The sequence below is a fragment of the Deinococcus marmoris genome, assembly GCF_001949125.1.
GTDB classification, from domain to species: domain Bacteria; phylum Deinococcota; class Deinococci; order Deinococcales; family Deinococcaceae; genus Deinococcus; species Deinococcus marmoris_A.
This window is the reverse complement of record NZ_MSTI01000095.1, coordinates 1-49,666: the sequence shown is the minus strand read 5'-3', so window position 1 is coordinate 49,666 and position 49,666 is coordinate 1. Positions and strand designations below refer to the sequence as shown.

The following is a 49,666-nucleotide window of genomic DNA, read 5'->3' as shown; positions in this document are numbered from 1 at the left end:
CCACCCTCCCCCCCGATTTTCCCGACGAGGCACTGATGCAGGCCATGGCGGGCGGGCAGGAAGACGCCCTGCGCGAGCTTCATGAACGGTATGCCCGCTTACTTTACGCCCTGGGCTACCGGATGCTGCGCCAGACCGACGATGTCGAAAGTTGTGTGCAGGATGCTTTTATGAACGCCTGGAAGCATGCAGCGCGTTTCGATCCCGCGCGGGCCAGCGTCAAGACCTGGCTGGTCAGCATCGCGCACCACCGTTTTTTGCAGGAATTGCGTGACCGCCCCGATACGTCCCTGGAGATCGAAGACTGGGATGCGCCTACCGCCGCTGCCGATCCCACTGACCGCCTGATGGCGGAGCAGGCGGTGCAGGGGCTGGAGCCGGAACACCGCAAGCTGGTCGAACTGGCCTACTACCGGGGCTACACCCACAGCGAACTGGCTGTGTTGCTGGGACTGCCTGTGGGCACCGTCAAATCACGCCTCCGCTCGGCCCTGGGCCGCATGAAGACCCTGTTGGAATCATCCGGCACCATCTGACCCTCCGCCCCCTCTTTACGATTTCTCATCCCATATGCTCAAATCGGAACGCCCACGCTTTATTGTGGCGGCGCTGAGCAGAAGGCAGGTGAACACGCATGTCCATTCAAACAGACGATCTGATCGCCCTGGCACTGGGAACCCTGTCGCCGCAGGACGAGGCGCGTGTTCAGGCGGCCCTCCAGGCTGACCCTGCCCTGCTGGCCGAGTACCGCAGCGATATGGCCACCCTGCACGCCCTGCCGGAGCGCCTGCCGCCCGGTCAGGTGCCCCAGGGAGCGGCTGACCGATTGATGGCCCGCCTGAGCGCCGAGAGACCCTCGCAACTGGCCCGGATCACTGGCCCCAGTGCCAATGTGCCCTTCTCTGATCTACGGCAACCGTCCGGCTCAGAGAATGCTGCCGCCACGAACAGAAGAAACTGGACCCTGGGACTGGGGACGCTGGGACTGGCCGCCGCGCTGGCGCTGTTCTTCGCGCTGCGCCCTCCCAATGATCCGCTCACCCGTTATGCGGGCATGCCCGGAGCCGTGAGTCAGCCATTGACCGGCGCGGACAAATCCCAGATCGGCCAGGTGGTGCGCTTGCGTGACGGCACCGCTTTTCTGTACCTGGCTGCCGCGCCGCCGCAGGGGCAGGTCTACCAGTTGTGGAAGATTGAGGGCCAGACCCCGGTATCGCTGGGCGTGATCGACGGGCAGGGCAAGCTGGTGCAGGACGCCCCCAACGGCCTGACCCTGGCGGTCAGCGTGGAGCCGCCTGGCGGCAGCGCGCAGCCCACCACCACGCCGATTCTGGTGCAGCAGTTGTAGCGAAAAGGCATGAGCGGTCCCTCTGGTTGACCGCTCATGCCTTTCTGTATGCCGATGTCGCTTTCGGCATTGATGATGCCCGGAAGGGCACTTTTTTATGCCCAGTTCAGTGCAGCCAGTCCTCGCCCACTTCCACCACGTCGCGCCTGCCCAGATCGTCCACCTCGTCGCCGCGCGTGGCCCAGGCCGGGAAGGGGTAGTTGACCAGCACGGGGTTGGGCACGTCGGGCTGAGAGACCAGCATGGTGCCGGGTTGCAGGATTCCGGCGCGGGCGCGGAAGCTCTGGGGCAGAAAGCGGTATTCGGGACGCTCGGCCTCGGCCAGGTCCAGGCGGCCCACCACGCGGATGGCGGCGTTGGAGACGATGCGCCGCTCCACCTCTGAAGCGGTCTGCTGCGCGCCGATCAGGATGATGCCCAGCGAACGCCCGCGCTCGGCAATCTCCAGCAGGATGTCCTTGATCGGGCTGCCGTCGTCGCGCGGGGCGTACTTGTTCAGCTCGTCCAGCACCACGAAGACGGTGTCCTGCCGCCCGTATTTCTCTTTGTGGTCAAAGACCTGTCGCAGCAGCACGCCCACCACGAACATCTGCGCCGGGCCGGACAGGTTGTGGATGTCCACCACGCTCAGTTGCGCGCCGCTCAGCAGGTTGGGGCGGTAGCGGGTGGCCTCGGCTTCGGTCAGGTCACCGCGAATCAGGGGAGTCAGGTGCTTCTGCACGCCGCGCAGCCGCCGGGTAAAGGCGCGCAGGGTGCCGGGGGCCTGCTTCAGCACCCATTTGGGATCACCCTCGCCGTCGCGGTCCTCCAGCAGCTTGAATTCTATGTAGGAGATCAACTGGTCAAAGGTGCGGAGGTTGATGCCGCCCAGATCGCCAAATTCAAGGTCCTCGGGCGGCACCTCACTCAGCTCCACCTGCCAGTCGTCCACCTTGAGGCCCGTTCCCTTATCCGTCTGTGCCCCGGCCAATCGGAACAGTTTTTCCTCGATGTTGCCGATCACGAAGCCCAGATTCAGGCTGCTGCCCGCGTCCGAGAAGACGTATTGCAACAGGCGATTGGCGCAGAACTCGCGCAGGGTGAAGATGAAGGGGGTGATGCCCTCCGAGCGCTGATCGGTGTGCGGGACGATGGCGCTCCCCGTTGCCCCAGCGCGCGGCGGGGCCAGAAACTGGGTGTCGCGGAAGGGGGTCATCGGCAGGCCCAGCATGGCGTAGCGGTCACTGGCAAAACCCTTGCTTGCGCCCGCCTCGGCTTCCTTGTCGGCCACCTTGCGGTTGGGCTGGTCCAGAAACAGCAAATCCTCGCCCTTGACGTTGAAGATGATGGCCCGCCCGCCCGCGCTGCCCGCCATGCGCCCGCCACTTTCCTGGGCCACGCGGTCCATCACGCCGCTGCGGAAGATGCTGTGCAGCAAAAAGAGGGCATACGAGGTTTTCGTCGCCACGCCCGAAATGCCGGAGATGTTGATGTGGCCGCCGCTCTCGCCGTTGACGAAGCGGAAGTTCAGGGGCAGGGGCTGACCGTCCGCCAGAAGGCCACCGGGAAAGCTGGCCTGCCCCATCTTGTCGGCGCTGAGGGCCATCTTCAGATCGTCGCCGCGCGCGTGCCGCACGGTGTCGCCGGGCTGGGGCGGGATGAAGTTCTCGGGGTCAACCCGCGTGACCAGCACCCGCGCCGCGTAGCTGACGCTGGCGGGCAGGATTCCGGCCACCACGTCCTCCACATCGGTCTCAAAGGTCACGCCCTCATGGCGTTTGCGAACGCTGTCTACCAGACCGTAGAAGCGCACCGGACGGCCATCGGGTTTGAGGGTTTCCACCACGATCAGGTCATCCAGTTGCACGCTTGCGCCCGCACTGACGGCGAACCAGAAGACGGTGGGCGTCACGTCCTCGGTGCCCAGCACCATGCCAATCCGGGCGTCTGAGGTGCCGGTCATGCCACCGCCTCCTTACCTAATTCGCGCGCCAGATGCGAGCGGATGCGGCGCGTCACGAGTTCGGCGCGGCCCATCGCGCGGCCCATCGCCTGTTCCAGCGCGGCGGTGGGAATCAGGTTCTGCGGTGCGCGGGCGTCCTTGTGGGGCTGGCTGGCCAGCTTGCACAGCAGCTGCCCTGACAGGTTGGCAATGTCCAGCACGCCGCGCGGCACGAAGTCCGTATCTTCGGGGGCGTGCATTTCCAGGCGCATCACGCCTGCCAGCGGGTGTTGATAAAACGGCGGGTCGCACAGGCGCACGTACCAGGTAAAGCGCTGCTCACGGCCCTCGGAACCCTGTCCGTCGCCCTGATCGCCCACACGAAAGCGCAGGACGGGGGTGCGTTCACCCGGCTTCAGCGTGCCCAGCAATCCAATCCGGTCTGCGCCCAGGTAATCGGTGTGCAGGGTCTTAACGTAGCCCAGCACCGCGCGGCCCGCGCCACCGATCCGCACCGGGCCGTCCTGTAAGACCAGCGTATCGGGCAGGGCATTCGGATCATGCTCGTCCAGCGGCAGGGCAGAGGCCAGTCTGTGGCTCAGCTCGGCCTCCGCGTCCAGCATCAGGCGCTGCACCTTACTCTTTGCGCCTTCCAACTGACTGCCTGTGAAGACGTGCGGCGTGTATTCCAGCCGCCCGGTATGCGGATTGCGCGGGCTGAGGCGGGTCATTTCCACCGCCGCGCCGCCCTCGTTGCTGTAGGCCAGCACGCGCTGGGCGGCCACTTCCAGCAACTCGGCCTGCCGCGTGCCGTGCGGACACAGGTCCACCGCGCCCGCCACGAACGCGCCGAATCCGGCCAGACTCATTCCACCCGCCTCGTCGTCCAGCAGCAGGCGGGCCTCCATGCGTGGTTTGCCGTCCACCACCAGCACGCGCCTGAGCCGCGCCGGAATATCGCGCGGCGCAATGGCGGCCCACGCTTCCGTTTCTGCATTAAAAACCAGTCCGGCGAAGGGCTTCAAAGTAAGCTGTCCATCCTGGGTATCCACAGGCCAGGGGTCGAGACGAATCCGCATGTGGGGCATTGTAGGGCGGGAAAGGGAAACCCCTCAGTCTGCTTCGCAGCCAGCTCCCCTCAAAAGGGAGCCAAGGAACACTGCTGGCCGGGCAATTCCGCAACTCTTGCCTCCTTTCTAGGGGGAGGTGCCCCAAAGGGGCGGACTTGCAAAGCTGCGAAGCAGAGGGGTTCGCCTTTCATCGTAACGTCTGGCTACCGCCCGCTCGGAGAAACCAGTGCCAGCAGCGCGTCCAGACTCAGCGCCAGCAACCCGGCCAGCACCGCGCCGATCAATACCAGTCCCGTATTTTGCTGCGACAGCCCGTTGATGATCAGACTGCCCAGACCGCCCGCGCCCAGCGCCGCGCCAATCGTTGCGGTGCCAACGTTGTAGACCGTGCTGGTGCGGATTCCGGCCATCAGCACGGGCAGGCTCAGGGGCAACTCCACCCGCATCAGCCGCTGCCGGGGCGTCATGCCCACGCCGCGCGCCGCGTCCAGCACGCCCGCATCTACCGCCAGCAGGCCCGCAATGCCGTTGGACACCACCGGCACCAGCCCGTACAGCACCAGCCCCAGCACGGTGGGCGGCAGCCCCAGCCCCAGCGTCGGCACGGCCAGCGCGAGAATGGCGATGGTGGGCACGGTCTGCCCCAGCCCCGTGATCGTCTCGGTCAGGCGCATCAGCGCGGCGCGGCCCGGACGGGTCACGAACACCGCCAGCGGCACGCCGATCAGCAGCACGATCAGTTCCGCGCCCAGCACCAGTTCAAGGTGAATCAGGGTCAAGCGCCATAGGGGGCGGTCTCCGGTTTCAGGCGGAATCCCTGCCGACAGCGGCGCGAACAGGTTGGACAGCACCCCCGGAATCAGGCAGATCAGCAGCAGCGCGGGCCACAGCAGCGCCAGCCACAGCGCGGAGGAGGGGCGGCGCGTCCCAGTCGCGCGAACTGTGGTCATCCCGCCTCTTCCAGCGCCTGCCAGGTCAGGACGCCCTCAATCTGCCCATCCGCGTCCAGCACGGCCAGGGCGTCCGAACGCTGGCCCAGCATGACGCTCAGGGCGCTACGGACATTCAGCGAACCGCTGATCTGCGGCAGGCCCGTGGCGTCGCCGGGTTGGGCCAGTTGGGAGGCGCGCAGGCCCGCCAGTTGGCGCAGCAGCGCGTCCTCGCCCAGAAACTGCCGCACGAATTCGCTCTCGGGGTGGCGTACCAGATCGTTGGGCGTGCCGAACTGGGCCAGCTCCCCGGCGTTCAGCAGGGCCACGCGGTCTCCCAGGCGCAGCGCCTCGTCGATGTCGTGCGTGACCAGCACGATGGTTTTCTGCAAGCGCCGCTGGATGTCCAGAAACGCCTCCTGCAACTTGTCGCGGGCCAGCGGATCGAGCGCGCCGAAGGGTTCGTCCATCAGCAGCACCGGGGGATCGGCGGCCAGCGCCCGCGCCACGCCCACCCGCTGGGCCTGCCCACCGGACAGCTCGTGCGGATGCTTGCCCCCAAACTGTCCCGGTTCCAGGCCCACCAGCTCCAGCAGCTCGCGCGCCCGCTCCCGCGTCTGCGCCTTCGGACGGCCCAGCAGGTCCGGTACGGTGGCGACGTTCTGCAACACGCTCAGGTGCGGAAACAGCCCGATCTGCTGGATCACGTAGCCGATCTGCCGCCGCAGGTCTTCCGGGCGCTGGGCCATGATGTCCTGCCCGTCCAGCAAAATCTTGCCGCCCGTCGGCTCGGTCAGGCGGTTGATCATCCGCAGCGTGGTGGTCTTGCCACAGCCCGAAGGCCCCAGCAGCGCGGTAATTTTCCCATCTGGAAAGACGAGACTCAGGTCTTTGACGGCGTAGAAGGTCTCGCCGGAGGTCTCGTTGACGTACTTCTTTTCCAGGTTCTGAAGTTCAATCATGGTTGCTCCGGGGGGCTTGGGATGTGGGATGTGGGTTGTGGGCTGTAGGGAAAGCCCCCCGGTCACTTGCTGGGTTTCGAGGTTGTCGGGTGGTCCCCTCAGCCTTCCGCCGATGTGCTGCTCTGCGAGTCACACACGCGGGGAGAGGGGTCAACACTCCTAGATCCTTAGACCTTTTGCCCCCTGGACTGCGGATCACGCCTTCCCCCATTGCCGGGTCAGCAGCACTTCCAGGCCGCGCAGCAGGGCGTCCACGCCAATCGCCAGCAGCGCGGCGGGAATCGCGCCCAGCAGAATCAGGTCACTGGCCGCCGTTTGCAGGCCGCTGAAGATGAAATAGCCCAGCCCACCCGCGCCGATCAGTTGCGCGATGCTGGCGACGCCCACCAGCAGCACCGCCGCCTGCCGGATACCGGACAGCCACACGGGCAGTGCCAGCGGCAACTGCACCCGCCAGAAGCGCTGGTTGTCGGTCATGCCCATGCCGCGCGCGGCGTCCAGCGCGCCGGGTGACACGCCGCGCAGAGCCACCAGACCGTTTCTCAGCACGGGCAGCAGCGCGTACAGCGTCAGCGCAGTCAGGGCCGGGGCCGTGCCGATGCCGCTGACGCCCAGTTGCCGCAGAAACGGCAGCGCATTTGCCAGCGCCCCCAGCGGCGCGATCAGCAGGCCCAGCAGCGCCAGACTGGGAATGGTCTGGATACCGTTGGCAAAGCCCAGCACCGCCTCTGCCGCACGGGGCCGCCGCGACACCCACACCGCCAGCGGCGCACCGATCAATACCGCCAGACCCAGCCCGGTCAGCACCAGTTTCAGGTGTTGCCCCACCTCCTGCAAGAAGCGGGCCTGCTGGGCATCCAGCTCGCGCAGCACAGACCAGTCGGCCAGTTGTCCGCTCAGGGCCAGAACAATCAGCACGGGCAGCCACAGCCACGCCAGCCAGCTCCAGAAGCGCTCCGGCAAAGCCAGTTGACTGGCCCCATACACGGCAATCCCCGCTCCCAGCAACCACACCCACAGCCCACTGCTGGCGCTGGCCCGCGCAATTTCCGGCTGATCCAGCATGGCGGCGGTCATCCGCGCCCCCAGCAGGTAAAAGCCCAGCGCCAGGGCTGCGCCACTCAGCAGTGGAGTCAGGCGCGGCAGGAACCGGGCCGAGACTGGAACGGCCAGCGCCAGCAGCGCGTTCAGCACCATCCAGACCACAGGCAGATTCATATACATGCCAGATGCCAGACGGTTGGGCCGCAGCAGCGCCCACGGCAGGAAGCAGGCCACCAGCATCAGCGCGCCGCCCAGCCAGAAGATCAGTTGCACATCCGGCGAGGCGGCGAGGTGGCGAGGCTTGGCCTGTGGACTCAGCGTAGAGGTGGTCATGCGTTCAGAACGGTCAAGAGGAAGCTCCTCGGAGTCGGGATCAGGGGCACGGTGGCAGGGGCGGAGGCAAGGGTGGGCGGAAAAACATTCCCATCATTGAGGAGGACGGGGTGCTTTACTGCCCAATCCGCTTTACTTCTTGTTGAAAGATGAAGAAGAGGCGATAGAAAAGGGGCGATGGAGTGCCGTTTGCTCCGACCCCTCCACCGCCCGCTCTGAAAAATCTGCTTACTTGATCAGATTCTTGGATTTCAGGTATTCCTCGGCCACGGCCTGCGGGGTGCGGCCTTCCAGCGCCACCTTGGCGTTCAGCCCTTGCAGGGTGCTGGCGTTCAGGCTGGCGAACACCTTGTTCAGTGCCGCTTCCACCTGCGGGTTTTCCTTGAGGGTGCTGGTGCGGATGATCGGCGCAGGCTGATACACGAACTGCGCGCCCTTGGGATCGGTCAGGGCCACCATGCTCAGGGCCGCCAGTGTGCCGTCGGTGCCGTAAGCCATCGCCGCGTTCACGCCGTTGGTGCCGTTACTGGCGGCCTGTTGCGCCTGCGGAGGCGTCGCGCCCGCCAGCACCAGCTTCTGATCGGGCTTGAGCTTGAAACCGTAGGCGGCCTCGAAGGCCGGGAAGGTGTCGGGGCGGTTGAAGTACTCAGGGCTGCCCGCGATCTTGAACTTGCCGCCGCCATTGACGTATTTCGCCAGATCGGCCACGCTCTTGAGCTTCTCCGCCGTCGCCAGTTTCTGCGGCACCGAGATCACCCAGGTGTTGTTGACATTGGCCGGCTTGAGCCAGGTGATGCCGTTCTTGCTGTCCAGTTGCCGTGCCAGACCGTAGATGGTACCGGGGTTGCCCGCCTGCTTGGGCGTGATCTTGGCCGCCGGGAACAGGTAGACCGCGTTGCCGGTGTATTCGGGATACACGTCGATTTCCCCGGCCAGGATGGCCTTGCGGTTCACGCCGGTATCGCCCAGATTGGTCTTGTCGGTGGTTTCAAGGCCCGCGTTCTTGAGGGTCAGCAGGATCATCTGCCCCAGAATCTGCGCTTCGGGATCGAGCTTGCTGCCCACGATGATCGGCTTGGCAGAAGCGGCGGCCAGCAATGAGGCGGCCAGCAGGGCCAGGGTGGAACGGGTCAGGGTGGATACTTTCATGGAAGACCTCCAGGTCAAATGCAGATGAGATGTGGGGATGGTGCTGAGTGTATTTCTCTGGCTCAGGTACAAAAGAAAGGCTAACGCCAGACAGTGGCGTGAATTTGTGCCCCTGGCTCTCATTTCTCTCAGATTCGGGGAGACAGACTGACCCCTCCTATCAAATTTCCAGGCCGATTCTTAATCTGCTGCTGATCACGAAATTTCCTGGCATGTTGAGCCGCCTATAGTCGCCGTGAGGTACTCAAAATGAGCAGGAGTGGAGTCTTGGGGATTTTTATCGCGCTGATGGTGGCTCTGGTGATCACCGTGGATCTTCTGTTCTTCAGGAACCGGTTCGGAGAACGGCTGCTGGCGAATATCGGGATTGTCATGATTTTCGGGGCTTTCTACTTCAGGTTTTTGAAGCAGTTCTGAAGCCCCAGGAGCATGGCGTGGGTGACCTGCAAGAGTGGGTTGGGTGTGGAAGTCGGCACAGCAGAATGGCTGCATGGGCCAGGATGGATTGCCGATATTGGTGTGCCTTCAACCACTGAGTGAAGCCGTCCCACCGTCCCAGATGAACTCCAGAATGTCTCTCAGTTCAGGCTGATAGCCGTCTGCGGTCTCCACAATCAGTTTGGGGATGTCCAGCGCCACGGACCGCTCAAAGTGCGCCCAGCGGGACGGGTTCTCCTCCATCTGCCGGAGGTTCTCGGCGTCGGTGTAGGCCGGATGGATGCGGCGGCCCACGCCCGCGCGACTGCGGAAACGCTCGTGGGTCACGGCTTTTGGGGCCACGCAATGAATGACCGCCGCGTCGGCTTTGGGCAGCAGCTCCGCAATTTCCGCCGCGCCGCGCGTGGTGTGGACGCTGCCCTCGGCTATTACGCTGACACCCGCAGTCAGCAGAGCATCCACCGTGGCGTAATACGCCGCCCAGTGCGCTCTGGGAACCTGTGGCAGCAGATCGGGCTGATCCTGCCACAGGTTCCACAACCGCACCTGAAAGTCATCGCGCGACAACAGGGCAAAGCCCAGGCTCTCGTTCAGGGCGGCGGCCAGCGTGGTCTTGCCACTGCCCGGCACGCCCGTCACGAGGACGAGCAGCGGCTTTTCACTCATTTCCCGACGAACACCGCTGTTGTCAGTCCCGGCACGGTCACGCCGTTGCCCGCGTATTTGCTCGCCTTGACGATGGAATCGGTGCTGGCGGCCAGAGCAGGATGCAGGCTCAGATTCAGGCCCGCCAGTTTCGCGTCGGTCACGGTCACGTCTTTCCCGCTGCCGTTGAAGACCACCACGATATTTTGATAGGGATTCGTGGCACTCACCGCGCCGCTGAGTTTCATGGCAATGACGCCCGGAAGCTGTTTGGGGCCAGTGTTCAGAAAAGTCAGGCTCTGCTGCACCTTCGCCGCCGTCTCCAACCGGAACAGGTCTGAGGAATAGCGCACCCGCAGGAATTCGCGGTAGGAGTCGGAGGCCCGCCCAATATCGGCTGGGCTGGGTTTCAGGGCCGCGTTGCCCAGAACCCTGCGGTACAGGTTCCAGTTGTCGGCGTTTTTCTCGGCGGGCGGCAGGCCCCGGCCAAAGCCGTTGGTTTTGCCCGTCCAGTCGATGGTGTTAAACCAGTCGCCGCTGTTATAGCTGTCGGTGTCGAAGCTCTTGGAGCGCAGCAGATCGTCGCCCGACGTGCTGAACGGCAAACCCTGGCCCAGCAGGATCAGGCTGTTGGCGAGATTCTGCATCCGCGTGCGCTGCGCCCCCGTCGCGTTCTGCGGGGCCTTGAGCAGCACGGCGTCGAACAGCGTCTGGTTGTCGTGTGCGCTGGCGTAGTTGATGGTTTCCTGTGGGCTGGCCGCGTACCCGGCGGGTGAATCGCCGTATTTGATGCCCGCCCCGGTCACGGTCTGTCCCGCCGCGTTCGTCAGTTTGTAGTCGCGCAGGTTGCCCGTCAGGCCCACCCGCAGCAAATCGGAAAGCTGAAGCAGCTTGGCCGCGTCGGTGTCGCCCTTCTGGCCGTTGGGCAGGCCCACCAGTCCGGTGGCAAAGCCCTGTTCCTGCAAGCCGCCGAAGGGGTTGCCGCCGCGCACCGCGTCCCGAATCCGGTCATTGAAGGTGCCGATGCCCTGCCCGTACATGTTGACCTGCGTGGCATTCACGCCGCGCTTGTTGCCCTGCACCTCGCCAAAGTCCCAGCCCTCGCCGTACAGGTAGATTTTCCTGCCGTCCACGCCGTCTTTCTGCACCGTCAGGGCGTCCAGGGCGGCCCGCGCCGCCTTCATGTCGGAAACGAGGTGATGGCCCATCAGATCGAAGCGGAAGCCGTCCACCCTGTACTGCCGCGCCATCAGTACCAGCGTGTCGATCATCAGGCGGCGCATCATGCTGTGTTCGGTGGCGGTGTTGGAGCAACAGGTGCTGTTCTCCACGCCGCCGTCCACGTTCAGGCGGTGGTAATAGCCGGGGACGATCCTGTCCAGCACGCTGCGCTCGGCCTGCCCATTGGCGTTGGTGTGGTTGAACACCACGTCCTGAATCACGCGCAACCCCGAGGCGTTCAGGGCCATGACCATCTGGCGGTATTCCTTCGTGCGCTCGCCCGGCTTCACCGCGTAACTGCCCTCCGGCACCATGTAGTGGTAGGGGTCATAGCCCCAGTTATAGGCGTCGGCGTCCTTGACGGCGTTCACGGCTTTCTGCTGCTCGTCGCTGTTCGGCGGGAATTTGCCCAGATCGCCCGGCGATTTCCACTGCGACTTGTCCTCGTTGATGGTGGCGATGTCGAAGGTGGGCAGCAGATGAATGGCCTTGAGGCCCGCGTCGGCCAGCGCCTTCAGATGCTTCATGCCGTCGCTGCCGCTCTGGGTGAAGGCCAGATACGTGCCGCGCTCTGCCGCCGGAACCGTCGCGTCGGCGGCGCTGAAGTCGCGCAGATGCAGCTCATAGAAGCTGAGGTCATTCACCGAATTCAGGGCGGGCTTTTTGAGCGTGTCCCACCCGGCAGGCTTCTGTGCCGCGTCATTCAGGTCAGTCAGGAGGCTGCGCGTGCTGTTCAGCGTCAGGGCCACGGAATACGGATCGGTGACGAGGTTGGTCTCGATCTTGCCCGTGCTGGGCGCGAACACTCTGGTTTCAAACAGGTAGGCGCGGTTCTTCCAGCTCGCGTCGCCCGCCGCCGTCCACACGCCACTCTTATCGCGGGTCATGGCCACGGTTTTCTCGTTCTTGCCGTCCGCGTCGCTGAGGCGCAGCTTCACGTCCTGCGCGGTGGGTGCCCAGACGCGTACCGTCGGTTTATCGCCCGCCCAGGCCACGCCCAGCGGCCCGCTGTAGGCGTACAGGTCATCCAGCGCCCAGGCCGTCTGCACCCCCGTCGCGTCCAGCACCGTGCCGTCGGGCATCACCGAGGACATCGCCAACTGGCCTTTCAGGGCCGTCTCGATCCTGCCCCGGTCTTCCTCACGCACGCGCAGCAGCGTGTAATTGGCCAGATACGGAACCTTGGCCTTCAGTTCGGGGGTCAGGCCGCCCTCCACCTCTTCCAGCGTCAGCGTCGTGCCGCCGTCCACCCCTGCCGGAGTCAGCTTCAGCGAGGCGTCGGGGGCGGTGTACAGGGTCAGGAACGCGCCCGGCTGCGCGAATCCCGGCTTGACCGCCACCGTATCGCGCCCCAGCATAATGGCCTGTTGCTTCATCAGATCGCCCACTTGCCGCACACTGGTGTCGGGTCTGGTGGTGTTGACCGCCGGGTTGCCGCTGACGATCCACGCCTGAGCGCCTTTCTCGGCAGGCAGCGTCATATCCGGGCCGGGGTCTTTCTCGTCGCCCTTGTGGATGATGAAATTCAGTTTCTTCCAGTCGGTTTTCATCGGCACGTCCCAGTACACCCCGAAATCGCTCTTGCCCGTCTGGTTTAGTGGCGCGGTCCATTCGGTGGGCCTGGAGGTGTCCTCCCAGACGTGCAGGCCCCAGCCATCATATTTGCCGTCCAGGCGGTAATAGTTGATGCGGGCGGTGTTGGCGGGAACAGGCGGGGCGGCCACAGGACTGGCCTGGGCCAGCAGCGTGGGCGGCGCTGGAAGGAAAGTCTGCGCTGTGGAAGTCTGTGCCGCCGCCGAGGCCGCCAGCGCGAGGGTCAGGAGCGTTGCCAGATTCTTCATCGCTGTGGGTTTCATGTGTGGGATCAGTGTAAAACGCTGTGGCTGAACCCGCCTTGACCTTTGACACACCCAGCCGCCGCCCCTGCCGTTTAGCGTGGGGGCATGACCGGACACACCAGCAACGAGCATTTTGATGAAGTGCCAGAGAACCACAGCGACGCCGAGAGCCTGCGCAAGATTCCACAGCGTTATGAGAAAAACCCGGATGTGGTGCAGGACGGCCCCGGCAACCCCGACATCGGTTTTGAGGAGCCGGAGGACACCACCACCCTGCCGGGCCGGGTCTCGATTTAGCGCGGCCTGAACAGCAGAGAGGGGAGGCTTCCAGACGGAATGCCTCCCCTTTCTCTGTCCAGCGGGTTACGGCACAACCACGCTCCCCAAAGTCCCGTAATCGGCCAGCACCGCCACGCCGACTTCTGCCGCTGTCCCCTCCCGTACCAGCGCCACCACTGCACCGCCAAACCCCGCCCCGGTGATCCGTGCCCCGAACACGTCCGGTTGGGCTTGCAACAACGCCACCAGATCGTCCACCAGTGGGTGAGACACGGCGTAATCGTCGCGCAGGCTGGCGTGCGTGGCGTTCATCAACAGGCCGAACTGGGTGGCATCGGCCTCTAACCCTTCCAGCACGCGGGCGTTCTCGCTGACCACATGGCGGGCGCGTTCCTTCAGCGGTGAGGGGAGAGACTCCACGACGCTGATGTCGGTCACATCACGCAGTTCCTTGACGCCCAGCAACCGGGCGGCTTCCTCCACCTGGGCGCGGCGCTCGTTGTAGCCGCTCTCGGCCAGACGGCGCGGCACGCCGGAATCCATCACCAGCACCTCGGCCCCGGCCGGAAACGGCACGGCGCGGCGTTCCAGGCTGCGGGTGTCCACCAGCAACATGGTGCGGGTATCGGCCAGACTGCTGGCAAGCTGGTCCATCACACCGCATTTGACGCCCACAAATTCATGCTCCACCTGCACGCCACGCAGGGCCAGAGCTACGTCGTCCAGGTCCAACCCGTACAGCTCCCGCAAGGCCCGCAGGGTGGCGACTTCCAACGCCGCGCTGCTGCTCAGGCCGCCGCTGGGTACCTCGCTGGAAATGTGGACGTTCAGCCCTTCCGTCACGCCGCTCAGCTTCAGGCAGCCCGTCAGATAGGGGGCGAACTCGGTGCCCACCTCGCCCACCGGGACACGCAGGGTCTTTTCGAGGTTGGCGCTGTAGAGAACATGACTGGGTGTCCCATTTCTGCCCAGGCCCACCGTTGCCCTTTGCGGGATGGCCGTGGGCAGCACGAAACCGCCCTGATAATCCGTGTGTTCGCCCAGCAGATTCACCCGGCCCGGTGCAGAGGCTGTGACCTCTGGCACGCTGCCGAAGACATCTTCAAACGTCTTCAAGATTCACCGCCCGCAGTTCCGCCGCCGCCACTTCGGGGAATTTGTCGTTGGCGAACTCGCCCGCGCCCTGCTCGGTTCCGGCCAGATACTTCATGCGCCCTGCTGCCCGCAGATACGGGTACAGCTCGATATGCATAGGAAACTCGGGGTGCGGCCCATCCAGGGGGCTTTGATGCACCGTCATCAGATACGGCATCCGCACGCCGAACAGGGCGTCCAGGCGCAGCAGGGCGTCTTTCAGGGTGCGGGCGAACGCGTCGCGCTCGTCATCCGTCAACTCAGAGAGCAGGCCCACCGGACGCGCCGGGAGAATCCAGGTCTCGTAGGTGTAGCGGGCAAAGGGCGGCACGATGCTCAGCGCCGCGCCCTCGTCGTGAACGATGCGTTCCCCCGCCTCCCTTTCGGCAGCCACGAAATCGGCAATCCAGGCATTTCCCGTCTCGGCCTGATGCTTCTGTGCCATCTCCAGCATCCGTGTCGCCACGGGTGGAAGGTGGTCATAGGCGTAAATCTGGCCGTGTGGGTGGTGTAGGGTGACCCCGACTTCCACGCCCCGGTTTTCAAAGGCCAGCACGCTTTTGATCACGCCGCCCGCCGCGAAGCGTGAGGTTCTGTCGGCCCAGACGGAGAGCAGCAACGACATTTGAGCGTCGCTGAGATCAGACAGACGCCCATCCGCGTTCTGGCTGAACACCACGACTTCACACGCGCCCACGCCCGCCCGCGTATCTGCCGGGCCGGGCGGGGGCTTGGGGGCATTCAACGTGAGGCTGGGAAAACGGTTGGCGAAAACGGCCAGATCGTACTCGCCGCGCGGCAACTCGGTGGGATGCTCAGGATCAGAAGTAGGAGCCAGCGGATTGTATTCGGGCGGTGGCAGAAAGGTGCGCCCCAGACGGTGCGCGGCATACATCACCCACTCGCCGCGCAGGGGGTGCCAGCGCATGACCGGGCGGGCGTCCACCGGGTCCGGGCTGGGGCTGGGGATCTCGGACGTGACCACGATGGGCTGCAAGCCGTACAGGGTCAGCGGGCGGCCATCCGGCTTGGTAAAGTCCTGCTGATATGGGGCCTGCTGATGGGTCTGGCTGGCGGCGGTGGAGGTCATAACGGCCATTTTGCGCCATGCGCGGGCAGGTCACCGATACCCGAGTCAGTCAGGTTGAAGGTGGCCCGCGTGAAGTGCGTGAGTGCGCCGCCGAAACTCTCGGTCAGGGTGAGGGGCCGGTCCGGCGTGCTGATCTCCAGACATTGCCGCAGCAGCGCCAGCCCTTCGGCGTCCAGCATGGCAATCGGGTCACTGCTGGCGCGCAGGCCGCCCACCACGTCCAGCATGGCGGCTATTGCGTGGCGTTCTGTGGAGTTCAGCAGGCTCAGTTCGCGGCGGCAGATCGCCACGTCCGGGTCCGGTTGATACCACGAGTGCTGATACCAGCGCGAAAGGGACGTGTGCAGCGCGTTGCGGGCGCTGGGGCCGGTGGCATCGCCCAGCCACACCCGGCGCGATTCCTCGTCCCACAGCGGGGCCACATCCGGTCCGGTGCGCATGGCGTCCACGATGCCGATGCTGCTGGAGAGCGGTGCGCCGCAGCCCAGCAGGAAAGCGTCGTCTCCCGCGCCGTCGCGCAATGCCTGGAGGCCGTTGCGGTACGCCGCCGCCCGGCCCACCGACGGATCATGCCGCACCCCAGGCAATGCCGCGCCGTACAGGAAGTCCAGCTTCAGGTAGGGGTAGCCCCAGCCGCGTGCGGTGGCGGCCAGATCGCGCAGCCACTCCAGCACTTCGGGGTGCGTGGTGTCCAGCGCGTAATACGCACCGCCCCAGTTGTAGCCCACCGCCAGCGGCTTATCGTCCTCGCCGCGCAGCATCCACTCAGGATGGTCCTTGAACAGTTGCGAGGTGGGCGAGGCCAGAAAGGGGGCCAGCCACAGCCCCGCCGTGAAGCCCAGTTCTTTCAACCCTGCCGGAAGGTCCCGCGCATGGCCCCCAAAATGGTCCGAGGCGGTGAACCAGTCGCCCAGATCGCTCTGAAAGCCGTCGTCCAGTTGGAAGACATCAAAGGGCAACTTGTGTTCGCGGGCCAGTCGGGCGTTCTCCAGCATGGCGTCCAGCGTCACGTCCCGGTAATAGCTGTACCAGCTACACCAGACCCGCTGCGGCGCAGGGGTGCGGGCGTGCATGGTCTGTCCCAGCTCGGCGGCGCGGCGTTCCAGCGTGCCGATCACGTCGCCCGTCTCATCCCAGGTCAGTTCCACGGCTGGGCCTTCCACCGTGCCGGACACGCGCACCCTGCCACTGTCTACTGAGTCGCCCTCGGCCCGCGCTTCCCAGTGGATAAAACTGTTCGTGGCGTCCCGCGCCGCACCTACCCAGCCGCCGCCATCCGGGCGAACCAGCGCCAGCACGGTATGGCTGCGCCACACGCCCGCCTCGCCGCTGGGCAGAAAGGCCGGGTCGTGGCCCTGCTCCTGCCGCCACTGCATCAGGGGGGTGGCCTGCACGTCGGTCAGCGGGCGCAGTTCGGCCTCGCTCCAGGACTGGTAGCCGCTGATCAGCACGCGCACGGTGGCCGGGTCAATGGCAAGCGTCCATTCAGACATGCCCATACTCCAAAACGGTAAAGCTGACTGCCTCCAGCGTCTGTCCGTTCCACTCCACCGCGTCCGGGTTCCAGTTCTGAAGCAGGACTTTCCCCGCCCGGCGGCTGAGGCGCACGCCGTCCGGGAGAGGCGTCACGGTCACGTCCGCGCCCCTCAGCACTTCGGCCAGCACGGTGCCAACGAGCTTCTCGCTGTGTGCGCCGATCACGGTCACGTTGCTGTTGCGGATCACCGCGCTCTGGCCGTCCAGCGGGCCGCCCGAGTAGCTGTAAAGCGTTTCGGCGTTCTGCGTGCAGTAGCTCTCGGCCCAGGCGTGCGCTGCAAAATCGCCGCCGCCCCCGGTCACCTTCTGGGAGAGGGTGGGGCGCAGCGAATCGTATTGCAGCAGCTTCGCGCCCACCAGTTCCGACAGCGGGCCAAATTGCCCGTCCGCCCAGGTCTCGCCGCCCGGTGTGCGGAAGGCGGTGCGCGGGCCGCAGACCAACTTTGCCCCGGCTTCCACTGCCGCCGTCCAATGCGCCGCCCGCTCCTTGGAGACCAGCGTGATGGCAGGCGCGACGATCACCGCATAGCCGCTCAAATCGGCGTCGGCGTGAATCACGTCCACATCCACGCCCACGCTACGCAGCGCCATGTAATAGGTCAGCGTCTGCGTCCAGTAGCTCAGGGACGCGCTGTGCTTCTGCTCGTCGTAGAGCCACAGGCTGTCGTAGTCGTGCAGCACGGCCACTTTCGCGGTGACCTCGCCCACCGGGAACTGCGTGGTGTCCAGCTCGGCCACTTCCACAAAGCCCCGGTCTGGCGTCTCGTCGTGGCGCAGCAGGCCGGAGTGCATGACCTCCTGCGCCATCGTGGCGGCCCGCCAGCGGAAATAGCTGACGACATCCGCGCCGTGCGCCCACGCCTGCGCCGTCCACAGTTGCACCGCGCCGTCGGCGGGCAGCGGGTTGAAGGGTGCCCAGTTGACCTGCCCACACTGCTGCTCCATGACCCAGGGGCCATTCGGTGTGCCTGCGCCGTCGCGTCCCAGCGCGTTCTTTCCGCCCAGCAGGCCCCGGTACAGATCGTGGTTGAAGGCGATCAGATCCGGCTGCCCCGTCCGCGCAAAGTGCGTCTTTACATCCTCGCCGCTGCCGGGCGGGGCAAAGAATTCCAGCATCCCCAGCGGATAGTTGTCCCAGGTCACGAAATCCAGGCCCTTTGCCACCTCGTAGTGGTCAAAGCCCATTTCAAAAATCATGAAGTTGTGCGTGACGAAACGCCCCGGCGACAGCTCTCGCAGAATGGCCACCTGCTCGGCCTGAAACTCGGCCACCATGTCGGAGGCAAAGCGGTAGAAGTCCAGCACATGCGACGGGTTCGGCTCGGCCACGGTCAGATTCGGCGGCTTGATCTGCGCCCAGCCGTCGTATTCCATGCTCCAGAAGACATTGCCCCAGGCCACGTTTAAAGCGTCCAGCGTGCCGTATTTCTTTTCCAGCCAGACCGGAAATGCCTCGGCGCTGGCCCCGCCGTAACTGCGGGCCGTGTTGTGACAGCCGAATTCGTTGTCGGTCTGCCACCCCGCCACCGCCGGATGCTCGCCGTAGCGCTCGGCCATCGCCCGCGTGATGCGTTGGGAATGCTCGCGGTAGATGGGGCTGGCAAAGTCGTACTGCCGCCGCGCTCCAAATTCGCGCACGCGGCCCTGCGCGTCGATGGGCAGAATTTCGGGATGGGCGCGGATCAGCCACGCGGGCGGCGTGGGTGTGGGCGTACACAGCACCACGCGCAAACCCTGGGCGTGGTAGGCGTCAATGGCGGTGTCCAGCCAGGCCCAGTCGTACTCGCCGGGACGCGGTTCCATGCGGCTCCAGGCAAACTCGGCAATGCGGACATAGCTCAGGCCCAGTTCTTTTTGCTGCTTTGCGTAGGGAACCCAGCGGTCTGGCGGCACATGCTCCGGGTAATCGCAGGAACCGAGCTGAAGGTGTGGGGCGGCGGTGGATTTGGATTGGGTCATGGGGATGTCCTGGGGAGGGTCTGGAGGTCTAAGGGTCAAGGGTCTGAGGGCTGGATGCTGGAGATTGATTGGGCGGGTTCGTGGCTGAATCGCCAGGGATGTGGGACGAAATTTTATTCGGGTAGCGCTGGGAAGGCGTTTGCGGTTCTCCCCTCCCAGCCTCCCCCGCAGGGGGGGAGGAGCTAAAAGCCAGGCGTCCTTGTTTTATTCAGCGCACAAAAACGCCAATTAAGCAGCAACCGAAGGCCGTCGGGCGCTAAGCGGACGGGCCGCATTCGGCGTCACAAAGCAGGGCATCAGACCTGAAGGCCAACATCCTGCGCCGCTCAAAATGCACGAAAACTCGTGCCTAGCGCAGCGCCGCCCCCCCTGCCCCCTGGGTAGAGGGCTGGGGGGTGGGGCAAATCGCTAAAGCCTAAGCCCACGCAACATCACCCCTTCGTCGCCCCGGAAGTCAACCCGCCCTGCCAGTAACGACCCAGACTCAGGAAGGCGATGATCAGCGGCAGAATGCTGACCAGCGCGCCCAGCACGATCACGGTGTAGATCGGGTTCTGTCCGCTGCTGGCACTGGTCTGGTTCCACACAGAAAGCCCCAGCGTCAGCGGAAAGAGGGTGTCCTTGTTGACCACCACCAGCGGCAGAAAGAAGTTGTTCCACGCGCCCACGAACGAAAACAGCGCCACCGTGACCAGCCCGCCGCGCACGAGGGGCAGCCCCAGTTGCCAGAAAATCTTGCTCTCGGACGCGCCGTCAATGCGGGCGGCTTCCATCAGATCGGTGGGGAATCCGGCGTCCCAGAACAGGCGCATCAGGTACAGACCGAAAGGATTGACCAGACCGGGTAGAATCACGGCCCAGTAGGTGTTGATCAACCCGATCTGCTGCATCAGCAAAAAGATCGGCAGGGCCAGCGCGGTGCTGGGCACCATGATCGTTGCCAGAATGACGTTGAACATGGGTTCGCGGCCCCGGAAATTGAACTTGGCGAAGGCGTAGCCGCCCATCGCGGCGAACAGCATGCTGCCCACTGCCGAGGCCCCGGCGTACAGCAGGGAATTGAGCAGCCATTTCAGGAAAATACCGTCGTCGCGGGTAAACAGAATCTGCACGTTCTGCGCGAAGTTGCTGGGCGAGGTAAACCACAGCCCGAAGCTGGAATACAGTTGCCCGTTGCTCTTGGTCATGGTGGTCAGCACCCACCACAGCGGCAGCAGCGAGTAGATGCAGAACAGAGAAAGGGCGGCCCATTGCATCGGCGAGAAGCCCTGACGGGGCCGCTTGAACGGACGCGGGGCCTGGGCGGTCTCGACGGTTTCGAGTTGATCCAGATTGCCGACGGTCATGATGATTCTCCCCGAACGTTCCGCAAGAAGAAGCTGCTGAACACCAGGGTAAACAGCGCCATGATGATCGCCAGCGCCGCGCCGTAGCCGAAGTTGCCGTCACGGGCCACCGCCAGATACAGGTAGGTGTTGGGCGTGATGTTGTCCGGCACGTAACCCAGCGGACGCAGCACGAACGGCTCCGAGAAGATCTGCATGGTGCCGATGATCGAGAAGATGGCGGTCAAGGTCAGCGCCGGACGCAGCAGCGGCAGCTTGATATAGCGCGTCAGGCTCCAGTTGCTCGCGCCGTCAATGCGGGCGGCCTCGTAGATGTCTCCTGGCACGTTCTGAAGCGCGGCGTACAGCGTGATCATGTTGTAACCCGTCCACGTCCAGGTGACGATATTGCCGATGCTGAACAGCAGAATGCTGCTGCTGAGAAAGTCGGTCTTCCAGCCCGTGATCTGGTTCAGCGGCGAGAGGTTCTTGCTGTACAGGTAGCCCCACAGCAAGCCCGCGATCACGCCGGGCACGGTATACGGCAGGTAGAAAGCGGTGCGGAAGAACTTCTGCGCTGCGCCGGATTTCACGCTGTCCAGAATCAGGGCCATCGCCGTGGCCACGATCAGCATGATCGGCACCTGGATCGCCAGAAACAGCAGGATGTTGCCCAGCGATTGCAGGAAAGCGGTGTCCTGGAAGGCCCGGACGTAGTTCTCCAGCCCGCCGAACACACTCTTGGCGGGGCCGAAGCCGCTGCGCTTTTTGATGAACAGGCTCAGGTACACGGCGTAACCCACCGGGGCGATGAAAAACGCGGTAAAGGCCAGCAGGAAGGGCGTCAGGAACAACCACGGCGTCGTGCGGTATCGCAAAGGCAAGCACCTCCTCAACTACTCTTGAAATGAAGGGAGAGGGGTGCAACGTTCGCGCCCCTCTCGTCTATGTGCCTGACCGTCCGTGCGCTGGCCGGACGGTCAAGGCGCTCAGGCGGGTGGACTGGGGAGGCTCGAAACTTCCCTTCGGCCATCCACCGTCAGCCCTACTTGACCGTGAAGCCGTTCTGCTTGGCGTAGGCCAGCGACTCGGCCTGCCACGCGTCCAGCGCCTGATCGGGGGTGAGCTGACCCTTGAGCATCCGGTCGATCTGCTTGGTGTAGTTGTCGTTGACGAAGGGGAACCACGGTGCCCACTCGAAGTTGACATTCACGCCACGGGACGCCTCCGCGTACACCTTGCTGATGTTCTGGCCGCCGAAGAACTTGCTGGGGTTCTTGCTGGTCACGGCCAGGGCGGGCAGGCTCAGGCCCGCGTCGCTGGCGGGGAACAGGCCGCCGTTGTTCCAGTCGGCGGTGATGGCCGTGGAGGACAGGTTGAGCCACAGCGCGAACAGCGTGGCTGCCTGTGGGTTCTTGCTCTGGGTGGTCACGACGTTGCTGCTGCCGCCCCAGTTGCCGCTCTTGATGCTGCCGCCCGCCGTCCACTGCGGCAGCGGGGACACGCGCCACATGCCCGCCGACTTGTCGCCCAGGCTGCCCGCGTAGCCGCCCGGTCCCCAGGCCGCTTCCATGTTGGTGGCCAGCTTGCCTGCGCCCGCCGCGTTCCAGTAGTCGGCGCTGAAGCCCACCAGCGTGCCGATCTCGCCCTTCTTGATCATGGTGTTCCAGTAGTTCAGCGACTTCTTGGCCGCCGGGTTGTTCAGGGTCTGCACCCAGCCGTCGCCGTCGCGCTTGAAGAACTGCCCGCCATCGGCCCAGGCCAGCGCCATAAACCACGGCGCGAAGGTGGCGTAGAAGTTGCCGAACTTGACGGCCCCGTTGCTCTTGGCCTTGACGGTGGCGGCGGCCTTGGCATAGTCGGCCCAGGTCTTGGGGGCGGCGATGCTGTACTTCTTGAGAAGGTCGTCACGGTAGACCATCGCAAAGGGGCCGGTGTCCTGCGGAATGGCGTACACGGCCTTCCCGTCGGGGCTGACCTGGCCCCAAGTCCACGGCACGAAGTACTTCTTGTAGTCGTTCGCGCCGTACTTGCTCAGGTCGGCCAGACCGCCGGTGTCGGCGAAGGCGGGCAGGAAGCCGTATTCCACCTGTGCCACGTCGGGCGCGCCTGCGCCGGCCTTGATGGCGGTCTGGAGCTTGGTGTAGGTGGCCGGGCCACCGCCCAGGTTCAGAATCTTGATCTTGATGTTGGGGTACGCCTTCTCGAAGGACGCCACCGTTTTGTCCAGTCCCGGCACCCAGGACCAGACTTCCAGCGTGATCTTGTTGGTGGGGCCTTTGGGAAAGACGGGATCGGCGGCCAGGGCGGAACCGGCGAGCAGCAGGGCGGACAGAGACAGTACGAGTTTCTTCATGGAAAACCTCCGGTGAGGATGAGTGTTGAATTAAGGTGGAAGGGGAGTCTAAACGATTCGGAGATCGGGAATGCAGTTCAGCAGATCGGCAGGCGGTCCGGTGCCGTACTTGTCGGTGATCAGGGTACGCACCGCTCCCGTGGCGGCCACCTGCGCCTGACTGATCTGGCCCAGCTTGCTGTGATCGGCCACCACCACAACCTCGCGTGACTGGTGAACCATGACCCGTTTGATCTCGGCTTCCTCGTGGTTGGCGTTGGTCACGCCCGCCGTGGCGCTCACCCCGTTGCAGCCCAGAAACAGGCGGTCCGCGTGGATGCGTCCCAGCACCTCCAGGGCGTAGGGGCTGACCAGCGAGTGTTGCAGGGGCCGCAGGGTGCCGCCCGTCACGATCACCCGCACGTTGGGCAGCCGTTCCAGCTCCAGGGCGATGTTCAGCCCGTTGGTGATGATGGTCACGCCGCGCAGGGTGGGTGACAGCGCGCGGGCGACCTCGGTGGTGGTGCTGCCCACGTCCAGAAACACCGTTTCACCGTTCTGGACCAGGCCCGCTGCCGCCCGCCCGATGCGCCGTTTGGCCGCCGAGTGCCTGCGGCTGGTTTCTTCCAGAGAGGTCTCGCCCGGCAGAAACGGACGCTCAAGCTCCAGGGGCAGCCGCGCCCCGCCGCGCGTGCGCCGCAGTTGCCCGGAATCCGACAGGGCCTTCAGGTCGCTGCGAACCGTGACTTCCGAAACCCCCAGAAGTTTTGAAAGATCTGAAGCGGAAACTTCACCATTTTGCTGTGCCAGCGAAAGAATTTCGCCTCTGCGGGCCTGAATCAAACTCACCTCCTCTAGCGCCTAATTTTCGTTGCTTTCGGAGTTTACGGTATAGATACCCACAGGTCAAGAGTGTAAAGTGGCCCTATTCCGGGTTCTCTGCTCTGCGACCAGCCGTTGTTGCCCCCAGCCGTTCATCTGGCGCTGTCAGCAGTTCGCCCCCAGACCACGCGAGCGGCTGGGGGCGAGAAGTGCAGGTGGGGGTGCTGTGGACTCAGCGCACGGGATTTAGCGCACAGGACTCAGCGCACGTCCACCAGTTCCACATCGAAGATCAGGGTCGCGCCGCCGGGGATCACGCCGGGCACGCCTGCCTCGCCGTACCCCAGAGAGGCCGGGATGGTCAGTTTGGCCTTGTCGCCCACCCGCAACTGCGCGATGCCCTGGTCCCAGCCGGGAATCACGTAGCCCACGCCCAGCGGAAACTCGATGGGTTCGCCCCGGTCACGGCTGGAATCGAATTTCTGACCATTTTCCAGCATGCCGGTGTAATGTACCCGGACCATCTTGCCCGTCTGTGCAGGGATACCGGTTCCCTCTTCGTACTTCTCGACCTGGAGTTGGGGCTGTTCGGGGGCGCTCATGTCACGCAGGGTAAAGCCTGTCCCTTGGGTTTCCCCCAATCTCTGAAGTGACGGTAAATCCTGAACACGCCCGCCAGTGCGTCATACGTGTTCTATAAGGCCAGCCGATCCCGTGCAGGAGGGTTCAGACGCTTTCTATGGCAAAAATGAGACTTTTTGCGGCAGAAAGCGTCTGAACGGCGTGTTTGCTAGCCTGGGCAGCCGTGAAACCCGCCCTCTCTTTATCCTCTATCAGCCCCTGGCGGCGGGCCTGGCGCACCTGGGTTCTGGGCGCGCTGCTGCCCGTTTATCTGCTGACCACCTTCGTGGGAACGCTGGCGCGGGTGGACGGCGACTCGATGCAGGAAACGCTGGCCACCGGGGACGCGCTGCTGCTGCTGAAATACCCGCGCTGGCTGCGGGCCTGGGGCCTGCCCACCGCTTACCCCCGGCGCGGCGATCTGCTGATCTTCAAGGCCCCGGCGGACAGTCCGTACAGCTACGAGACGGTCTGGGGCGTCCGCCACCGCCCGTACAATGTCAAGCGGGCGCTGGCGTTGGCGGGGGATACGGTGGCCATTCAGGACGGGCGCGTGGTGGTCAACGGGAAGGTGCTGGCCGAGAGCTACGCCAGCGAGGGGTTTTTGCGCGATCAGCCCGCGCTGACGGTGCCGCCGGGCAAGGTCTGGGTGATGGGCGACAACCGCCGCCTGGGGTCCAGTCTGGACAGCCGCGTGTACGGCCCGGTGGACCTGCGCGACGTGGCCGGACCCGCCGATCTGCGCCTGTGGCCCCAGCCAGGGTTGATCCGGCGCTGACGGTCCCCCGATGACGCCCTCCTGATGACGCGGCGGGGCAAGTCCTCACCCTGGGTTGCTACCGTCCTGGGTATGAAAGCCTCTTTTCTTCTTGCCGCCGCCGCGCTGACCCTGGGCACCGCCAGTCTGGGTCCCATCAGTCTGGGTACGGCGGGCGCACAGACGCTGGTGCCGTTCAGCGATCCCAAATTGCCCTTCAAGGTCAGTCTGCCGCAGGGCTGGCTGGGCGCGGATTTTGCCGACGGCACGTCCGGCGTCAGTCTGGTGTCGGCCAAGGCCCCGCCCGCCACGCTGATCCGCCTGCTGTTCATGCCCAAAGAGGGCAAGGCGGTGGACCTGAACACCGAATTCGGCAAGTTCGAGACGGGCCTCAAGTCCAGCGGCGTGACCATCAAGCAACTGTCCAGCAAGGACGCCCGTTACGGCGGCGTGGGCGGCACCGAGCGCGAATACAGCGTGACCCACCCGCAGGGCCAACTCCGCATTCGCGTGTGGTACGGCAACGGCGCGCGGAATCTGTACTCCTTCCAGCTCACCGACTCGCCTGAGCGGTATGCGGCAGCCAATGCGCTGTTCACCAAGGTGCTGGCGACGCTGCGGTTTCAGTAAGGAGGCTGGTCTGGTCGCCAGGAAACGGCTTTCTGGCGGCTAAATGCTTTCTTGCACCTCGCCGCCGTCCACCACCCACACCCGCGTCGCCACCCGCCCGATCAGTGCCCGATCATGGCTGGCGAGGAGGACCGTACCGGGGAAGTTCAGCAGCAACCTCTCCAGCGCCTCGATGGCGCGGATGTCCAGATGGTTTGTCGGCTCGTCCAGCACCAGCACCTGCGCCCGCGTGACGCTCAGGCGGGCCAGGGTGAGGCGGGTGCGCTGGCCGCCGGATAGGCCGGACAGAGGAAAGGTGGGGCCGCCAGGGAGGTCCAGCCCCGCCGCAACTTCATGCAACTGATGCGGCGTGAGGTCCGGGTTGGCGTCCAGCAGGGCGTCGCCCACGGTCTCCAGCCTGGACAGTTCCTCGCCGTGCTGCCCCGCCGCGTACACCGTCAGGCCCGGCCCCCAGCGAATCTCTCCTGTATGCGGCAACGTGCCGAGAAGTGCGCCCAACAAGGTGCTTTTGCCGCCGCCGTTCGGCCCGGTCAGGGCGATACGTTCGCCGCGCCGCATCTCCAGGCGAATGCCGTCCAGAATCCCGTTCTCACCGCGCCAGACCCCTAAATCCCGAACGGTCAGCACTTCGGAGGGGCCGTGCGGAGCCGGGGGCAAATCCAGGCGCACGGTGCGGCGGTCCTGAAAGGGTCTGGCGGTGGCGACGGCGTCCAGACGGTCGATCTGTTTTTGCATGGCCTTCGCCCTGGCCGAGAAAATCTGCTGGCCCCGCTCTGCCTTATGGGTGGAACGGAACTTGTCGCTGTCCTTTGCACGTCGCCGATTTTCCTCCACGCCGCCCTTGCTGGCCTGCCGTCGCTGCTCCTCCTCCAGCGCCGCCCGTTTGCGTTTGAACGCCGTGTAATCGCGCTCCTGGGCCTCACGCAACGTCGCCTTGAGGTCCATCGCCGCCGTGTAAGCGCCGGGATACGTGGTCAGGGTGCCGCGTTCCAGTTCCGCCGTGCGGGTTGCTAATGCGTCCAGAAAGGCGCGGTCATGGCTCGCCAGCACGAAAGCCGCGTCCGATGCCCGAATCCAGCCTTCCAGCCACGCCGCGCCGTCCGCGTCCAGATGGTTGGTGGGTTCGTCCAGCAGATACACGTCGGCGGGGGAGAGCAGCAGCCGCGCCAGCATCACGCGGCGGGTCTGGCCGCCCGACAACTGGGTGCTGTCCAGCGCGGAATCCAGCCCCAGGCCGTCCAGCACGCCTGCCGCCCGCGCCTCAAAATCGTAGCCCCCCGCCAGTCGGTACGCTTCCTCGGCTTCCGCGAAGGCGTTCAGGCCAGCTTCGTCGGCGTTGCCCAGTGCGGCGGAGACCATCTCGAACACCTGCTGCGCCCGTCGCAATTCTGGCGGGGTCACGGCGTCCAGCAGCGTCCCCGCCTCCGTCTGGGTGTGCTGGGTCAGCAGGGCCAGCCTGCCCATTCGCGTCACTGTCCCCGCATCTGGTGTGTCCAGCCCCACCAGCACGCGCAGCAGCGTACTCTTGCCGCTGCCGTTCTCTCCGATCAGGGCGAGGCGTTCGCCCGCTCCGATCTCTATATTCACATCTTCAAAAATCGTCTCGTCGCCGTATATCCGGGCGACTTCCGTGGCACGCAACAACACAACACAACCCCCTGTAGGCGAAGGCCGTCCCAGACAATGTGGGAAGGCGATTCAAACCGTGATTACAGGAGGGTGAGGCGCAACTTGGAACATCCTTTGAATGGACGGGGGTGAACGCCGGGAAGCCCGGAAGCGTTGGCATGAGTTTATCGCGGGCGGGCGCGGCTAGGCCAGATGGCGCACCTGCACTCACTCCTTGCGCCGAAACAGCAGCACCAGCAGGAAGACCGCCGTATTGACCAGCACAATCGTTGCGCCCGTCGCCGTATCCAGGTAATAGCTGAGGTACAGACCCACCACGCCGCCCACGATGCCCAGTGCGGCGGCCAGCGCGATCATGCGCGGCAGGCTGCGGGCCAGCAGGCGGGCCGTGGCGCTGGACGTGATCAGCAGGCTGACGCTGAGGGTGGTGCCTACCAGTTGCACGGTCAGCACGACCACCAGACCGATCAGAATCAGCAGCAGGCTTTCCAGCCGCCGCACGGGCAACCCCACCGCCCGCGCCTCGGTGGGGTCAAAGGAGGCCAGCAGCAGTTCCTTTTGCACCGCGTACAGCACGGTGCCCACCACCAGCGTGACCACCAGTGCGCCCCACAGGTCAGCGGTGGTTACGCCCAGCGGGTTGCCGATCAGAAAATGGCTCAGGTCTGAGGTAAAGGTGGGCACCCGCGACAGCATCACGATGCCCAGCGCGAACATTCCCACGAACACGATGCCGATGGCGCTGTCCTGCTTGAGGCCGCTGCGCTGCCCCACCACGCCGATGCCCAGGGCAGTCAGCACGGCGGCCACCAGTGCGCCCAGCAACAGGTTGCCGCCCGACAGGAACGCCCCCACGATCCCTGGCAGCACCGCGTGGCTCATGGCGTCCCCGATGTAACTCAGGCCGCGCAACACCACCCACGCGCCCACCAGGGCGCACAGCACGCTGACCAGCGACACGGCCAGCAGCGCGCGCACGAAGAAATCAAATTGCAGGGGATCAGTCAGGAAGTTCATGGATTGGGTTTGAGAGCGTGTTTCAAAAGCCTTTCAGGATTTCTGCGAGTCCCAGGAACACGCGCTTTCAGCTCCTCCCCCCCTGCGGGGGAGGCTGGGAGGGGGGAACCGCAAACGCCTTCCAGACGCTGCCCACTAAACATGAGACGACTTTCAAAACACGCTCTAGAGTCTTGAACTCCTCCACCCTTGTGGGGGAGGCTGGGAGGGGGGGCCACCGGGCAGGCCGTTATCTCAAAAAAGACCCACGGACTTCTCTCATCTTCAAGCCTCCGCATGCGTATGCCCCAGGTGCGAGGTGCTGAACGTCGCCTCGATATTCTGTGGGGTGTAGACCTCGGCGGGCGTGCCGTCGGCCACCACGCGCCTGTTGATCAGAATCAGGTGATCGCACCAGCGCCGGGCCTGTTCCAGATCGTGCGTGACCATCACCACAGCGCGGCCCTTGTCGGCCTGGGCGCGTAGCAGGGCCATCAGTTGCTCCTGCGTCGTGGCGTCCACCCCCGTCAGCGGTTCGTCCAGCAGCAGCAGGTGGCCGTCACGGACCAGCATGCGGGCCAGCAGCACGCGCTGGCGCTGGCCCCCGCTGAGCGCGCCGATGTGGCGGTGTCTCAGGTCATACACGCCGGTTTCCTTCAGCGCCGCCGCCACCCGCTCGCGGTCTGCGCGGCCCGGCCAGCGCAGCCAGCCCAGGCGTCCGGTGCGGCCCATCATCGCCGTGTCCCAGACGGTGACCGGAAAGCCCCAGTCCAGCGTCTGCTGCTGCGGCACGTAGGAAATGCAGTCCTGCGCGGTGTGGCCCGCGTCGAAATGCACGGCGTCGCCGTAGTCCGGCAGTAACCCCACCAGCGTCCGCAACAGCGTGGATTTGCCCGCGCCGTTGGGACCGATGATCGCCGAGAAGGTTCCGGCCTCGAAGCGCACGGTGGCGTCCTCAAGGGCCACTTGCGAGCCATATTTGACGGTCAGATGTTCAACGCCCAGCACGGCGGCAGCTTACTCCTGCTGGGGCGATATTGCGAGTGGGTTATCAAGAAGCAGGGGACAGGTCCAGGCGAATTAGGCTGAGGCATGGACGCCGACCTCCGAGCAAGCCTGCTGACCGCTTACGACGCCCAGTTGCGCGAGGGGACCGAGATGCTGTCTGCCGACAGCGTGGACCGCGCAGGCCCGCTGTGGCGCGGCAGATTCGGAGACCGGGGGTTTGTTTCTTACCGTTCGTTGAATGGGTTGACCGGGCAGGCACTGGATGAGCTGATCGCGCAGACCGTCGCGCATTACGCCGCCGATCCGCAAATCACGTCCTTCGAGTGGAAGACGCGCGGTCACGACGCGCCCGCCGATCTGCCCCAGCGCCTGATCGCGCAGGGTTTCGAGGCCGAGGACGCCGAGACCGTCATGCTGGGCGAGGCGAGTTCGCTGGCCGGGCCGATGCATCTTCCAGACGGCGTGACGCTGCGCCGCATCGACAATCAACCTGACCCTTACCCGGATGTGGTGCGGGCCGCCAGAGCGCAGGAACTCGCCTTCGGGCAGCCATCTGGCGCGGATGAGCTGATGCGCCGCATCGAGAAGGGCGAGGGCAGGGTGGAATTGTGGGTGGCCGAAACCGCGCAGGAGATGGTCTGCGTGGGTCGCCTGGAAGTCATCCCGGACACTGAATTTGCCGGGTTGTGGGGTGGCGGTACGCTTCCAGAGTGGCGTGGGCGGGGCATCTACCGCGCCCTCACCGCTGCCCGCGCCCAGTCTGCACTTGAGCGGGGAATGCGCTATCTGCACAGCGACTCCACCGAATTCTCCCGCCCGATTCTGGAGCGCAGTGGAATGCTGGCGGTCACCACCACGACGCCGTATGTCTGGCGGCGCTGACCTGGGCTGACACGACTGGCTCTGCCCCATCAAATGACCTGACCGTCGCCTGACTTCAAACTGAAGAAAAGCTGACCTGTCGCCTCCAGACTGGGTTTCATGACATCACAACCTCAGCCGCAGCAGAGCTTATGGCATCGCCTCCTGGACGCCAAGATCACGCGCCGCAATGTCCTGGGAACGGCGGCGGCGAGCGCAGCGGCCCTGACACTGCCCGTCGCGTTCAGTGACGCACAGGCGGCAGCCAACAATGGCGCGCCCGTCAATGCCGATCCCACCAGACTCAAGCCGCAGACGGTGGCACCTTTCCGGCCCATTGAGCCAACCCGCGCCGATACGATGACCCTGCCTGCGGGCTACCGCTTCCAGGTGCTGGCCCCGTGGGGGGAAACGTTCACGGCGGATGGCCGCGAAATCGGCTTCAACCATGATTTTATTGGTTACTTCCCGGCAGACATGCTGACCGGGGGACAAAGCGCCACCGACGCCCTGCTCACCATCAACCACGAATACGTCAATCCCCTGTTCGTGGGCGGCAATACCAAAGAGCGCACCCCGGCCCAGATCAAAAAGGAAATGGAATCGGTGGGCGTGAGCGTGGTGCGGGTTCGCAAGGACGGCCAGACCTGGAAGGTGATTCCCGACGCCCGCAACCGCCGGATCGACGCCATGACCAAAATCGAGCTGACTGGCCCGGTGCGCGGCACTGCGCCGGTCAAGGGAGCCACCGTGGTCAGCGGTTCGGTGGGCAACTGCTCCGGCGGTCAGACGCCGTGGGGAACTTTGCTGACCTGCGAGGAAAACGTGGACGGCTATACCAAAGCCTGGCCGGGCAGCGGCTACGAGGCCATGCACCAGGGCTGGGTCACGGAGATTGACCCGTTTGATGCCGACTGGATGCCCAAAAAACGCACCGCGATGGGCCGATTTCGGCATGAGAACGCCGCCGTGAAAGTGGCCCAGGATGGCCGCGTGGTGGTGTACATGGGCGACGACATGCAGGACGCATGTATCTATAAATTTGTCAGTCGGGGCAAGTACAACCCGGCCAACCGCGCCGCCAACCGTGATCTGCTGGCAGAGGGCGATCTGTACGTTGCCAACTTCGGCAACGGCACCTGGATTTTGCTGGACTACGACAGGAACAAGAAACTGCAAGAGGCCAAAGATGACGCGGGCAAGGCCCTGTTTGCGGGTCAGGCCGAGGTGCTGGCCGACGCCCGCGCCAGCGCACTGGCGATTGGCGGCACGCCCGTTGACCGCCCGGAAGATATTGAAATTCACCCGCGCACAGGCGAGGTGTACGCCGCGCTGACCAACAACAGCAAGCACGGCAACTACTTCGGCCACATCATCAAATTCCGTGAAGACAGGGATGACCTGACCGCCGAGAAATTTCTGTGGGAAGTCTTCGCCTACGGCGGCCCGCAGAGCGGTTTTGCCAGCCCCGACAACCTGGTGTTCGATCCTTACGGCAACCTGTGGATGGTGACGGACAACAGCGATCTGGGCACCAACCCGATCAAGGAGTACCACGGCAACAACGCCATGTTCTTCTTCCCCACAGAGGGGCCGGACGCGGGCAAGGCCTACCGTTTTGCCGTCGGCCCGATAGATGCCGAAATGACTGGCCCAGTATTCTCGCCCGACGGCAAGACGCTGTTCTTGTCCGTTCAGCATCCTGGCGAGGACAGCGAGAGCCTGGACAAACTGACCAGCAACTTCGCGGCGGCGCAGGGCAGCAAGGTGCCCCGGCCCACGCTAGTGGCCATCGAGGGCTTCCCAGGCTGGACCGCATGACCGCCCACGTGACCACCTGGCCGCGCACCAGTGCGCCGTGGATCGTGGGCCGCCCGGCCCGCTTCTCGGACGCTGCCGAGGATTTTATCAATGAGCTGACCCGCCAGGAGCCGTGGCGTAAAGTCCGGTCCGAGGCGTGGCTGGAAGCCCTGGGCGACGCGCTCGGCGATCCGGTCCTTGGCGCAGCTTTCCCGGAAGCCGGGGCGAAGGTCTGGCTCGCCTCCCTGCCTGACGACGAGCAGGCAGGGGGACGCGCACTGCTGGAGGATTTTGAAACCCACCTGCGCGGCTGGGGCTGGCTGGCCAGATAGGCAGAGCGCGGCGCAGTCCACCAGCATGGAACCCAGTCAACAGACCTGCCCCGCAAGTCACGCGGGGCAGGTCTGTTGATTCACTCGGAGCAAGCGCAAGTCAAACGGCGCTCCTGTTATTTCAGCGCCCCTACCATCTCATCCACGTTGAAGCGCAGCGCCTTCAGGAACGTCCCGCCCGCGCTGCCTTTCGGTCCCAGCGCGTCGGTGTACAGCGGCGGGGCAATCCTCGCGCCTGTTTCTTTGGCCAGCGCCTGCGCCAGACGGACGTTTACCGTGTTCTCGGTGAAGATCACCTTTGCGCCGCTCTTTTTAACCGCCGTGATCAGCGTCGCCAGTTCGCGCGCACTCGGCTCGCGCTCGGTGCTGAGGCCGGGAATCACCGCGCCCACCAGCTTCAGGCCGTAGCGGGCGGCAAAGTAATTCAGGGCGTCGTGGTTGGTCACGATCTGGCGTTTGCTGGCGGGCAGGGTGGCAAACTGCTTTTTCGCGTAGGCATCGGCCTCACTCAGCTTCCCCAGGTAAGCGGCGGTGTTACTGGCATAACTGGCCTTGCCTGCCGGGTCGAGGGCCGTCAGCACGCTCTGGATATTTTTCACATAGCCCGCCGCCAGCCCCAGATCCCACCACGCGTGCGGATCGAAGTCGCTGTGTTCTTCTCCGGCATGTTCCTCGCCTGCCTCTGCGCCACCTGCACGCAGTTTCAGGCCGTCCGTCACGGTGCGGACGGGCACCGACGGTGCGGAGGCGCGCACCTGCGGCAGCCACGGCTCCAGCCCCGCCCCGTTGACGAACAGCACCCGGCTGCCCGCCAGACCCCGGATCACGCTGGCAGAGGGCTGAAAGCTGTGCGGATCGGCCCCGACAGGCACGATCTCGTTGATGCTGACCCGCGCGCCGCCGACATTCCGCACGAAATCGGCCAGGATGCTGTTGGACACGCTGACTTGCAGGGGCGCGGCCTGAGCGCTCGCCAGTCCCAGCAGACCCAGAATAATCAGACCCCTCACAGCAACTCCACTTGCTTGAAGCCGCCGCGCACCAGCGTCCGCAGGGCGTGGGCGCTGAGCCAGACGGTCTTCACCACGCCACCCTCGCGGATGGTGCGTTTTTGCAGGTTGGCCTTCTGCACCCGCTTGCTGACGCCCGTGACCTTGCGGCCCACCCCGCCCGCCGCCCGCGCCTTGCCGCGCCGGATCACACTGTTGACCACCAGATTCTTCTTGCCTGTCAGATAACATTCACGGCTCATTTGAAACTCCTTTGGAGATGTTGGGGAGGGAAAAAAGGGCGGCAGAGATCAGCGCGAGACGGCCCCTTCCAGCAGCCGGTCAAGCTCGGCCCCGTCCAGATCACGTCCGATGAATACAATCTCGCTGAATGCCTCGGCGGGGTCATGCCATTCTCCGGCGGTTTCTAGCGCCAGTTGCCGCCCGGTGTGGTTCCACAGGGTGGCCACGCCGTCGCCCAGGTTGACCCAGCCCTTGCTGCGAATCACGTTCCGGGGCAGACCTCCCACCAGCACCTTTTGCAGGGCCGCCGAATCGAAGGGCTGGGCCGCGCGGTAGATGTGGGTGCCCAGGCCGTAGGTCTCGGATTCGGGGGTGTGTTCCTTTTCCAGTTCGGCCATCCAGGCGTCCATCTGACTGGCCTGATCAAAGTCGAACAGCCCCACGTCTAGCACCTCGGCCACGTCCACCTGACCCTGCCGGGCGTCCAGCAGGCGGGCGCGTGGATTGGTGATGCCCACCAGTTCGCGCAGTTGTTGTACGTCGTCCGGGGCAGCCAGATCGGTTTTGTTCAGCACCACGATGTCGGCGAATTCGAGTTGCTCGGCCAGCAGTTCCCCGAAGCCCCGCTCGAAGTCGTCGCCGGGAATGGTGTCCTGGCGGTTCCAGAGGTCAAAGAACTGGGCGCTGTCCACCACCGTCACCATCGCGTCCACATGCACCCGCCCCAGCAGATTAGGAATGGCCGCCTGACCGGGTTCGGGTTCGATCTCCAGTTCCTCGGGGGTCAGGCAGAAGCTCTGGGCGATGGGCAGCGGCTCACCGATTCCGGTGGACTCGATCAGGATGGCGTCCAGCGTGCGGGTGTCCAGCAGGTCTTCCACGGCCAGCAGCAGATCGCCGCGCAGCGTGCAGCAGATGCAGCCGTTGGACAGCTCAATCGTCTGCTCGTCGGTCTTGACCACCAGACTGGCGTCGATGTTGACTGCGCCGAATTCGTTGACGATCACAGCGATTTTCTTACCGCCGGACTGGCGGATCAGGTGGTTGAGCAGCGTGGTCTTGCCCGCGCCCAGAAAACCGCACAGCACGGTGATGGGCACAGATGGAGAGGCAGGGAAGGTCATCGATTGGTAATGATATACTATTATCAATAACATGACAAGCATCGATCTGCGGCCCCCCTGCCCCCTGACCGTCCAGTTCTGGCTGCTGGGTCTGGACGCCCGGCAGGGCCACCTGCTGTTGCGTGGTTTTCGGAAACGTCCAGCGTCCCAGGGCAGCAGCACCTATGTTCTGGACCACCTGAGCCTGCACAGTTCGGGCCTGTCTTTTCGGCAGGAATCAGACCTGTTGCAGTTCAACCGGCGCACCCGGAGCTACACCCTGAATGGACGGCCCATTCCCGCAGGGTTTGCACGCCAGCTTCTCCGGCCCACCTTGCAGGCCCATGAGGACTGGACTGCGCGTCGCTTTGGCCCCGGCTACCGTCAGGCACAGTTCAGCGCCCAGCGTCCGCCGCGCGTGGTGTTTCGCTCGCTGGAAAGCTGGCGGCAGTACATCCGCCCGGCGGCCTTTCTATCGCCCATGCTTTAAAAAGTAAACTGTGCGTGCTTAACCAACTTCTCTGGTGGGCAGTGGTACGCTTTTCTCATGACCAGCACCCTCCCGCAAACCCAGGATTATGACGTCGTCATCGTCGGCGGCGGCCCCGCCGGACTGACGGCGGCCATCTACACGGGCCGCGCCAGCCTGTCCACCCTGATTCTGGAAAAGGGGCTGCCTGGCGGCCAGATCGCCCAGACCGAGGAAGTCGAGAACTATCCCGGCTTCCCCGAACCCATCAGCGGCATGGAACTCGCCGGGCGCATGCAGCAGCAGGCCGAGAAGTTTGGCGGCAAGATCGAGATGGACGAAGTGGAGGCCATCGAGCAGACCGGCGATCACCATTACCCCTTCATGGTCAAGGGCTACAGCGGCAACTACCGCGCCAAGAGCGTGATTCTGGCGACGGGCGCGAACCCCAAACGCCTGAACGTGCCCGGCGAGGAAGAGTTCTGGGGCCGGGGCGTCAGCACCTGCGCCACCTGCGACGGCTTTTTCTACCGGGGCAAGAAAGTGGTGGTGATCGGTGGGGGAGACGCCGCCGTGGAAGAGGGCCTGTTCCTGACCAAGTTCGCCGATGAGGTCACCCTGATCCACCGCCGCGACAGCCTGCGCGCCAACAAGGTGGCCCAGGCCCGCGCCATTGCCAACCCCAAGATGAAGTTCATCTGGGACACCGCCGTCGAGGAAATTCAGGGTGACGGCGCAGTCAGTGGCGTGCGTCTCAAGAATCTCAAGACCGGCGAGACGAGCGATATGACCACCGACGGCGTATTCATCTTCATCGGCCATGTTCCCAATACCGAGTTCGTCAAGGACACCGTCAAACTGCGTGAGGACGGCTACGTGGACGTGACGGACGAGATCTACACCAGCGTGCCCCTGCTGTTCGCGGCGGGCGATGTCAGCGACTACATCTATCGCCAGTTGGGCACCAGCGTCGGCGCGGGCACCCGCGCGGCCATGAGCGCCGAACGTGCGCTGGCGGCGCTGGAAGTGGCCGGGGCGGAAACGGCAGCCGACTGAACTTCATGGCTCGGGCGGGTGGGAGGCGGCTGATCGGGCTTGCCTCCCGCTCTTTTCTTGCGGTTCCAGGGGCTGCTTTCCACTATTCTGCTTTCCATGAAACCCCTGCGCCTGTCTGACCGTATAGGCCGCAAGGCGCTGGGTTACGCGGCCAAGGTGCGGCGGCTGGCGCGCAGCGTGCGGGCCGTGGATGCCCACCCGGACGACGCCTGGGCGCTGACCCACCTGACGCCCGGCGAGGCGCGGGTCTACGCGGGCATGGACCCCCGTGACCGCGAACACGCCTGCCGCGTGACCCTGCACCTGCTGCGTGAGCATCCGGGCGCGGCCCCGGAACTGGTGGCCGCCGCCCTGCTGCACGACTGCGGCAAGAGCATCCGCCCGTACCGCGTGACCGAGCGCGTGGTGGTGGGGCTGGTGCCCACCCGGCTGGCGCGCTGGCTGCCGCCTGTGGGGGCGCTGGGCATCCGCGCGCAGCACCCGGAACTGGGAGCCACACTGCTGACCCACGCCGGGGCCAGGATAAGGGTGGCCCGGCTGGTGGCCCTGCACCACCAACCCGGCAGCGAACCGGACGCGGCCCTGCTGCACCACTACGACGATCAGGAATAAATTCTGGGAAGAGCTTTAGCGGATCAGCGGTTTTGCAACGACGTTCTGGCTCCGGGCGTCGCGCAGCCAGTAGGTCTTGCCGCTGGCGTCTCTAAGCTGGGCGATCACGCGCACGTCCTCGCCTGCCGTGAAGCCGTTTGCGCTGCCGCTGCCCCAGGCGCACACCTGCGTGGAGCAGTTGCTGGCCCTCGAGAAATCGCTGAGCCGGGGCGATTGCCACAGCCCCGCTCCGGTGAAGACGTAAATCCCTATGACTTTCAGGGGATCGGTTGCGGCTGGGCCACCCGCCAGGGCACTGGCTTCCACATTGACGCGCACGCTGAAGCGGTCTGCTTCCTGGACCAGTTGCGGGGCCGCCGTGAGACCCAGCAGTCGCCCGCCCAGATTCAGGGTGGTGGGGGCGCTCAACAGGTCCCCGGCCAGTGGTGTCGGCGCGTTCCCCAGCGAACCGCAGCCCGCCAGTCCCAGACCGCACAGCATCATTCCGATTCGCGCCAGTCCGGGTGGTCTCATGCCCCCATCTTAAGGGAAGCCCGCTGATCTGGCGCTTACAAAAGCCCCCGGCACAGAAGCTCACTGTGCAGAAGCCTGCTCGCACCAGATCCCAGTCGGCTCAGGCCAGCAGACTTTTTGCGATGATGATCTTCTGAATCTCGCTGGTGCCCTCGTAGATTCGCAGCAGGCGCTGATCGCGGTAGTAGCGCTCCACCGGGCTGTCTTTCATGTAGCCCATGCCCCCGGCCACCTGCACGGCCTTGTCGGCCACCTGAGACAGCGCCTCGGTGGCGTGGTACTTGGCAATGCTCGCCATGCGGCGCACGTCCTGGCCCTCGTCCACCATCCAGGCCACCTTCTGCCACAGCACACGGCTGGTCTGCACGGCAATTTCCATCTCGGCCAGCATGAACTGCACCGCCTGGAATTCGCCGATGGGCTGCCCGAATTGCTCGCGGGTCTTGGCGTGGGCCACCGAGAGGTCCAGCAGCCGCTGCATGGCCCCGGTGCTGCGCGCGGCAATCCCCACCCGTCCGGCGGTCAGAATGCCCAGCGCCTCGCGGTAGCCCATATGCTCCGGCCCCAGCAGGTTCGCGGCGGGAATCTCGGCGTCCTCGAAGATCACCTCGGCGGAGAGCGCTCCCTTCTGGCCCATCTTCTCGTCGATCTTGCCCACCCGCATGCCAGGGGTGGTCTGCGGCTCTACCAGAAAGGCGCTCATGCCTTTGCTGCCCAGGCTAGGATCGGTGATGGCGATCACGGTCAGCAGCCCGGCAATCGGCGCGTTGGAAATATAGTGTTTGGTGCCGTTCAGCACATACACGTCATCTTTTTTAACTGCGCGGGTGCGGATGTTCGCCGCGTCCGAGCCGCTGCTGGGTTCGGTGATGGCAAAACCCGCTATGCACTCGCCCGACGCCATGCGCGGCAGGAAACGCTGTTTTTGTTCCTCGTTGCCCAGCTTGACCAGCCCCGATGTGCCAATTGAGGCGTGGGCGCTGATCACGCCGCCGAAGCCCATGTGCCCCTGCCCCAGCGCCTCGTACACGGCGCAGCGGCCCAGCATGCCCAGGCCCACGCCGCCGTATTCCTCGGGAATGCTCAGGCCGAACAGGCCCAGTCCGGCGGCCTCCCTGAACAACTCGGGCGGCACGCTGTTGGTGTCCTCGATCTCGTGGGCGCGGGGTTCCACACGGTTGAGCATGAAATCACGAATAGTCGCCTGCACCTCGCGCAGGTCATCGGGCAGATTGAAATCCATTTGGGCCTAGCCTAGAGCATCTGGCCCACGCTGTCTGGACGGTGCAACCCACTGTCCCCAGTTTATCGACAGCCAATGCACCAAAAAAATCTGCGAAAGCGTTTAACGGCTTCCGCAGATCTGATCAGGAGGGACCCTGTGAACTCGATGCTGGTCGAGGCGGCGAGATTTGAACTCACGACCCCTACCACCCCAAGGTAGTGCGCTACCAGGCTGCGCTACGCCTCGATTCCCAGCCTCAGAACTATAAGTGTTGGGAGGGCATCGGTCAAGGGTGCAAATCCGAGCGCCAGCCGATACCCACCCGCAAGCAGACGGAATCTAGGACGGGATGACCGGAGTGGAGTCGGGTGGATGCCCGGACGCTCGGCCCAGGCGCTCGGCTGTTCTGGCCACGTTCTGGGGGTGGCCCAGCCAGAAGCCCTGGCTGTAAGCGCATCCCAGATCGGTGACTGCCGCCCACTGCGCGCGGGTTTCGATGCCCTCGGCCACCACGCTCAGGCCCAGTGCCCCGGCCAGGGCGGTGATGGCCCCCACGGCGCGGCGGGCCTGTTCCTGGCCGTCCAGCGGACCGTCCAGCGCGCCGATCAGGCTGCGGTCCAGCTTGAGAACCCCGACAGGCAGCTTCAGCAGCGGCGACAGGGCCGAAGTCTGCACGCCGAAGCCGCACAGGGACCACCGGACCCCCTGGCGCTGAAGAGCGTCCATCATCCCGGCAGCGTGGGCCTCGCAGCCGCTGAGCAGGGTCCCGGTCACCTCGAGTTCCAGGGCCGCGCCCGTCAGGCCATGCCGCGCGAGGGCCGCCTCCACCGTCTGGGCAAAAGTCGCGCTCCTGAACTGGGCGGGGAAGATGTTCACGGCCATCCGCAACCCACCGTGCCCCGCCGCGTGCCAGCGTGCCAGTTGGGCGCAGGCCTCGTCCAGCACCCAGTTGCCCAGTTCACCGTCACCCAGTTTTCCGTCCAGCCCGCGCTCGTGGATCACCGGCAGAAACTGGCCGGGGGACAGCAGGCCCAGTTCGGGGCTGTCCCAGCGCAGCAGTGCCTCCAGCGCCACGACCTGCCGCGCCACATCGTAGATGGGCTGGTAGTACAGCCTGAACTCGCCGCGTTCCAGCGCGCCGGGCAGCCGGTCTTCCAGTTCAGTGCGCGGACGCAGGGCCTGGGTGGACTGGGGCAAAAAGATGCGCGCCGCGCCCTTGCCCGCGCGCTTGGCCTCGTACATGGCGACGTCGGCGTGCATGTACAGGCTCTCGGCGTCCCGGCCACTGTCCGGGTAGACGCTGACCCCCACCGAGGCGCTGATCCTCACCGGGCGGTCTCCCAGGTCAAAGGGCGAGGCGAACAGATCCAGCACCTGCCCGGCGCGGGCCTGCGGCGGCCCAGAGGTCAGCACCATGAATTCGTCGCCGCCCAGCCGGGCCGTGAATTCGCCGGGCCGCAGCGCGCCGCGCAGCCGGGCCGCCACCTTGATCAGGAGCTGGTCTCCCACCGTATGCCCCAGCGTGTCGTTGACCCCCTTGAAGCCGTCCAGATCCAGAAACAGGACGGCTAGCGCAGGGGCTTCCTGCCCCATCTGTTGTTGCTGCTTTACCGCCTCGCCCAGCGCGCTCAGGAATCCGGCGCGGTTGGGCAGACCCGTCAGCGAATCGTGCCCGGCCTGCCAGGCCAGCTCACGGGCACGGGCCTCCAGTTGGGCGCGGCCCCGCTCGACCTCGGCGGTGCGGGCCACCACCCGCTGTTCCAGGCTGGCGTTCAGGGCGGCCAGTTGCGCGGTCAGGGCCGCGTTGTCCCGCAGGGCCGCGATCTGGCGGGCGGCCACCAGCAACGTCACGCCCGCCGTGCCCCACATTGCGCCGTGGGCGGCCAGCGTGACCTCGCCGTGGGTGGTCAGTGTCAGGGCGAAACAGGCCGCCAGACCCAGATAAGGGGTCAGCGCGGACAGGGGCCGGGTGATCTGGGCGGTGACGTGCGCCACTGCCGTCAGCGAAGGCCCCAGCGGCGCGGCGTGGCGAGAATGCCAGGCCGCCACGGCAAAAAGCAGCGCGCCGCAGGTCCACAGCAGTTCCTCGGGGATTCCCGACGTGAAACCGCCGTTGGCATCGATGAACAGATACAGCGTATCCCCGATCAAAAAAGTGGTGATGCCCAGCGCCAGCAGGCTTTCTTTCAATTCGATATGGTCGTGGCGTCTGAGGAGGGTCATCAGCAGCCCCAGCGCACACAGCCCGAGGACCGGATAGGCCAGATTGACCAGGGTGCCGATCACTGTCACCTGCGCCGCGCCCAGCAGCGAGGCCAGCGCGCCGTACCACAGCAGCACAGCCAGCGAACCCACCACGATCCCGACATCCAGGGTCAGCCGCCACGCCTCGGCCCGCCGCAGTGGCTGGCGCGGCAGGGCCAGACAGGCCCGGATGAACAGCACGTAGAACCCCAGATAAAGCGCGTCCAGCACCGATGGTGAAGGGACCGCCCCGTTGCGCCATTCCAGTAGGGCGTACAGGGTATCGCTCACGGCGTAGAGGCCCAGCGCCAGCGTCATCCAGCGCCACGTCGGGGCCGTGTCCGGGGTGCTGCGCGCCGCGTACCAGCAGGTCAGGGCCGAGGCATACAGCACGCCCAGCGAGAAGGTCTGCACCAGCCAGTCCGCGTCTGCTCCGCGTGGATGCAGCGCCACCCAGCCCAGGTGACCCAGCGCGAGGGCGACCGTCGCCAGCAGGGCCACGTTCAGTCCCCGCCGATCTGCCGGTTTCATCTGTCCTCCACCTGCCGCTTTACAGTCCGCCGGCCCGGACACCCTCCGGCGGTGGGGGCAGTCTCGACCAGAAGAGATGGGGCCTGAACATAGGCCCTCAGTCTAGGCCATGCGGTGTCACCACTTTCTTGCCTGGAGCCTGCTGGGAGCGAGAATGTTCATCTTCTCATCGTCAGGCCATTTGTGTGGACGGCCTGAATCGTGGCGTGGCAGATGGGGCGAGCTGCACTCCTATTGTCTTTCGGCCTGCCGTCTATCATGGTCCAGATGGACGTCATCCAACCCTACCTTCCTCTGATCTTCAACGTGCTGCGCGGGCTGGCGGTGGTGGGTCTGGTCCACGCCATCGTGACCCGGCAGCAGATTTTCTGGATGTTCCTGCTGGGCTTCGGGGCGCTGCTGGGCAGCATCTTCGGCATGCTGGGGGCACTGGCTTACACCTTTCTGGTCCTGATCCCGGCCCTGCGCGGCAGCGGGCGCGTGGCCGGGCAGGCGGTCTCGCGCGGCGTGGAGGCCCTCAAGCCGCTGGATACCCGCATCCGCGAGTCCCAGGCGCAGTTGGACGAGAGCGACACGCTGGCCAACCGCGCTGGGCTGGCCGCTCTGCTGGCCCGCGCCGGGCGACGGGACGAGGCCCAGGCCACCCTCGACCCGCTGCTCCGGGGGATCTACGCCGACGATCCGGTGGTTCTGCTGACCAGCGCCGAACTGGATCTGGCGCGCGGCAATCCTGCCGGGGCCGAGGGCCGCCTGAACGCCGTGGACCTCAAGACCAGCGCCGCCACCCGCACCCGCGCCCTGACCCTGTTGGCCCAGGCCCAGGAAACGCAGGGCAAGCCCCAGGCCGACGCCACCTATCAGGACGCTTTAACCGCCGCCATCACTGAGGAACCCCGCGCCCGTTACGCCGCCTATCTGGTGAAACAGGGCCGCGCTGCCGAGGCGCAGACGGTGCTGGACGCCATCGCCAAGACCGAGAGCCGCGCCACCGCCCTCTACCGCCGCCAGGAACGCGAGTGGTTCGATCTGGCGTCCGGGCTAAGGCGAGAGTTGAAGTGAAGGTGAGGCGGCTGTTGCTGACCCTGATGCTGGCTCTGGCCTGCACGCTGCTCAGTCTGTTTGCCAACCGTGTTGTCTACCGCCTGACGGAGCCGTGTCCGCCGGGAGCCACCTGCGCCGCGCCTGTGCGTGAAGCAGGCTGGCCGCTGGCCTTCTCTCTTCAGGCCGTGGTAGGCCAGGAAGAGGCTACGGCCAGGGTTGATCCAGTGCAGCTCGGCTGGCAGACCGCTCCATTTGCAGTCAATGTGCTGCTCTATGGCTTGTTGCTGTTGCTGGTGGGCCGCATGCTGCCTTCACCGAAGTGGACAGAGGCCAGATCATCTTGACATCGCTAAGCCATCGATATTACCCGGATGGTATTGACTTGATCAATTCTACCCGGATAGTATTTTGATATGACTGACCCGCCGACACTGACCATTTTCCAGGGCCACGAACGCCTGCTCACCGCACCACTTCAGGATGTGCTGACCTTCCTCAAGTCCAGTGAACAGGCCACCTCTCAACCCCTGCTGACCTTCAATGATCAGACAGGGCGGCAAACAGACTTTGACCTACGCGGCAGTCTGGAAGACGTGCTGGAGGGCTACGCCCCCGCGCCTGCTAAAGCTGGACCGGGCCGCCCTAGACTGGGCGTGGTGGCCCGCGAGGTCACGCTGTTGCCCCGGCATTGGGAGTGGCTGGAGGGCCAGCGCGGCGGCGCCTCGGCGGCGCTACGGCGGCTGATCGACGAGGCACGCAAGGCGGACCCGGACGGTGAACGCCGCCGTCAGGCCCAGACGGCCACAGACCGCTTTCTGGGCGTGATCGGTGGTGATCTGCCCGGCTACGAGGACGCCACCCGCGCTCTGTATGCGGGCGACGGCGCGGCGTTCGCGGTCCAGTTGCAGAACTGGCCGGAAGACATCCGCACTCACGCGCTGTATCTGGCCTCTCCCGCCTTCGTGGAAAAAGCATGACCGCGCCGCGCCAGTACAAAGACTTCACACCGCGTATGGGTATCTACCGCGTAACGCACACGCCCAGCGGACGCACCCTGCTCGGCCAGAGTCTCCATCTGGACGGGATGCTCAACCGCATTCGCTTTCAGCTTCAGAACGGCCTGCACCCGAACAGGGTCATGCAGGCCGACTGGCAGACAGACGGCCCCGAGGCTTTCGTGTTTGAAGTGCTTGACGAGATCGAGCCAAAAAACCCCGGCGACGAACCGGTGGACGATCTCAAGGAGTTGCTGACGCTATGGCAGGAGAAACTGGATCTTCCCCCCACACAGCGGTACTAGCGCCAGCGTTGACGGCGGCGCAATTGACCGTGCTGTCCGAACAGCTTTCGCCAGAGCTTCGCGCGGCAGTGGCCGGTCATCCCAACACGCCCGCCGCCGTGCTGGGCCGTCTGGCCGCTGACTATCCTGCCCAGGTGCTGGGCAACCCGGCCCTGAGTCTGCTGCGGCTGGCCCACCCCGGTCTGCTGGAGGGCTGGCCCACCGACACCGTGCTGAATCTGGTGGCCCGGCCCCAGGCTCCCGACTGGCTCCGGCGTTACGCGCTGGCCCATGCCGATTCCCGCTTTCAGGTGGCCGTGGCCGGACATCCCGCGCTGACGCTGGACGAGGTTCGCCAGCTTGCCCGGCATACCGTCTGGAAGGTGCGGGCGCGAGTGGCAGCCCGGCCTGATCTGTCGCTGGAATTGCTGACCCTGTTGCTCGGTGATCCCGATTATGGCGTGCGGCTGGTGCTGGCAGCCCGCGCTAATCTTCCGCCCGACGCCGCCGAACGGCTGGGTCAGGACGCTTCTCTGCTGGTGCGGCAGGCGATGCGGCAGCGACTCCTGCCATAAGGATCGCTTGATCTGGAAACGTTATGTGCCTTTTCCCCTCTCCACTTGTGGGAGCGTCGGAAAGGTGAGGGGGCCACCGCGCAGGCTCTGACTTCAAACCAAGACCACAAAAAACCCCCCGGCCACAAAGGGCCAGGGGGCTGCACGCCCGGTAACGGGGTTAAGCCTGTTGGGGCTTACTTCAGCTCGACGGTTGCGCCGACGGCTTCCAACTGGGCCTTGAACTTGTCGGCCTCGTCCTTGGAGATGCCTTCCTTGAGTGCGCCGCCCTTCTCGCTCATGTCCTTGGCTTCCTTCAGACCCAGGCCGGTGATGGCGCGGATTTCCTTAATGACGTTGATCTTGCTGGCCCCGGCGCTCACCAGAACCACGTCAAATTCGGTCTTCTCTTCGGCTGCGGGGGCCGCAGCAGCAGCGCCGCCGCCCATCGAGACAGCAGCCGTAACGCCCCACTGCTCTTTGAGGCCGTCGATCAGGTCCGCGAGTTCCATGATGGTCAGAGTGCCGAGTTGATCGATCATTGCCTGCTTGTCATATGCCATGTTGGTGTTCCTCCAGAAGTGGAATTAAAACTTTAAGGATTGATGGTGGATTGAAGATGATCTGAGAAAAGATGCAGACGCTTAAGCGCCCGCGCCTTCATCGGTGCTTTCGCCAGCAGCAGCGCTCTCAGCAGCAGCACCTTCGGCCACAGCGTTGTCGCCAGCACCAGCACTGTTACCAGCGCCGCCCTCTTCGAGCTTGGTCTTGTACGCTTCGAGGATGCCCACGAAGTTGCTGAGGTGGGCGCTGAGGACGCCGACCAGTTCGGCCTGCAAGGTTTCCTTGCTGCCCAGGCTGGCAATGCGGTTGACGACACTGGCGTCCACCTTGTTGCCTTCCAGGAAGCCGCTCTTGACAGAGGGAATGCCCTTGTCGTTGCCCTTGGCGGCGTCGGCCAGAGCCTTGGCAACGCCAGCAGGGTCAGAGTGGGCCAGCACCAGGGCGCTGGGGCCTTTCAGGGTGGCCGAGAAGTCGCGGCCCCCTTCCTGAAGGGCGCGGTCGATCAGGGTGTTCTTGGCAACGATCAGTTGCCCGCCCTTCTCGCGGATGTCTCTTCGCAGTTTGCTCAGTTGCCCTGCGCTCAGACCCTGGTAATCGACGACGTAAAACGTCTCGATGTCATTCAGGCTCTGTTTGAGGGTGCTGAGGGTCTGCACGTTCTTGGGATTCGCCACGCAGTGAACCTCCTCGTGGTTGAACAAGTTTGCAGGTGCAAGTTCGCGCGGTTGCGCTTCGCAGCCTGGCAACTCGGCGGGATGTTTAAACCGGGCAAGGGTCCCCGCTGTCTTGGGTGCCGCACTAGAAACGGATTGGGGAGAGGCGCAAAATTGCACCGGGGTGCCGGAAGTTGGGAATGAGAGGGGGCCGAAACCCCCAGCTCAGAAGTATGGTCAGGGTTGGGTAATCAGGACTGGGCGCTGAGGCTCAGCGGAATGCTGGGTCCCATCGTGGTGGTCATGAAGACGGTGCGGATGAACACACCCTTGGCGCTGCTGGGCTTGGCCCCTTCCAGCGCGGAAACCAGCGCGGCGTAGTTGGCGCTCAGGTTGGCCGGGTCGAAGCTGGCCTTGCCGATGGGCGCGTGGATCACGCCGGTCTTGTCGTTGCGGAACTCGATACGCCCGGCCTTGAGGCTGGACACCATGCCGGTCACGTCGGGACCCACGGTGCCGCTCTTGGGGTTGGGCAGCAGGCCGCGCGGCCCCAGCAGACGGGCCAGTTTCTGACCCACGGAGGCCATCATGTCCGGCGTCGCCACCACGGCGTCGAAGTCCATGAAGCCGCCCGCGATGCGTTCGATCAGCTCGTCGCCCCCGGCCACATCTGCGCCAGCGGCCTCGGCAGCGGCGACGTTCTCGCCCTTGGTAATGACCACCACGCGAACGGTGCGGCCCGTGCCGTGAGGCAGCGAGACCGTGCCGCGCACGTTCTGGTCACTCTTGCGGGGATCGATGCCGAGGCGGAAGTGGACTTCCACCGTCTCGTCGAACTTCGCCGTGGCGATGTCCTTGACCATGGCGGCGGCTTCCTCGATGGTGTACTGCTTGTCGCGGTCCACCTTGCCTTCCAGTGCGCGGTAGCGCTTGCCGTGCTTAGGCATTGGGGCCTCCCTCGATGGTAACGCCCATGCTGCGCGCAGTTCCCGCGACGGTGTTGGCGGCGGCTTCCACGCTGCCCGCGTTGAGGTCGGGCATCTTGGTCTTGGCAATTTCCAGGACCTGGTCCCAGTTCAGCTTGCCGACCTTGGCCTTGTTGGGCGTGGGGCTGCCCTTGCTCAGACCTGCGGCCTTGCGGATCAGGTAGCTCATGGGCGGGGTCTTGGTAATGAAGGTGAAGCTGCGGTCCGCGAAGATGGTGATCTCCACAGGAATGATCGCGTCACCCTTGTCGGCGGTCAGGGCGTTGAACGCCTTGGTGAACTCCATGATGTTCGCGCCGTACTGACCCAGCGCGGGGCCGACAGGCGGGGCCGGGGTGGCCTTGCCTGCGGGCAGTTGCAATTTGACGATGCCGGTAATCTTCTTCATTTCGACTCCTTAGCTCCCCCGGTTGAACGCGTCCTGTCAGAACGTGATGGGGTGCTGGCGCTAAGTTCCGCCTCTGCTGCCTGTATGGGCAGAGTGACAGCAACTTTTTCATTTTACTCGCTCAGCCCGCTCCTGCCAAGTGCGGCAGGCCGGGTGTAGCAGATCAGGGGCAGCAGATCGGGGACTGGACTTACTTGGCAACCTGACTGAAATCAAGCTCCACAGGCGTCTCGCGGCCAAAGATGCTGACCAGCACCTTGACCTTGGCCTGCGGCACGTTGATCTCGCTGATCACGCCGCTGAAGTCCGCGAAGGGGCCTCCAGTGACGCGCACCATGTCGCCCGCCTTGAAATCGGCCTTGACGCGCGGCGCTTCGGTGACCTTGGGCTGCACGCCCACGCCCACCGAGGTCAACAGGCGCTGAACCTCTTCGTAAGACAGCGGAACAGGACGGGTGGCGGTGCCGACGAAACCGGTCACGCCGCTGGTGCCGCGCACCACTTCCCACGACTCGCCCAGTTCGCCGGGCGCATCGTCGTCTTCCACGTCCATCTGCACGAAAACGTAGCCGGGAAACAGCTTGCGCTCCACGGTTTCCTTCTTGCCGCCGTCGCGCAGTTCCACCGCTTTCTCGCTGGGTTGCAGCACCTGGAAGATCTTGGTGCCGCGCATGCCCAGCTTGCCGGCGCGGTCCATCAGGTGCTGTTCCACGCGGTCTTCCTGACCCACGTAGGTGTGGACGGCGTACCATTCGATGCTCATGGCAACACCAGTCGGATCAGGTTGCTGAACACCAGGTCCAGCACCCACACGATGATGGACAGGGCCACGACGAAGATCAGCACGGCCTGCGTGCCTTCAAACACCTGCTGGCGCGTCGGCCACGACACACGGGCCAGTTCGGCGCGCGAGTCCTGGAAGTACTGAATCAGATTCATGCATTCACCTGCGGAAGAGGAAGGGGACTGAAACGGCGTCTCCAGACCAGCACAGGCCGCCTGGAGAAGACCGGAATCAGACCTTCTTCTCCTTGAAGACCACATGCTTTTTTGCCATGGGGTCATACTTGCGCAGTTCCAGCTTGGCCTGCGTGTTGCGGCGGTTCTTGGTGGTGGTGTAGTAAAAGCCCGTGCCGGCGGTGCTTTCCATCTTCACGATAATGCGGGGTCCGTCTTTCGCCATGTTGGTCGCTCCTTTCGCAGCCACCCCATAAAGGGGAGTTCTGCTCCCAGCGCCTGCCCACAATCATTCTGATGGCGGCAGGATCATTCGCTGGTAAAAGCCCGCCGGGGTGGCGGGCAACACCCACGAGTATAAACCGTGACGGGCGGACTGTCCACCGCCGTTTCTGGAGAATCAGGAAAGCTGGGCTTCAGTGGCCTCGGGCAGTCCCGTCGGAAAGCCGTCGATGCTCCGGGCGTTCTTGCGCTGCCGGTAGTCGCCGAGTTGCTCGTCGCTCAGCTTCCTGTGAACCTCGTTCAGATTCTCGCGCCCCTCGTGGAAGTCCATCAGGGGCACGGCCATTCCACACGAGGTCTGCACCAGATCGACGTCCAGCAGGTAAATCTGGCGCGCGGCAGGCAGCGCTGGAAACTGGGTATAGAGGTCTGCCCACTCGGCCTGATCCGGCTGGACCATGCGGGCTGTGCCGTACAGCCGCAAAATCAGCGGCGCACCGTCGAAGGCACAGAACATCAGTGTCATGCGCGGAAGCAGGAGCAGATGAGCGGCGGTCTCGTTGCCGCTGCCCGTCACGTTCAGCCACATCACCCGGTTCGGCCCCAGCACGCGCAGGCTGTCCATCCCCTTGGGCGACACGTTGACCCGGCCATCCGCCGCCGCCGTGCCGACGAAGAAAATCGGCTGCTTCTCGATGAAGGCCTGATGCTCTGGGCTGATGGCCGGAAACTGTTTTGCCATGCGGTCAGGCTAGCGCACCGCGTTGGCGCAACAAAAAAAGAGGAGGCCCGCAAGCCTCCCCCTTCTGGTTTGAACCTTTACTCGATAACTTTGGTGACGACGCCTGCGCCGACGGTGCGGCCACCTTCACGGATGGCGAAGCGCAGTCCTTCTTCCATGGCGATCGGCTTGATCAGTTCCACGATGAAGGTGATGTTGTCGCCGGGCATGACCATTTCCACGCCCTCGGGCAGTTCCACCACACCGGTCACGTCCGTCGTACGGAAGTAGAACTGGGGACGGTAGCCGCCGAAGAATGCGCTGTGGCGTCCACCTTCATCCTTGGACAGCACGTAGGTGCTGGCTTCAAACTTGGTGTGGGGCTTGATGCTGCCGGGCTTGCTCAGCACCTGACCGCGCTCCACGTCGTCGCGGGCGACGCCGCGCAGCAACACGCCCACGTTGTCCCCGGCCATCCCGGAATCCAGCAGCTTGCGGTGCATTTCCACACCGGTCACGGTGGTCTTCTTGGTGTCGCGCAGACCCACGATCTCGACTTCGTCCTGAATCTTGACGATGCCGCGCTCGATGCGTCCAGTGGCAACGGTGCCGCGTCCGGTGATGGTGAAGACGTCTTCGACGGGCATCAGGAACGCCTTGTCGGTGTCACGCTCGGGGGTGGGGATGTAGCTGTCCACGGCGTCCAGAAGTTCCCAGATGCCGTCGACCCACTTGTCTTCACCACGGGGGGTCTTGGGGTTTTTCTGCAGGACTTCCAGCGCCTGGAGGGCGCTGCCCTTGACCACGGGGAGATCGTCGCCGGGGAACTCGTACTTGCTCAGGAGTTCACGGACTTCCATTTCCACGAGTTCGAGGAGTTCCTCGTCGTCAACCATGTCGACCTTGTTCATGAAGACGACCATGTAGGGAATGCCCACCTGACGGCCCAGCAGGATATGTTCGCGGGTCTGGGGCATGGGGCCGTCAGCGGAGCTGACGACCAGGATTGCGCCGTCCATCTGCGCGGCTCCGGTGATCATGTTCTTGATGTAATCGGCGTGACCGGGGCAATCGACGTGCGAGTAGTGCCGGGTGGCGGTCTGGTACTCGACGTGGGAGGTGTTGATGGTGATGCCACGGGCCTTTTCTTCGGGGGCCTTGTCGATCTGGCTGTAGTCCATCGTTTCGATGGTGGGGTCCATCGCGGCGGCCGTGAAGGTGATGGCAGCGGTCAGGGTGGTCTTGCCGTGATCGACGTGTCCGATGGTGCCGATGTTCACGTGCGGCTTGTTGCGCGAAAAAGT

At 64.8% G+C, this 49,666-nt stretch carries 52 protein-coding genes and 1 tRNA gene; 16 read left to right on the top strand and 37 right to left on the bottom strand.

What is annotated here, in order from left to right; all coding sequences use genetic code 11:
* Together BOO71_RS14735 and BOO71_RS14730 are read left to right on the top strand one after the other, a co-directional pair.
* Positions 1–536, top strand: a 536-nt coding sequence (locus BOO71_RS14735; RefSeq protein ID WP_439823029.1) for an RNA polymerase sigma factor, incomplete at its 5' end; no start/stop codon positions are given.
* Between the two features lie 98 nt (positions 537–634).
* Positions 635–1,348, top strand: a complete 714-nt coding sequence (locus BOO71_RS14730) for an anti-sigma factor domain-containing protein (protein WP_075833672.1) — start codon at positions 635–637, stop codon at positions 1,346–1,348.
* Positions 1,349–1,454: 106 nt separating this feature from the next.
* Here the strand turns inward: BOO71_RS14730 and BOO71_RS14725 are convergent, their stop codons facing one another.
* From BOO71_RS14725 to pulA, 9 genes are all read right to left on the bottom strand, one after another.
* Positions 1,455–3,290, bottom strand: coding sequence for an ATP-binding protein (locus BOO71_RS14725; protein WP_075833670.1), 1,836 nt, complete (start codon positions 3,288–3,290; stop codon positions 1,455–1,457).
* Positions 3,287–4,348 (bottom strand): DNA double-strand break repair nuclease NurA, encoded by a 1,062-nt coding sequence (locus BOO71_RS14720; RefSeq protein WP_075833668.1) that lies wholly within the window; start codon positions 4,346–4,348, stop codon positions 3,287–3,289. The genes BOO71_RS14725 and BOO71_RS14720 overlap by 4 nt, the downstream gene beginning before the upstream one ends.
* A 194-nt stretch (positions 4,349–4,542) precedes the next feature.
* A complete protein-coding gene (locus BOO71_RS14715) occupies positions 4,543–5,289 on the bottom strand; it encodes an ABC transporter permease (protein WP_075833666.1) in 747 nt (248 codons plus the stop codon).
* The gene (locus tag BOO71_RS14710; protein ID WP_075833664.1) at positions 5,286–6,230 is read right to left on the bottom strand and encodes an ABC transporter ATP-binding protein; all 945 of its coding nucleotides are present in this window, start codon (positions 6,228–6,230) and stop codon (positions 5,286–5,288) included. Before BOO71_RS14710 ends, BOO71_RS14715 begins: the two co-directional genes overlap by 4 nt.
* A 195-nt stretch (positions 6,231–6,425) precedes the next feature.
* A complete protein-coding gene (locus tag BOO71_RS14705) occupies positions 6,426–7,607 on the bottom strand; it encodes an ABC transporter permease (RefSeq protein WP_083653452.1) in 1,182 nt (393 codons plus the stop codon).
* 228 nt (positions 7,608–7,835) lie between these two features.
* Positions 7,836–8,756 (bottom strand): glycine betaine ABC transporter substrate-binding protein, encoded by a 921-nt coding sequence (locus BOO71_RS14700; RefSeq protein ID WP_075833662.1) that lies wholly within the window; start codon positions 8,754–8,756, stop codon positions 7,836–7,838.
* A gap of 195 nt (positions 8,757–8,951) precedes the next feature.
* A complete protein-coding gene (locus BOO71_RS27880; RefSeq protein ID WP_175607454.1) occupies positions 8,952–9,248 on the bottom strand; it encodes a hypothetical protein in 297 nt (98 codons plus the stop codon).
* A 33-nt stretch (positions 9,249–9,281) separates the two neighbouring features.
* Positions 9,282–9,860, bottom strand: a complete 579-nt coding sequence (locus BOO71_RS14695; protein WP_075833660.1) for an AAA family ATPase — start codon at positions 9,858–9,860, stop codon at positions 9,282–9,284.
* Complete coding sequence (pulA, locus tag BOO71_RS14690; RefSeq protein WP_368482879.1) at positions 9,857–12,916, bottom strand: pullulanase-type alpha-1,6-glucosidase; 3,060 nt, start codon at positions 12,914–12,916, stop codon at positions 9,857–9,859. The genes BOO71_RS14695 and pulA overlap by 4 nt, the downstream gene beginning before the upstream one ends.
* Positions 12,917–13,003: 87 nt before the next feature.
* On the opposite strand from pulA, the gene BOO71_RS14685 reads away from it, so the two are divergent.
* On the top strand, positions 13,004–13,195 hold the full coding sequence (locus BOO71_RS14685; RefSeq protein WP_075833656.1) for a hypothetical protein: 192 nt from the start codon (positions 13,004–13,006) through the stop codon (positions 13,193–13,195).
* Between the two features lie 66 nt (positions 13,196–13,261).
* On the opposite strand, the gene galK is transcribed toward BOO71_RS14685, so the two are convergent.
* The 9 genes from galK to BOO71_RS14640 form a co-directional block, all read right to left on the bottom strand.
* Positions 13,262–14,293, bottom strand: coding sequence for a galactokinase (gene galK, locus BOO71_RS14680; RefSeq protein ID WP_175607453.1), 1,032 nt, complete (start codon positions 14,291–14,293; stop codon positions 13,262–13,264).
* Positions 14,280–15,401, bottom strand: coding sequence for a galactose-1-phosphate uridylyltransferase (gene galT, locus BOO71_RS14675; RefSeq protein ID WP_075833684.1), 1,122 nt, complete (start codon positions 15,399–15,401; stop codon positions 14,280–14,282). Before galT ends, galK begins: the two co-directional genes overlap by 14 nt.
* Complete coding sequence (locus tag BOO71_RS14670) at positions 15,398–16,894, bottom strand: glycoside hydrolase family 36 protein (RefSeq protein ID WP_254843174.1); 1,497 nt, start codon at positions 16,892–16,894, stop codon at positions 15,398–15,400. Before BOO71_RS14670 ends, galT begins: the two co-directional genes overlap by 4 nt.
* The gene (locus BOO71_RS14665) at positions 16,887–18,896 is read right to left on the bottom strand and encodes a beta-galactosidase (RefSeq protein WP_075833650.1); all 2,010 of its coding nucleotides are present in this window, start codon (positions 18,894–18,896) and stop codon (positions 16,887–16,889) included. The genes BOO71_RS14670 and BOO71_RS14665 overlap by 8 nt, the downstream gene beginning before the upstream one ends.
* 431 nt (positions 18,897–19,327) lie before the next feature.
* On the bottom strand, positions 19,328–20,242 hold the full coding sequence (locus tag BOO71_RS14660; RefSeq protein ID WP_075833648.1) for a carbohydrate ABC transporter permease: 915 nt from the start codon (positions 20,240–20,242) through the stop codon (positions 19,328–19,330).
* Positions 20,239–21,099: a carbohydrate ABC transporter permease gene (locus BOO71_RS14655; RefSeq protein WP_075833646.1), complete on the bottom strand. Its 861-nt coding sequence runs from the start codon at positions 21,097–21,099 to the stop codon at positions 20,239–20,241. The genes BOO71_RS14660 and BOO71_RS14655 overlap by 4 nt, the downstream gene beginning before the upstream one ends.
* A gap of 167 nt (positions 21,100–21,266) precedes the next feature.
* Positions 21,267–22,577 (bottom strand): extracellular solute-binding protein, encoded by a 1,311-nt coding sequence (locus BOO71_RS14650; protein WP_075833644.1) that lies wholly within the window; start codon positions 22,575–22,577, stop codon positions 21,267–21,269.
* Between the two features lie 48 nt (positions 22,578–22,625).
* Complete coding sequence (locus BOO71_RS14645; RefSeq protein WP_254843173.1) at positions 22,626–23,405, bottom strand: DeoR/GlpR family DNA-binding transcription regulator; 780 nt, start codon at positions 23,403–23,405, stop codon at positions 22,626–22,628.
* Between the two features lie 233 nt (positions 23,406–23,638).
* The gene (locus BOO71_RS14640; RefSeq protein WP_075833642.1) at positions 23,639–23,980 is read right to left on the bottom strand and encodes an FKBP-type peptidyl-prolyl cis-trans isomerase; all 342 of its coding nucleotides are present in this window, start codon (positions 23,978–23,980) and stop codon (positions 23,639–23,641) included.
* A gap of 203 nt (positions 23,981–24,183) precedes the next feature.
* Between BOO71_RS14640 and lepB the strand changes: the two genes are divergently transcribed.
* Entirely contained in the window at positions 24,184–24,777 is a 594-nt protein-coding gene (lepB, locus tag BOO71_RS14635; RefSeq protein ID WP_075833680.1) for a signal peptidase I, read from the top strand.
* Positions 24,778–24,849: 72 nt separating this feature from the next.
* Positions 24,850–25,386 (top strand): hypothetical protein, encoded by a 537-nt coding sequence (locus BOO71_RS14630; protein WP_075833640.1) that lies wholly within the window; start codon positions 24,850–24,852, stop codon positions 25,384–25,386.
* A 39-nt stretch (positions 25,387–25,425) separates the two neighbouring features.
* Here the strand turns inward: BOO71_RS14630 and BOO71_RS14625 are convergent, their stop codons facing one another.
* From BOO71_RS14625 to BOO71_RS14615, 3 genes are all read right to left on the bottom strand, one after another.
* Positions 25,426–27,033 (bottom strand): ABC-F family ATP-binding cassette domain-containing protein, encoded by a 1,608-nt coding sequence (locus BOO71_RS14625; protein ID WP_254843172.1) that lies wholly within the window; start codon positions 27,031–27,033, stop codon positions 25,426–25,428.
* A gap of 189 nt (positions 27,034–27,222) precedes the next feature.
* Positions 27,223–28,032 (bottom strand): metal ABC transporter permease, encoded by an 810-nt coding sequence (locus BOO71_RS14620; protein WP_075833638.1) that lies wholly within the window; start codon positions 28,030–28,032, stop codon positions 27,223–27,225.
* Between the two features lie 264 nt (positions 28,033–28,296).
* Complete coding sequence (locus tag BOO71_RS14615; RefSeq protein WP_075833636.1) at positions 28,297–29,019, bottom strand: metal ABC transporter ATP-binding protein; 723 nt, start codon at positions 29,017–29,019, stop codon at positions 28,297–28,299.
* Positions 29,020–29,103: 84 nt separating this feature from the next.
* Between BOO71_RS14615 and BOO71_RS14610 the strand changes: the two genes are divergently transcribed.
* The 3 genes from BOO71_RS14610 to BOO71_RS14600 all read left to right on the top strand — a co-directional run bounded on the left by BOO71_RS14610 (position 29,104) and on the right by BOO71_RS14600 (position 32,012).
* Positions 29,104–29,901 carry a GNAT family N-acetyltransferase gene (locus tag BOO71_RS14610; RefSeq protein WP_075833634.1) on the top strand — a complete coding sequence of 266 codons (798 nt, stop codon included), beginning with the start codon at positions 29,104–29,106 and terminating at the stop codon, positions 29,899–29,901.
* A gap of 99 nt (positions 29,902–30,000) precedes the next feature.
* Positions 30,001–31,701, top strand: coding sequence for a PhoX family protein (locus BOO71_RS14605; protein ID WP_075833632.1), 1,701 nt, complete (start codon positions 30,001–30,003; stop codon positions 31,699–31,701).
* Positions 31,698–32,012 carry a hypothetical protein gene (locus tag BOO71_RS14600; protein WP_075833630.1) on the top strand — a complete coding sequence of 105 codons (315 nt, stop codon included), beginning with the start codon at positions 31,698–31,700 and terminating at the stop codon, positions 32,010–32,012. The genes BOO71_RS14605 and BOO71_RS14600 overlap by 4 nt, the downstream gene beginning before the upstream one ends.
* Positions 32,013–32,128: 116 nt before the next feature.
* Here the strand turns inward: BOO71_RS14600 and BOO71_RS14595 are convergent, their stop codons facing one another.
* From BOO71_RS14595 to BOO71_RS14585, 3 genes are read right to left on the bottom strand one after another with little or no spacing between them, the layout of a single operon-like run.
* Positions 32,129–33,022 (bottom strand): metal ABC transporter solute-binding protein, Zn/Mn family, encoded by an 894-nt coding sequence (locus tag BOO71_RS14595; protein WP_075833628.1) that lies wholly within the window; start codon positions 33,020–33,022, stop codon positions 32,129–32,131.
* Positions 33,019–33,264 (bottom strand): 50S ribosomal protein L28, encoded by a 246-nt coding sequence (gene rpmB, locus BOO71_RS14590; RefSeq protein WP_029477324.1) that lies wholly within the window; start codon positions 33,262–33,264, stop codon positions 33,019–33,021. Before rpmB ends, BOO71_RS14595 begins: the two co-directional genes overlap by 4 nt.
* A 48-nt stretch (positions 33,265–33,312) precedes the next feature.
* Positions 33,313–34,368, bottom strand: a complete 1,056-nt coding sequence (locus BOO71_RS14585) for a CobW family GTP-binding protein (protein WP_075833626.1) — start codon at positions 34,366–34,368, stop codon at positions 33,313–33,315.
* Positions 34,369–34,399: 31 nt separating this feature from the next.
* On the opposite strand from BOO71_RS14585, the gene BOO71_RS14580 reads away from it, so the two are divergent.
* From BOO71_RS14580 to BOO71_RS14570, 3 genes are all read left to right on the top strand, one after another.
* Positions 34,400–34,837, top strand: coding sequence for a hypothetical protein (locus BOO71_RS14580; RefSeq protein ID WP_075833624.1), 438 nt, complete (start codon positions 34,400–34,402; stop codon positions 34,835–34,837).
* Positions 34,838–34,894: 57 nt separating this feature from the next.
* Positions 34,895–35,872 (top strand): thioredoxin-disulfide reductase, encoded by a 978-nt coding sequence (gene trxB / locus BOO71_RS14575; protein WP_075833623.1) that lies wholly within the window; start codon positions 34,895–34,897, stop codon positions 35,870–35,872.
* 96 nt (positions 35,873–35,968) lie between these two features.
* Positions 35,969–36,484: an HD domain-containing protein gene (locus tag BOO71_RS14570; protein ID WP_075833621.1), complete on the top strand. Its 516-nt coding sequence runs from the start codon at positions 35,969–35,971 to the stop codon at positions 36,482–36,484.
* A 15-nt stretch (positions 36,485–36,499) separates the two neighbouring features.
* Here BOO71_RS14570 and BOO71_RS14565 read toward each other — a convergent pair whose 3' ends face one another.
* The 4 genes from BOO71_RS14565 to BOO71_RS14550 all read right to left on the bottom strand — a co-directional run bounded on the left by BOO71_RS14565 (position 36,500) and on the right by BOO71_RS14550 (position 40,997).
* Positions 36,500–36,997: a hypothetical protein gene (locus BOO71_RS14565; RefSeq protein ID WP_139322958.1), complete on the bottom strand. Its 498-nt coding sequence runs from the start codon at positions 36,995–36,997 to the stop codon at positions 36,500–36,502.
* A gap of 100 nt (positions 36,998–37,097) precedes the next feature.
* A complete protein-coding gene (locus BOO71_RS14560) occupies positions 37,098–38,240 on the bottom strand; it encodes an acyl-CoA dehydrogenase family protein (RefSeq protein ID WP_075833617.1) in 1,143 nt (380 codons plus the stop codon).
* A gap of 151 nt (positions 38,241–38,391) precedes the next feature.
* Positions 38,392–38,468 (bottom strand) — tRNA-Pro (locus BOO71_RS14555).
* 93 nt (positions 38,469–38,561) lie between these two features.
* Entirely contained in the window at positions 38,562–40,997 is a 2,436-nt protein-coding gene (locus BOO71_RS14550; RefSeq protein ID WP_075833616.1) for a putative bifunctional diguanylate cyclase/phosphodiesterase, read from the bottom strand.
* Between the two features lie 267 nt (positions 40,998–41,264).
* Between BOO71_RS14550 and BOO71_RS14545 the strand changes: the two genes are divergently transcribed.
* The 5 genes from BOO71_RS14545 (at position 41,265) to BOO71_RS14525 (ending at position 43,892) form a co-directional block, all read left to right on the top strand.
* Entirely contained in the window at positions 41,265–42,056 is a 792-nt protein-coding gene (locus BOO71_RS14545; RefSeq protein WP_075833676.1) for a hypothetical protein, read from the top strand.
* A gap of 2 nt (positions 42,057–42,058) precedes the next feature.
* Positions 42,059–42,382 carry a hypothetical protein gene (locus BOO71_RS14540; protein ID WP_139322957.1) on the top strand — a complete coding sequence of 108 codons (324 nt, stop codon included), beginning with the start codon at positions 42,059–42,061 and terminating at the stop codon, positions 42,380–42,382.
* A gap of 69 nt (positions 42,383–42,451) precedes the next feature.
* On the top strand, positions 42,452–43,015 hold the full coding sequence (locus BOO71_RS14535) for a DUF2239 family protein (protein ID WP_075833612.1): 564 nt from the start codon (positions 42,452–42,454) through the stop codon (positions 43,013–43,015).
* Positions 43,012–43,338, top strand: coding sequence for a GIY-YIG nuclease family protein (locus tag BOO71_RS14530; RefSeq protein WP_075833610.1), 327 nt, complete (start codon positions 43,012–43,014; stop codon positions 43,336–43,338). The genes BOO71_RS14535 and BOO71_RS14530 overlap by 4 nt, the downstream gene beginning before the upstream one ends.
* Positions 43,339–43,367: 29 nt before the next feature.
* The gene (locus BOO71_RS14525) at positions 43,368–43,892 is read left to right on the top strand and encodes a hypothetical protein (RefSeq protein WP_254843175.1); all 525 of its coding nucleotides are present in this window, start codon (positions 43,368–43,370) and stop codon (positions 43,890–43,892) included.
* A 176-nt stretch (positions 43,893–44,068) separates the two neighbouring features.
* Here BOO71_RS14525 and rplL read toward each other — a convergent pair whose 3' ends face one another.
* The 9 genes from rplL to tuf all read right to left on the bottom strand — a co-directional run.
* Positions 44,069–44,434, bottom strand: a complete 366-nt coding sequence (rplL, locus tag BOO71_RS14520) for a 50S ribosomal protein L7/L12 (RefSeq protein WP_075833606.1) — start codon at positions 44,432–44,434, stop codon at positions 44,069–44,071.
* An 81-nt stretch (positions 44,435–44,515) separates the two neighbouring features.
* Positions 44,516–45,109 (bottom strand): 50S ribosomal protein L10, encoded by a 594-nt coding sequence (gene rplJ / locus BOO71_RS14515; RefSeq protein ID WP_083653451.1) that lies wholly within the window; start codon positions 45,107–45,109, stop codon positions 44,516–44,518.
* 230 nt (positions 45,110–45,339) lie between these two features.
* Positions 45,340–46,035 (bottom strand): 50S ribosomal protein L1, encoded by a 696-nt coding sequence (gene rplA, locus BOO71_RS14510; RefSeq protein WP_075833602.1) that lies wholly within the window; start codon positions 46,033–46,035, stop codon positions 45,340–45,342.
* Entirely contained in the window at positions 46,028–46,462 is a 435-nt protein-coding gene (rplK, locus tag BOO71_RS14505; protein ID WP_029484315.1) for a 50S ribosomal protein L11, read from the bottom strand. Before rplK ends, rplA begins: the two co-directional genes overlap by 8 nt.
* 190 nt (positions 46,463–46,652) lie before the next feature.
* Positions 46,653–47,225: a transcription termination/antitermination protein NusG gene (gene nusG / locus BOO71_RS14500; RefSeq protein WP_075833601.1), complete on the bottom strand. Its 573-nt coding sequence runs from the start codon at positions 47,223–47,225 to the stop codon at positions 46,653–46,655.
* Positions 47,222–47,401 (bottom strand): preprotein translocase subunit SecE, encoded by a 180-nt coding sequence (gene secE / locus BOO71_RS14495; protein WP_075833599.1) that lies wholly within the window; start codon positions 47,399–47,401, stop codon positions 47,222–47,224. Before secE ends, nusG begins: the two co-directional genes overlap by 4 nt.
* 76 nt (positions 47,402–47,477) lie before the next feature.
* The gene (rpmG, locus tag BOO71_RS14490) at positions 47,478–47,645 is read right to left on the bottom strand and encodes a 50S ribosomal protein L33 (RefSeq protein ID WP_029479293.1); all 168 of its coding nucleotides are present in this window, start codon (positions 47,643–47,645) and stop codon (positions 47,478–47,480) included.
* Between the two features lie 174 nt (positions 47,646–47,819).
* Entirely contained in the window at positions 47,820–48,383 is a 564-nt protein-coding gene (locus tag BOO71_RS14485) for a pyridoxamine 5'-phosphate oxidase family protein (protein ID WP_075833597.1), read from the bottom strand.
* A 77-nt stretch (positions 48,384–48,460) separates the two neighbouring features.
* The coding region (gene tuf, locus BOO71_RS14480; RefSeq protein ID WP_075833596.1) for an elongation factor Tu at positions 48,461–49,666 on the bottom strand (1,206 nt) is incomplete at its 5' end.

What these genes read in the sequence shown, in the direction of transcription:
- BOO71_RS14610 (WP_075833634.1), top strand. Translation starts at nt 29,104, where the DNA reads ATGGACGCCGACCTCCGAGCAAGCCTGCTGACCGCTTACGACGCCCAG.
- rplA (WP_075833602.1), bottom strand. Translation starts at nt 46,035, where the DNA reads ATGCCTAAGCACGGCAAGCGCTACCGCGCACTGGAAGGCAAGGTGGAC.
- BOO71_RS14650 (WP_075833644.1), bottom strand. Translation starts at nt 22,577, where the DNA reads ATGAAGAAACTCGTACTGTCTCTGTCCGCCCTGCTGCTCGCCGGTTCC.
- pulA (WP_368482879.1), bottom strand. Translation starts at nt 12,916, where the DNA reads ATGAAACCCACAGCGATGAAGAATCTGGCAACGCTCCTGACCCTCGCG.
- BOO71_RS14550 (WP_075833616.1), bottom strand. Translation starts at nt 40,997, where the DNA reads ATGAAACCGGCAGATCGGCGGGGACTGAACGTGGCCCTGCTGGCGACG.
- BOO71_RS14530 (WP_075833610.1), top strand. Translation starts at nt 43,012, where the DNA reads ATGACCGCGCCGCGCCAGTACAAAGACTTCACACCGCGTATGGGTATC.
- BOO71_RS14700 (WP_075833662.1), bottom strand. Translation starts at nt 8,756, where the DNA reads ATGAAAGTATCCACCCTGACCCGTTCCACCCTGGCCCTGCTGGCCGCC.
- BOO71_RS27880 (WP_175607454.1), bottom strand. Translation starts at nt 9,248, where the DNA reads ATGCAGCCATTCTGCTGTGCCGACTTCCACACCCAACCCACTCTTGCA.
- BOO71_RS14535 (WP_075833612.1), top strand. Translation starts at nt 42,452, where the DNA reads ATGACTGACCCGCCGACACTGACCATTTTCCAGGGCCACGAACGCCTG.
- BOO71_RS14670 (WP_254843174.1), bottom strand. Translation starts at nt 16,894, where the DNA reads ATGTCTGAATGGACGCTTGCCATTGACCCGGCCACCGTGCGCGTGCTG.
- rpmB (WP_029477324.1), bottom strand. Translation starts at nt 33,264, where the DNA reads ATGAGCCGTGAATGTTATCTGACAGGCAAGAAGAATCTGGTGGTCAAC.
- BOO71_RS14565 (WP_139322958.1), bottom strand. Translation starts at nt 36,997, where the DNA reads ATGAGACCACCCGGACTGGCGCGAATCGGAATGATGCTGTGCGGTCTG.
- nusG (WP_075833601.1), bottom strand. Translation starts at nt 47,225, where the DNA reads ATGAGCATCGAATGGTACGCCGTCCACACCTACGTGGGTCAGGAAGAC.
- trxB (WP_075833623.1), top strand. Translation starts at nt 34,895, where the DNA reads ATGACCAGCACCCTCCCGCAAACCCAGGATTATGACGTCGTCATCGTC.
- BOO71_RS14665 (WP_075833650.1), bottom strand. Translation starts at nt 18,896, where the DNA reads ATGACCCAATCCAAATCCACCGCCGCCCCACACCTTCAGCTCGGTTCC.
- BOO71_RS14730 (WP_075833672.1), top strand. Translation starts at nt 635, where the DNA reads ATGTCCATTCAAACAGACGATCTGATCGCCCTGGCACTGGGAACCCTG.
- BOO71_RS14710 (WP_075833664.1), bottom strand. Translation starts at nt 6,230, where the DNA reads ATGATTGAACTTCAGAACCTGGAAAAGAAGTACGTCAACGAGACCTCC.
- rpmG (WP_029479293.1), bottom strand. Translation starts at nt 47,645, where the DNA reads ATGGCGAAAGACGGACCCCGCATTATCGTGAAGATGGAAAGCACCGCC.
- BOO71_RS14560 (WP_075833617.1), bottom strand. Translation starts at nt 38,240, where the DNA reads ATGGATTTCAATCTGCCCGATGACCTGCGCGAGGTGCAGGCGACTATT.
- galT (WP_075833684.1), bottom strand. Translation starts at nt 15,401, where the DNA reads ATGACCTCCACCGCCGCCAGCCAGACCCATCAGCAGGCCCCATATCAG.
- BOO71_RS14640 (WP_075833642.1), bottom strand. Translation starts at nt 23,980, where the DNA reads ATGAGCGCCCCCGAACAGCCCCAACTCCAGGTCGAGAAGTACGAAGAG.
- BOO71_RS14570 (WP_075833621.1), top strand. Translation starts at nt 35,969, where the DNA reads ATGAAACCCCTGCGCCTGTCTGACCGTATAGGCCGCAAGGCGCTGGGT.
- BOO71_RS14715 (WP_075833666.1), bottom strand. Translation starts at nt 5,289, where the DNA reads ATGACCACAGTTCGCGCGACTGGGACGCGCCGCCCCTCCTCCGCGCTG.
- BOO71_RS14725 (WP_075833670.1), bottom strand. Translation starts at nt 3,290, where the DNA reads ATGACCGGCACCTCAGACGCCCGGATTGGCATGGTGCTGGGCACCGAG.
- BOO71_RS14695 (WP_075833660.1), bottom strand. Translation starts at nt 9,860, where the DNA reads ATGAGTGAAAAGCCGCTGCTCGTCCTCGTGACGGGCGTGCCGGGCAGT.
- secE (WP_075833599.1), bottom strand. Translation starts at nt 47,401, where the DNA reads ATGAATCTGATTCAGTACTTCCAGGACTCGCGCGCCGAACTGGCCCGT.
- BOO71_RS14545 (WP_075833676.1), top strand. Translation starts at nt 41,265, where the DNA reads ATGGACGTCATCCAACCCTACCTTCCTCTGATCTTCAACGTGCTGCGC.
- rplL (WP_075833606.1), bottom strand. Translation starts at nt 44,434, where the DNA reads ATGGCATATGACAAGCAGGCAATGATCGATCAACTCGGCACTCTGACC.
- BOO71_RS14620 (WP_075833638.1), bottom strand. Translation starts at nt 28,032, where the DNA reads ATGAACTTCCTGACTGATCCCCTGCAATTTGATTTCTTCGTGCGCGCG.
- BOO71_RS14485 (WP_075833597.1), bottom strand. Translation starts at nt 48,383, where the DNA reads ATGGCAAAACAGTTTCCGGCCATCAGCCCAGAGCATCAGGCCTTCATC.
- BOO71_RS14585 (WP_075833626.1), bottom strand. Translation starts at nt 34,368, where the DNA reads ATGACCTTCCCTGCCTCTCCATCTGTGCCCATCACCGTGCTGTGCGGT.
- BOO71_RS14580 (WP_075833624.1), top strand. Translation starts at nt 34,400, where the DNA reads ATGACAAGCATCGATCTGCGGCCCCCCTGCCCCCTGACCGTCCAGTTC.
- rplK (WP_029484315.1), bottom strand. Translation starts at nt 46,462, where the DNA reads ATGAAGAAGATTACCGGCATCGTCAAATTGCAACTGCCCGCAGGCAAG.
- BOO71_RS14685 (WP_075833656.1), top strand. Translation starts at nt 13,004, where the DNA reads ATGACCGGACACACCAGCAACGAGCATTTTGATGAAGTGCCAGAGAAC.
- BOO71_RS14705 (WP_083653452.1), bottom strand. Translation starts at nt 7,607, where the DNA reads ATGACCACCTCTACGCTGAGTCCACAGGCCAAGCCTCGCCACCTCGCC.
- BOO71_RS14720 (WP_075833668.1), bottom strand. Translation starts at nt 4,348, where the DNA reads ATGCGGATTCGTCTCGACCCCTGGCCTGTGGATACCCAGGATGGACAG.
- BOO71_RS14605 (WP_075833632.1), top strand. Translation starts at nt 30,001, where the DNA reads ATGACATCACAACCTCAGCCGCAGCAGAGCTTATGGCATCGCCTCCTG.
- BOO71_RS14660 (WP_075833648.1), bottom strand. Translation starts at nt 20,242, where the DNA reads ATGACCGTCGGCAATCTGGATCAACTCGAAACCGTCGAGACCGCCCAG.
- BOO71_RS14630 (WP_075833640.1), top strand. Translation starts at nt 24,850, where the DNA reads ATGAAAGCCTCTTTTCTTCTTGCCGCCGCCGCGCTGACCCTGGGCACC.
- BOO71_RS14600 (WP_075833630.1), top strand. Translation starts at nt 31,698, where the DNA reads ATGACCGCCCACGTGACCACCTGGCCGCGCACCAGTGCGCCGTGGATC.